This is a genomic window from Planomonospora antibiotica, assembly GCF_014647955.1.
Classification (GTDB): Bacteria; Actinomycetota; Actinomycetes; order Streptosporangiales; family Streptosporangiaceae; genus Planomonospora; species Planomonospora parontospora.
Map to the genome: position 1 here is coordinate 1 of NZ_BMQE01000043.1, position 56,634 is coordinate 56,634.

A 56,634-nucleotide genomic window follows, 5' to 3' on the forward strand; every position below is an offset into this window, starting at 1 on the left:
TCTGGCTGATCCGTCTGGAATTCGGACCGCCCCGTTTCCGGGGCAACCCCTCAAACTTACCAGCCCTTGAGTGGTTCTGCGAACCGATCTCTGAAGCCGTTGGTTTCAGGGGATTGTCGACGAAACACGGCAAACCACATCGAAGTCACCGAAGTGAGTGGAGTGGTTTGCGCCGGATCTCGGCGACGTCAAAAGATTAGCAGTCCCCGGGACCGCTCGAGACGGAACCGCGAACCGGGCGGGCCGGGTCCGGGACGAGCCGGATGAACGCATTCGAGCCCGGCCGAAGCGTGACAACGCACCGGAGGACGCGCTGATTCCCTGATCGGGTCCGAAGCCGCCGGAACCATAGACTCGACGGGGTGAGCAGCGAGATGCCGCCTACGGCGAAGAAGGTCCCCAGCGAGCGCGTGCACCACGGGGACACCGTGATCGACCACTACGCATGGCTGACGGTCAAGGACGATCCCGAGACGATCGCCTATCTCGAGGCCGAGAACGCCTACACCCAGCAGATGACCGCCCACCTGAAACCCCTCCAGGAGACGATCTTCCAGGAGATCAAGGGCCGGACCCTGGAGACGGACCTGTCCGTCCCCACCCGCAAGGGCGACTGGTGGTACTACTCCCGAACCGAGGAGGGCAAGCAGTACGGCATCCAGTGCCGGGTCGCCGCCGCGGGGGAGACCCCTCCGGAGCTGAAGGCCGGCGAGCCGCTCCCCGGCGAGCAGGTCATGCTCGACGGCAACGAGCTGGCCGGCGAGAGCGACTTCTTCGCCCTCGGCACCAGCGCGGTGAGCCCGGACGGCACCCTGCTGGCCTACTCGGTGAACTTCACCGGCGACGAGCGCTTCACCCTCAAGGTCAAGAACCTCGTCACCGGCCAGACCCTCGCCGACGAGATCCCCGGCATCTTCTACGGCGGCGCCTGGTCCGCCGACGGGACCACGTTCTTCTACACGACGGTCGACGAGGCCTGGCGCCCCCACCGGGTCTACCGGCACACCGTCGGCACCCCGGCCGCCGACGACGTGCTCGTCCACGAGGAGGCGGACGAGCGGTTCTGGATCGGCGTCGGCCTCACCCGCAGCGAGCGCTACCTGATCCTCTCCGCCGGAAGCAAGATCACCAGCGAGATCCGGATCCTGGAGGCGGACCGGCCGACCGGTGAGTTCCGCGTCGTGCGGCCCCGTGAGACCGGCGTCGAGTACGGCCTCGACCACGCCGGCGACCGCTTCCTGGTCCTGCACAACAAGAACGCCGAGAACTTCGAGCTGGCCACGGCCCCGCTCGACGACCCCGGCACCTGGACGCCGCTGATCGCGCACCGCGAGGACACCCGGCTGCTGGACGTCGACGCCTTCTCCGGTCACACCGTCGTGCACTTCCGCCGCGACGGCCTCACCGGCATCCGCATCCTGCCCGCGGACGGCGAGCCGTACGAGATCGGCCTGCCGGAGCCGATCTACGACGTGGCGCCCTCGGGGAACCCGGAGTTCGTCACCGGACGGCTCCGCATCGGCTACACCAGCATGATCACGCCGCCGTCGGTCTACGACTACGACCTGGCGTCGCGGGAGCTGATCCTGCTGAAGCGCAAGCCCGTGCTCGGCGGTTACGACCCGGCCGACTACGAGCAGTTCCGCGAGTGGGCGACCGCTCCGGACGGCACCCGCGTGCCGATCTCCATCGCGGTGCGGAAGGGCACCGAGCGGCCCGCGCCCACGGTCCTGTACGGCTACGGCAGCTACGAGATCTCGGTCGACCCGTCGTTCTCGGTGGCCAGGCTCAGCCTGCTGGACCGGGGCTTCGTCTTCGCCATCGCGCACATCAGGGGCGGCGGCGAGATGGGCCGCCGGTGGTACGAGGACGGGAAGTTCCAGCAGAAGAAGAACACCTTCACCGACTTCGTCGCCTGCGCCGAGCACCTCAGGGCGGCCGGCTGGTCCTCCGGCGTCATCGCGCGCGGCGGGTCTGCGGGCGGGCTGCTGATGGGCGCGGTCGCCAACCTCGCGCCGGAGTCCTTCGCCGGCGTGGTCGCCGAGGTGCCGTTCGTGGACGCGCTGAACACGATCCTCGACCCGTCGCTCCCGCTCACCGTCATCGAGTGGGACGAGTGGGGCGACCCGCTGCACGATCCGGACGTGTACGCGTACATGAAGTCGTACTCGCCGTACGAGAACGTGGACGGCCGGGTCTACCCGCCGATCCTGGCGATCACCAGCCTCAACGACACCCGGGTGCTCTACCACGAGCCCGCCAAGTGGATCGCGAGGCTCCGCGACACCGCGCGCGGCGGGCCGTTCCTGCTGAAGACGGAGATGGGCGCCGGGCACGGCGGCCGGAGCGGCAGGTACGACTCCTGGCGCGAGGAGGCCTTCACCCTCTCCTGGATCCTCGACACCGCGAAGGCGGCGCAGTGACCCCCGGCGACTACCGGGCGGCCGACGACCGCTACGACGGGCGGCAGCCGTACAACCGGGTCGGCCGGAGCGGGCTCAGACTGCCCGCGGTCTCGCTGGGGCTCTGGCACAACTTCGGCGACGACAAGCCGTTCGAGGTGCAGCGGGCCATCCTGCGCCGGGCCTTCGACCTCGGGGTGACCCACTTCGACCTGGCCAACAACTACGGCCCGCCGTACGGCTCGGCGGAGGCGAACTTCGGGCGGCACCTGCGGGAGGACTTCGCCCGTTACCGCGACGAGCTGGTCGTCTCGACGAAGGCGGGCTACGACATGTGGCCCGGACCGTACGGCGAGTGGGGGTCGCGCAAGTACCTCCTGGCCAGCCTGGACCAGTCGCTCAGGCGCATGGGCCTGGACTACGTCGACATCTTCTACAGCCACCGGCCCGACCCGGACACGCCGCTGGAGGAGACGATGGGCGCGCTGGACCACGCGGTCCGGTCCGGGCGGGCGCTGTACGCCGGGATCTCGTCGTACTCGCCGGAGCAGACCGCCGAGGCGGCGCGGATCCTGCGGGAGATGGGCACGCCGCTGCTGATCCACCAGCCGTCGTACTCGATGCTCAACCGGTGGATCGAGGGCGGCCTGCTGGACGTGCTGGAGGCCGAGGGGGCGGGCTGCATCGCGTTCTCGCCGCTGGCGCAGGGCATGCTGACCGACCGCTACCTCGGCGGGATCCCGGAGGGGTCGCGGGCCTCGCTGGGGCACTTCCTCAAGCCGGAGATGCTCACCGAGCAGACCATGCGGCACGTGCGCAGGCTCAACGAGATCGCCTCGGCGCGCGGCCAGTCGCTGGCGCAGATGGCGCTGGCCTGGGCGCTGCGGGACCGGCGGGTGACCTCGGTGCTGATCGGCGCGAGCAGCGTGCGGCAGCTGGAGGACAGCCTCGGGGCGGTGCGGAACCTCTCCTTCACCCCGGAGGAGCTGGCGGCCATCGACGAGGACGCGGCCGAGGCCGGCGTCGACCTCGGGGCCGGCTAGCCGTACGGGAACGGTCGGCCGTGGCCGGGACCGGTCGTAGACAGGACTGGTCCTAGCCAGGCCGGATGTAGGCAGGACCGGTCCTAGCCAGGGCTGGCCGGAGCCAGGGCCGGATGTAGGCAGGACCGGCCGGGGCCGGACGTGCGGGACACCGATCCGGCCCGGTTACAGGGCCCCGTTCCGCTGCAGGTAGGCGAACGAGGCCCAGCCGGGCAGGACCGGGAACCAGAAGGTGAGAAGCCGGAACAGCAGCACGGCGGAGATGGCGACCTCTCTGTCGAGACCGGCGATGGTGAGGCCGGTCGCGAGGGCGGCCTCCACCGCGCCGAGGCCGCCGGGGGTGGGGGCGGCCGAGCCGATGGCGTTACCGGCCAGGAAGACCACCGCGACGGCGGCGAAGTTCAGGGGTTCGCCGAAGGCGCGCACGCAGGCGTCCAGGCAGACGACGAAGAAGACCGTCAGCAGCAGGGTTCCGGCGAAGCCCTCGGCGATCTTCCGGGGGGACTGGAGCACGTCCAGCAGGCGCGGGATGACCCCGGAGAACAGCGAGCGGACCCGCGAGGTCACCATGCGGCGCAGGCGCGGCACGCCCATCAGGAAGAGCACCAGCACCGCCACGGCCAGCAGCACGAAGACCAGGGTGCGCGACGGGGTGAAGGACGCGGCCGTGGCCGAGCCGGTGACGTAGGCGAACAGCAGCAGCAGCGTGATGTGGAAGGCGAGACCGACGAGCTGGGACGCGCCGACGCTGGCCACCGCCTGGCCCGGGGGGATCCCCCGTCGCTGCAGGTAGCGGGTGTTGACGGCGACGCCGCTCACCGCGGCCGGGGCGACCAGCTTCACGAACGACCCGGCGAACTGCACCAGCACGGTCCGGCCGAGCGGGAGCCTTTCGGGCACGAAGCCCCTCAGCATCAGCGCGGCGGCGACGTAGCTCAGCATCGCGGCGGCGAAGGCCACCCCGGTCCACCCCCACTTGGCGGAGGTGAGCATGTTCAGGTTGGTCTCGGCCAGGTAGGAGACGACGAGGTACGCGGCGAGGGCGCTGGCGACGATCGTGAAGAGGGTCTTCGGGCGGAACCGCTCCAGGCGGATCGTCTCGGCCTCGGCCTTCGGCTCCAGCTCGACGATCCGCTCCCGGATCGCGGGCAGCAGCCCCTTGTCCTTGCTCAGCGCCACCCTGGTCTCGCGGGTGAGCGCGATCCGCTGGAGCAGCGGGAGGGCCGCGGCCAGAGTGTGCGGCCCCGCCACGGTCGCGGCGGCGCGGACCGCGCGCTCGGCTCCGACCCGGAGGCTGAGGTAGGTGAGCAGCTGGGCGATGTCCAGGCTGAGCAGCAGGTCTCCGGCGGCGATCTCGCCGCTGCGGGCGTCCATCAGGACGACCCGGCCCTCGTCGTCGACGTGGATGCTGTCGCCGGTCAGCCGCCGGTGGGCGAGCCGCTGGACCTGCAGCAGGAGGACCTGCTCCCAGATCTGGGCGAGCAGGTCGTCGTCGATCTCCTCGTCGGGGATGTCCTCCAGCGCGCGGGTCGGGGTGTGCTCGTAGACGAGCAGCGCGGCCTCGGAGCCGATCTCGCTGGTGCCGACGAGCCGGGGGGTGCTGGCCCCGGCGGCGTGCGCGGCGTACGCCATCAGGGCCTCGCGCTCCAGTTCGGCGCGGAGCGAGCGGATGGCCTTGCGGCGGGTCTCGGAGCTGAGGCGGATGCGGCGCCAGAGGCGGTAGAGCAGGCCGGCGACCTGGCGGTCGCGGTCGAGGACGGTGACGTCGAGGCGGCTGCCGTCCCGCAGCCCGACGGCGTAGCGGCGGCTGCTCTGGTGGTCGTCGTCGAGCCTGCGGGCCTTGACCGGGTGGAAGCCCAGCTTCCGGACGGCGGCGACGATCGCGCTGCCGGGCGGGCGGGTGTTGGGGCTGCCCACGCCGTACAGCGTGGCGTAGCCGACGGCGAGGCCGACCAGGATGGAGACGACGATGCCGAGCACGGTGGCGGCCAGTCCGGCGAACAGCGCGATCGCGTTCACCACGACCGCCGTCCACAGCGCGGCGCGCCAGGTGGGGCGGTTGGAGATGCGCACCGCGGTGGTGTAGGCGATGACCGAGGTGAGCAGGGTGTTGAGCGGTTCGACCCCGGTGCGGCCGCCGGTGAGCAGCAGGCGCAGGTCCTCGGCGCCGGCGGCGATGATCCACTCGCCGAGGACGAACGAGAGGACCATGCCGGCGATCGCCGCGAACAGGCCCTCGGCGACGCGCAGGCCGTCGCGGTGGATCACCCGCTCGATCGCGTATGCGGCCGGGATGGCGAGCATGGCGCCGCCGCCCAGCACCCCGACCAGGCCGCTGAGCAGGAACGGCACGCGCCTGGTGCCCTCGGTGACGTCGGCCTCCAGGCCGTTGAGCGTCTTCTTGGCGACCAGCGCGAGGAGGATCACGGCCGCCAGCGCCAGCAGGGTGGCCAGGAAGCGCAGCGCGTCGGAGGGGCGGCGGATGCGCTGGGGCAGCAGTGGCTCGACGACGAGCACGGCGGGGTCGCCGCCCGGCGGCGCGCCGGCGGCGGAAGTCCTCTCCCCGCGTTCCTTGATATTTCTCACCGCCTGCGATTCTGCCTGTTTCGTACTAGATCTGCGTCACCGATCTTTCCTTCCAGTCTCCACAGGCGCGGCCGCGCCCGCCTCACCGCCCCACACTTCCGTCCGGAACGGTTCCCGCGGGGATCGGCCGCCCGTCCGAGACGGAGAATTGACCCTCCGGTTCTCGCGATCGCCGGTCCGGGGCGGGAGCGACCTGAAAAGCTCGGGTCATGCCCTGTCATCCGCCCCTCCACCTGCGGTGTCGTCTGCCATCTGACTCCGCTCGGTAACAAATGTCGAGAAACGCTTATCAGGTTCCATTTGTCCGGACATGTTCCGCCTGATCGCGATCGCGGGGATTTCCCGCTCCACTGGTTCAGAGGAGGAGTTCCGCATGCGCACGCGCGCGTACAGGGGCCTGCTGGCCGCCGTCACCGCGGTTTCGGCCGTGGCCCTGCCCGTCGTCTCCGCCGCCCCGGCCGGCGCCGCCCCGGATCCCCGGACGCTCAGCCAGGCGGTCAGGGCCCCCGCCGTCAAACGGCACCTGCAGGCGTTCCAGGAGATCGCCGACGCGCACGGCGGCACCCGCGCGGCGGGCACCCCCGGCTACGACGCGTCGGCCGGCTACGTGGCCGACCGGCTGCGCGAGGCCGGCTACCGCGTCACCCTGCAGGAGTTCGAGTTCCCCTTCTTCCGCGAGATCACCGAGACCACGATGCGCCGGGTCGCCCCCTCGGCGAAGGCCTACACCCGCATGACCCACTTCCGGGTCATGACGTACTCCGGGTCGGGCAGCGTCACCGCCGCGGTCCAGGCCGTGGACGTGAAGCTGCCGCCGCCCGCGACCCCCGACGGCTCCACCTCCGGCTGCGAGGCGGCCGACTTCGCCGGCTTCACCCCGGGCAACATCGCGCTCCTGCAGCGCGGCACCTGCACCTTCCAGGTCAAGGCGGAGAACGCGCAGGCCGCCGGGGCCCGCGCTGTGATCATCTTCAACGAGGGGCAGAGCGGCACGGGCAGGGCCGACCGCCGGGGAGTGGTCGGCGGCACCCTGGGCGGGACGACCGTGAACCTCCCGGTCGTCGGGACCACGTTCGCGGTCGGCAAGGAGCTGTCCGCCCCGGGGACGGCGGTGACCCTCACCACGCGCACCGAGGGCGACCCGAAGCGCAGGACGCACAACGTGCTGGCCGAGAGCCGCTGGGGCGACCCGGGCAAGGTCGCCATGCTCGGCGCGCACCTGGACAGCGTCCCGGAGGGCCCCGGCATCAACGACAACGGCTCGGGCAGCGCGGGCGTGCTGGAGACCGCGATCCAGGCCGGGAGCCTGCAGACGAGGAACCGGCTGCGCTTCGCCTTCTGGGGCGCCGAGGAACTGGGCCTGCTCGGCTCCAAGCACTACATGGCGAAGCTGTCCGCCGCGGAGAAGGCCAGGATCAGGCTCTACCTGAACTTCGACATGATCGCTTCCCCGAACCACGTCTTCGGCATCTACGACGGCGACGACTCGGACCGCACCGGGTCCCCGGCCGGTCCGGCGGGCTCGGACAAGATCGAGAAGCTCTTCGAGTCGTACTTCAGGACCGCCCGCCAGCCGTACACCGGGACCGACTTCACCGGCCGCTCGGACTACGGTCCCTTCATCGCGGCGGGCATCCCGGCGGGCGGGCTGTTCACCGGCGCGGAGGGCGTCAAGACCGCGGCGGAGGCCGCGAAGTTCGGCGGCCGGGCCGGGACGGCCTACGACAAGTGCTACCACGAGGCCTGCGACACCATCGCCAACATCAGCGACAAGGCCCTGCGGGTGAACAGCGGCGCGATCGCCACCGCGGCGTTCACCTACGCCTACAGCCCGGTCCTGCCCGGCGGTTCCACCCGGTCCGGACGGGCTGCGGCCGACGGCGGCTCCGGCCGGGCGGCCTCCGGCGGGGGCGGTCTCGCCCATGACCACGACCACGACCACGACCACGCCGGCGTGCCCTCGTAGCGGGCGGCCGGAGCGGAAGGGGTACGGCCGGGCGGGCCGTACCCCTTTTCCGTCCCTACGGCTCCGCGGCTACAGTCGGGCTCATGTCGGGTGAATTGCAGATCCTGGGGGCGTGTCCGCTGGACTGCCCGGACACGTGCTCATGGGTGGTCACCGTCGCCGGCGGCGAGGCCGTGAAGATGCGCGGCAACCCCGACCACCCCTACACGCGCGGCGCGCTGTGCGTGAAGGTCAACCGCTATCTGGAGCACACCCGGGCGGCCGACCGCCTCCTGCACCCGATGCGGCGCGTCGGTCCCAAGGGCTCGGGCGAGTTCGAGCGGATCACCTGGGACGAGGCCCTGGAGGAGATCTCCGTACGGCTGCGCGCGATCGTCGACGAGCACGGCGGCGAGGCGATCTGGCCCTACAACGGCACCGGGAGCCTCGGCTACCTCCAGGGTTGCGAGGGCGTGGCGGGCCGCCGGTTCTGGAACGTGCTGGGCGCGTCCAGGCACCATCTGAACATCTGCTCGGCGGCGGGCAACGCGGGCCTGACGGAGATCAACGGCACTCCCGGCGGCATGGACCCCGAAGACTTCGCGTCGTCGAGACTGATCCTGCTCTGGGGCACCAACACGCTCACCAGCGGGCACCACCTGTGGAAGTTCGTCCAGGACGCCCGTGCCGCCGGGGCCCACGTCGTGGCGGTCGACCCGATCCGGACCCGCACCGCCGAGCAGGCCGACGAGCACCTGCCCATCCGGCCGGGCACCGACGCGGCCCTGGCGCTCGGTCTGCTCCACGTCGTGCTGGCCGAGGGCGCGGAGGACCGCGACTACCTGGAGCGGCACACCGAGGGCTGGGAGGCGTTCCGCGAGGAGATCCTCCGCCACCCCCCGGAGCGGGTGGCGGAGATCACCGGACTGCCCGAGGAGGACGTCCGGGCCCTGGGCCTGCGCCTGGCCCGCACCCGCCCCACCGGCATCCGCGCCACGATGGGGATCCAGCGGCACGCGGGCGGCGGGGCGGCGCTGCGGGCGCTCGCCGCGATCCCCGCGGTGACCGGCGACTGGCGCCGGCCCGGCGGCGGGATCTCCTACTCCACCAGCGGCCACATCCACCTGGACATCGACCACCGCGACGACCTGCTGGCCCGGCCGGTCCGCACGCTCACCATGACCCGGCTCGCCAGCGAGCTGGACGAGTCGGTGAAGTGCCTGTGGGTCTACGGCGCCAACCCGGTGGGCTCCTCCCCCGACCAGAACCGCATCCGCGAGCGGCTGCTGCGCGAGGACCTGTTCACGGTCGTGATGGAGCAGTTCGCGACCGACACCGTCGACTACGCCGACCTCGTGCTCCCTGCGACGATGCAGACCGAGCACCTGGACCTGCACGCCGGCTACGGCCACATGTACCTGCTGTGGAACGAACCGGCCGTCCCCCCGCCGGGCGAGTGCCTGTCCACCACCGAGACGTTCCGCCGCCTGGCCCGGCACATGGGCCTGACCGAGCCGTCGCTGTTCGACTCCGACCTGGAACTGGCCGAGCAGCTGCTCTCCTCCGGCCACCCGTCCCTGGACGGGATCACGGTGGACCGGCTCCGGAAGGAGGGCTGGGTCCGGCTGAACGTGCCGCGGCCGTTCCTGCCCTTCGCCGAGGGGTTCCCGACGCCCTCGGGGCGGCTGCGCTTCCCCTCCGGGCCCGCCTACGTGCCCCCGCGCACGGCCACGGCCGCGCGGGGGAGGCATCCGCTGGTCCTGGTCACCCCGGCGTCCCACACCTTCCTGAACACGACGTTCGGCAACAACCCCGAGCTGCTGCGGCGTTCGAAGGGCCCCCGGGTCCTGGTGAACCCGGCCGACGCGGCGGCGCGGGGTCTGGCCTCCGGGCAGCGGGCCCGCGTCTTCAACGACGGCGGCGCGTTCGAGGCCGAGGTGGAGGTCACCGAGAGCGTACGGCCCGGCGTGGTGGCGTCCACCAAGGGGCACTGGCGCAAGCTCAGCCCCGGCGGCTCGACGGTCAACGCCGTGGTGGACGAGCACGACGCCGACCTGGGCCGGGGCGCGACCTACCACGACAACCTGGTGGAGATCGCCCCGGCGTGAGCCCGCGCCAACCGGGGGCGGGCTAACCCAGGTCGAGCTTGTAGCCCTCGTGGGAGGCGGCGAAGCCGAGGGACTCGTAGAACCGGTGGGCGTCCTTGCGCGACTTGTCGGTGGTGAGCTGGACCACCACGCAGCCACGCGCGCGGCCGCGTTCGATCGCCCATTCCATCATCTTCCGGCCGAGCCCTCGCCCGCGCAGGGCGGATGCGACCCGTACGGCCTCCACCTGCAGGCGCCAGGCCCCGCGCCGGGAGATCCCCGGGATGTAGGTCAGTTGCAGGGTGCCCACGACCTCCCCGTCCTGCTCGGCCACGATCAGCTCGTTGTTCGGGTCGGCCTCGATGGCGGCGAAGGCGGCGCGGTGCTCGTCACCGTAGACGCCCGTGCGGGCGGCGGCGATGGCGTCATCAGCGATCATGGCCACGACGTGCGGGAGGTCGGCGAGACGGGCGGGACGGAAGGTAGCCGGCATGATGATCAGCCTACCGGCGGCGCCCGGGCTCGCCGGGGGATGTCCGGTCGGCCCGCACGAACGCCCTGAGGCAGGCGGTCAGCTTCTCCACCAGGGCCAGCACGTCCGCCCGGCGCTCGGCGCGGAGCCAGGGCCAGGACATCCAGACCGGCACGGAGAGCAGGACGATCACGAGGATCGGCAGGATGAGCAGCGCGATCACCGCGACACGCTGCCAGCGAGCGAGGGCGAGCATCGATCCCCCTTTGTGAAGCCTGGTCAATGCCGAAGGGGGAGCCCGACGTGCGACGGTCCCGACGCTACCTCGGCGGTGGGCCCTCCACACAGGCGACTCGCACATTCTTTCGAAAAAGCAGACATCACCCCCGGCACCGACCGGATCGGTGGGAATCCCGAGCCGGGACGCGTCCGCGGGTAAGGGAGGAATCAGGGTCGTCCCCCGATGTGGACAAGGGGACGGAAAGGGCAGCCTGGAGGCATGAAAGAGGAACTGACTCGACGTGACGAGATGTCCCTGTCCGGCGCGGCCCTGCGCGGCGCCCCTTGGAAGGCCGCGGCGGTGACCGGCGGCGCGGCGGCGGCCACCAGCTTCGGCCTGGGGGTCATCCTGCCGGGCGACGCCAGCCTGACCTGGGCCCTGTGCCTCGGCATCAGCCTGTTCTCGATGATCGCGGCGGTCGGCTCGGTCGCCAGGCCGGACGTCGCCGACCGGGTGACCCGGTCGGCCCGCCAGTGGGCGCGCAACCACCCCTGGCGCTTCTCCCTCTATCCCGCGCTCGGCTCCGCCGCGCTGATGTACCCGGTCCAGCTCATCGTCGATCGCGAGGGGCCGTTCAGCGCGGCTCTGGACGCACTCCAGGGCGGCGTCGCGGTCTACCTGGTCACCGCCGTGCTAGCCCTGGTCCTCGGGGGGCGGAAGCAGGCTTCCCTCCCCCGCGGCCACTGAGCGGGCCCTGCCGGACGGCGGCGGGCGGGCCCGCCGCTGCGGCTACTCCTTCTCGGCCTCGCTCCTGCAGACGCAGAACTCGTTGCCCTCGGGGTCGAGCATGGTCACCCAACCGGAGCCGTCGGGGGCGCGCCGGTCGGCCTGGACCGTGGCCCCGAGGGCGAGCAGCCGCTCGACCTCCTGGTCGCGGGTGGAGCCCTCGGAACCGGTGACGTCCAGATGGACGCGGTTCTTGACGGCCTTGCCCTCGGGGACCCTGATGAACAGCAGGTTGACCTTGCCGAGCAGGAGGACCTCGTCGTCGTCCGCACCGGTCCCCGGCGCGAGCTCGAAGCCCGTGGCGTCGCGCCAGAAGGCCGCCAGTTCGTACGGCCGGGCGCAGTCGAAGGTGACGTAGTCGATGTCAATCATGCGTCCAGCCAACCGTGACACCGGCTAAACCGTCAAGGAGGTTACGTAACCACTCAACTCATTATGAGGGTTACTCCACGTCCCACCAGAGCGTGACCCATCTGTCCCTGAGCACCGGCCACATGTCCAGCTCGACCGCCGCCGCGACGACCTCCTCCGCCCGCCCGGGATCGAGGCAGAGCCTGCGGCAGGCGCTCTCGGCCATCTCCTCCAGGCTCGCGAACCGGGGCAGCGGGGCCGGGCGCTCCTCCTGCCGCACGCCGTACCCCAGCCGCCGGGCGAGCTCGGCCACGTCGCCGGCGCCGGGCCGCTCGGGCCGGATGAGGCCGTGGAAGCGCGCCCAGAGCGGGCCGAGCCAGCTCATCGGGTGCCGGTGGGTGAGCTCCAGGACGACCCGGCGGCGGACGTGGCCGGTCAGCGCGGTCAGGAAGGCGGCCAGGTCGGGCACGTTGTAGACGACGTGGGCGGCCACCGCGACGTCGGCCGCCGGAGTCTCCCCGGCGACGTCCGGCCAGCGGCCCACGACCGGCCGCACGGGCACGCCGAGCCTCCTCGCCCGCGTCTCCAGCTCGGCCAGCATCGCCGCGGAGGTGTCGACCGCGACGAGCTCTCCCAGGCGGGCCAGCGGCAGGGAGGCCGCTCCGGTGCCCGCGCCCACGTCCAGCACGCTCCCGCCCGGCGGCAGCGCCTCGGCGACGCGGGCCAGGGTCGGGCCCTCCGGGTCGGCCAGCGCGCGGTCGGTGCGCTCGCCGAACCGGGCGGGCGAGTGCCCCCACGGGTCGCTGCGGGCCCCGGCCGCGATCCCAGCGGGAATGCCCCACTCCGACAGGTCCGCCCGCCAGCGTTCGTCCAGTTCCTCCGGCGTCTCCCGCTCCTCCATGCCGCCGAGCCTACGCCGGGCCCGCCCGCCCCCAGAAGGTCCTGCCGAACCGGGTGCCGAACCGGGTGCCGAACCGGGTGAAGGCCTCCGGCACGTCGGACGGGCGGGCCGCCGCCCGGCTCTAGAAGAGCTTGCCGAACTGGTCGATCAGCGTGAGCACGGAGAAGTAGCCGAAGAACGCGAAGGCCACCAGCACGACGACCAGCCGGTAGCCGCGGATCCGGACGGCCTCGGGGAGCATCTTGCGGTTCAGCCGGGCGAGCAGCGCGGAGTAGAGGAACATCATGATCCCGCCGACGCTGGCGGAGATCACCAGCAGCGTGATCGGCTGGTCGAAGCCGATCGTGAGCATCGCGATGCCGAACAGGACGATGAACCAGACGACGAGGCTGTAGACGCGGCTCTCGGTCCACCGGGCGCTGCCCGGCAGGTAGACCGTCTTGACGTTGTCGGCGACCATCCGGGCGACGTAGTCGCAGATGCCCATGCTCGCCGCGAACAGTGAGAACGCGCCGATCGCCCAGAAGAAGGTGCCGAACCACGACAACCGCTGGTTGAGCGCCTCCCCCTCGGTGCGCAGGAAGGTCACGTCACCGGCGGTCTCCGTGCCGAAGACCGTGGAGTAGGCCAGCATCGACATCAGGAAGATCGTGAAGACCGTGATCGCCACGAACGAGACGAGCTGCTCGATGTTGGCCACCCGCCACCACGCGCGCCAGCGGGCCAGGTTGGCCTCGTCGGGCTCGAAGGTGTAGCCGGTGGCGGGGGCGGCCTGGTCCTCGCCGGTCACCGGGGAGACCAGGCGGGGGATCCGGGCCCCCATGCCCATGTTCTTGTCCCTGATCCAGTTGCTCTGCACCAGGTTCTGCCCGCCGCCCGCCCCGGCGAAGGCCATCGCGCCCAGGACGAGCGCCGCGCCGAGCCCCGCGGGCACCTGGCCGATGTGGGTGACCGCCTCGCCCAGCCCGCGGTAGGCGTCACCGGTGATCGCCAGGAAGAGCGCGACGACCAGGAAGACGACCACCGCGCCGACCTTGACGAACTGGGTGGCCTCCACGGTCCGGTAGATGACCGGTGAGAAGGTGAGCGCCACGCCGATGACCAGCAGCTCGACCACGGCGATGACGGTGACGTCTCCCCCGCCGGCGGCGTAGGTGAGCACCGTGGCCGAACTCGTGGCCCAGCCGGGCCAGATGTTGGCCAGGACCGCCATGAGCGCGAAGACCAGGCCCCAGTGCCGCCACAGGCGGCTGAACCCGGTCAGCGCGGTCTCGCCGGTGGCGAGCGTGTAGCGCTCGATCTCCATGTTCAGGAAGTACTGGGCGATCACGCCGACCACCGCGGCCCACAGGAAGACCAGGCCGACGTTGGCGGAGATGTAGGGCCAGATGACGAACTCGCCGGAGGCGAGGCCGACGCCGGCCGCGATGACTCCCGGTCCGAGCACCTTCCGCAGCGGCTGGGGATCCGGGAGGACGGCCGTGCGGAGCGGGGGTAGCGCCATGAAGGTCACCTGTTCCCCATAACCATGTGACAAACGTCCCTGTCGGGCCTGTTTTTCAGCGGTTACCGGCGGGTAGCATTCTCGGTAAGGTTACTGGCGAGTACGCGCCTGTCCCGAGTACATGCGATCCCGGACCCCCGGCTTCAAGGAGCAGACCCCATGGGCCACTACAAGAGCAACATCCGTGACCTGGAGTTCAATCTCTTCGAGATGTTCGGACGCCGGGAGATCCTGGGCACAGGTCGCTTCGCCGACCTGGACGAGGACGTCGTCCGCAGCATGCTGGAGGAGCTCAACCGCATGGCCACCGGCGTGCTCGCCGACTCCTTCGAGGAGGGCGACCGCACGCCTCCGGTGTTCGACGCGGCGACCGGCACGGTGAAGATGCCCGAGGGCATCAAGAAGTCCTTCTTCGCCCTGCGCGACGCCGGCTGGACCAACCTCGACCTCCCCGCCGAGATGGGCGGCCCCGGTGTGCCGCGCAGCGTGGCGTGGGCCCTGGCCGAGCTCATCCTCGGCTCCAACCCGGCGCTGTGGATGTACTCCAGCGGCCCCGGCTTCGCCCACATCCTGCACACCATCGGCAACGACGAGCAGAAGCGCTTCGCCGAGCTGGCCATCGAGCGCCAGTGGGGCGCCACCATGGTGCTCACCGAGCCCGACGCGGGCTCCGACGTGGGCGCCGGCCGGGCCAAGGCCGTACAGCAGCCTGACGGCACCTGGCACATCGAGGGCGTCAAGCGCTTCATCACCAGCGCCGAGCACGACATGGCCGACAACATCTTCCACCTCGTGCTGGCCCGCCCCGAGGGCCACGGCCCCGGCACCAAGGGCCTGTCGATGTTCCTGGTGCCGAAGTACCACGTGGACCTGGAGACCGGCGAGCTCGGCGAGCGCAACGGCGTCTACGTCACCAACGTCGAGAAGAAGATGGGCCTGAAGGTCTCCACGACCTGCGAGCTCACCTTCGGCGACAAGCACCCGGCCGTCGGCACGCTCGTCGGCGACGTGCACGAGGGCATCAAGCAGATGTTCATGGTCATCGAGCAGGCCCGCATGATGGTGGGCACCAAGGCGATCGCCACCCTGTCCACCGGCTACCTCAACGCGCTGGAGTACGCCAAGGCCCGCGTGCAGGGCGCCGACCTGACCCAGATGGCCGACAAGACCGCCCCGCGCGTGACCGTCACGAACCACCCGGACGTGCGCCGCGAGCTCATGCTCCAGAAGTCGTACGCCGAGGGCATGCGGGCGCTGGTCCTGCTGACCGCCACCTACCAGGACGCGGTGCAGATCGCCGAGTTCGAGGGCCGCCGGGACGAGCACGCCGAGGCGATGAACGACCTGCTGCTCCCGCTGGTCAAGGGCGTCGGCTCCGAGCGCTCCTACGAGATGCTCTCCCGCTCGCTGCAGACCCTGGGCGGCTCCGGCTACCTGCAGGAGTACCCGATCGAGCAGTACATCCGGGACGCCAAGATCGACTCCCTCTACGAGGGCACCACCGCGATCCAGGGCCTGGACCTGTTCTTCCGCAAGGTCCTGCGCAACCAGGGCGCCGCACTCGGCTCGCTCTACACCGACGTCAAGGCCTTCGCCGCCTCCGAGGCGGGCAACGGCCGGCTGAAGGTGGAGCGCGCCCTGCTCGACGAGGCCGCCGACGAGGTCAAGGCCATGGCCGACACGCTGGCCGGCTGGGCGATCGGCTCGATGGAGGACCCGAAGGAGGTCTACAAGGTCGGCCTCAACACCACCCGGTTCCTGCTCTCCCTGGGCGACCTGGTGATCGGCTGGCTGCTCCTGCGCCAGGCCGAGGTCGCGCTGGCCGCGCTGGGCTCCTCCGAGGAGGACCGGTCCTTCTACACCGGCAAGGTGGCCGCGGCCTCCTTCTTCGCCCAGACCGTGCTGCCCCGGATCTCCGCCGAGCGCCGCATCCTCGCCGCCACCGGCCAGGACCTGATGGAGCTCCCGGAGGACGCGTTCTGAGCGACCACTCCGCGGGACGGCCCTGAGACGGCCGCTCCCGGAGGACGAGAACCCCCTGCTCCCGCGGCAGGTCAGCGATGAGGGGCGGTCCCGTGTCACGGGACCGCCCCTTCTCCGTTCCCGGGCGGCGTACGGGCCCGCCCCTCTCGATCCGCGCTCCGGAACCGGCCCCGGGGCCGGTCGGCCGTACGGCGGGCCCCGCCGTACGGGAGGAGGGATTGACACGGTCCATCGTTCTTCTCATACTGAGACCATCTCATAGTGAGAAGGACGTGTGATGAGCGGTGAAAGCGAGTACCTGGCGGCCTACGACCCGCGGGAGTTCCCGCCCGTCGCCGTGACCGTCGACGTGGTGGCGCTCACCATCCTCGGCGGGGTGCTGCACGTGCTCCTCGTCGAGCGGGGCGAGCCGCCGTTCGCGGGGCGCTGGGCGCTGCCCGGCGGCTTCATCCGGCCCGGCGAGGACCTGGACCGGGCCGCCGCCCGGGAGCTGGCCGAGGAGACCGGGATGGCCGACCGCGTCCACATCGAGCAGCTCGCCAGCTACGGGGCGCCGGACCGCGACCCCCGGATGCGGATCGTCTCGGTCTCCTACCTGGCCTTCGCGCCCGACCTGCCCGACCCCCAGGCCGGGTCGGACGCCGCCGACGCCGCCTGGTACGGCGTCGACCACCTGCCCGAGCTGGCCTTCGACCACGCGCGCATCCTCGACCACGCGCTCGACCGGGCACGGGCCAAGCTGGAGTACACCCCGCTGGCCACCGCCTTCGTCGGCGAGACGTTCACCATCTCCGAGCTGCGCGGGGTCTACGAGGCGGTCTGGGGGGTGCCGCTGCACGCCGGCAACTTCCACCGCAAGGTCCTGTCGGTCCCCGGGTTCGTGGAGAGCACCGGCGAGACCACCGAGAGCGGCGGCCCCCGGGGCGGTCCCCGCGCCCGGCTCTACCGCGCGGGCGACGCCCGGCTCCTCCACCCGGCCCTGCTCCGGCCCGAGCGGGAGGAGGAGGTCCGGTGACCACCACGGCCGAGGCGATCGCCCTGGTCAACGCCGCCGCGACACCGCAGGACCTGTTCGGCGGGGACGCGCCGCGCCGGACCTACCGGCGGCTCGCCCGGTGCCTCCACCCCGACCTGACCACCGCCCCCGGCGCCCCGGAGGCCTTCACCCGGCTGTCCGCCCTCTGGGCCGCGCTGCACCGGGGCCCCTCCGGCGGTCACGCCGAGCCGGAGACGGTGATCACCACCGCGGGCGGGACCTACCGGGTCGGCGGGACGCTCCACCGGGGCGCCACGGCCGTGCTCCGCGCGTGCGGGCGCGACATGCTGCTCAAGCTCCCCCTCGGCCCGGCCGACAACGACCTCATGCGGCGCGAGGCCGAGTCGCTCCGGACGCTCGAACGCGAGGCCGACCCGCTCCTCCTGCCGTACGTGCCGCGCCTGGTGGACTCCTTCCGGCACCGCGCGGACGGGGTCGAGCGGCACGTCAACGTGATCAGCCGGGTGCCGGACGGGTTCCTGACCCTGGAGGAGGTCCGGCGGCGGCGGCCGGTGCTGGACCCCCGGGACGCGGCCTGGATCTGGCGGCGGCTGCTGGTCGCGGTCGGCACCGCGCACCGGGCCGGGATCGTGCACGGGGCCGTCTTCGGGCAGCACGTCCTGGTCCACCCCGTCGAGCACGGCCTGGTCCTCGTCGACTGGAGCCAGTCGGTGCCGGCCGGCGGCCGGCTGACCGCCCTGGTCACCCGGCACCGCGCGGACTACCCGCCGGACGTCCTCGCCCGGGGACCGGCCACCGAGGCCCTGGACATCCGCCTGGCCACCCGCTGCGTCGCCGCCCTGATGGGCGTGCGCCCCGACCTTCTCACCCGCCCCGGCCGCCTCGCCCCCTGCGGCCCCGGCGACCCGGCCGGGCGCGTCCCCGGGCCGATGCGCGCCTTCCTCCGGGGCAGCCTGCTCGCCCCGCCGCGCGACGCCTGGCGGCTCCTCGCCGAACTCGACGAGCTCCTCGACGACCTGTACGGACCGCGCAAGTACCGGCCCCTCCACCTGTAGCGACCCCTCAAGACCTGTAGCGACCCCTCAAGGAAGAGAAACCCCCATGGGAAGCGGAATCTGGTCCACCGACGTCTACTCCGCCGCCTCCCGCCTCCGGGCGGCCAGGGGCGCCAGCGCCTTCGCCTACAGCGACTCCGGCGCGCGCACCGTGCACGACGACCTGAACCCGCACGGCGTGGCGGCCCGGGAGAGCCGCGACTCCGCCGAGCACCCCGCCTCCCTGGCCGTGGCCGTGCTCTTCGACGTGACCGGCTCGATGGGCGGCGTGCCGCGCACCCTGCAGACCAGACTGCCCGACCTGCTCGGCCTGCTGCTGCGCAAGGGCTACGCCACCGACCCGCAGATCCTGTTCGGCGCGATCGGCGACGCCACCTGCGACCGGGCGCCGCTGCAGGTCGCCCAGTTCGAGTCCGACAACCGGATGGACGAGCACCTCGGCAAGGTCCTGCTGGAAGGCGGGGGCGGCGGCCAGATGACCGAGTCCTACGAACTCGCGATGTACTTCATGGCCCGGCACACCTCGATCGACTGCTACGAGAAGCGGGGCCGCCGGGGCTACCTGTTCATCATCGGCGACGAGCTGCCGTACCCGGCGGTGAAGCGGCGCGAGGTCGCCGGGGTGATCGGCGACCGGCTGCAGCGGGACATCCCCACCGAGGACGTCGTCGCCGAGCTGATCCGGATGTACGACGTCTACTTCATCCTCCCCGCCGGAGCGAGCCACTCCCGCAACGGCCACGTGCTGGCCGCCTGGCGCGGACTGCTCGGGCAGAACGTGCTGGAGCTGGACGACCTGGACGCGGTCTGCGAGACCATCGCGCTCACCGTCGGGCTGGGCGAGGACGCGGTCGGCCTCGACGAGGGCCTGGCGGACCTGGCCGAGTTCGGCTCCACCGCGGCGGCCTCGGTCTCCCGGGCGCTGGCCGGTCTGGAGCGGGGCGCGGCGGTGGTGGACTCCCCCGCCCTCGGCGCGTCCCTCGGCCCCCGGAGCGCGCTCGGCCCCGGCGACCCCGCCGGCTCCCGGGACGCGCTCGGCCCCGGTGATCCCGCCGGCCCGCGCGGCGCGCTCGGCCCGGGCGGCCCCTCCGCCCCCGGCGGCAGCGGGGTGACCCGGCTGTGAAGGACCACGTGATCGTCGTCGACCTCGGGTACGGCGACGCCGGCAAGGGCACCGTGGTCGACTGGCTCTGCTCCCGCGGCGGGGTCCCGGCGGTGGTCAGGTTCAACGGCGGCGCCCAGGCCGGGCACAACGTCGTGCTGCCCGACGGGCGGCACCACACGTTCTCCCAGTTCGGGTCGGGGACCCTGCGCGGCGTGCCGACCCACCTGTCGCGGTACACCGTGGTGGACCCCTTCGCGCTCACCGCCGAGGCCGACCACCTGCGCCGGATCGGCGTCCCGCACCCGTACGGCATGCTCACCATCGACCGGGAGGCCCTGCTCGCCACGCCGTACCACGTGGCGGCCGGGCGGGCCCGGGAGCTCGCCCGCGGCGAGAGGCGGCACGGGTCCTGCGGGATGGGCGTCGGGGAGGCGATGGCCTACGCGCTGGAGCACCCCTTCATGGCCCCCAGGGTCGGCGACTGCGAGCGGCCGTGGGCACTGGCCCGCAAGCTGGAGGCGCTGCGCGAGCGGCTCGGCGCGGGCGGGCCGCCGGTCGCCGACTGCGTGGCGGCCTACCGGGCGTTCGCCGAGCGGGCGGTCCTGGTCGACCCCTCCTACGTCACCGCCCTGCTGCGCAGGCGGCCCGTCGTCTTCGAGGGCGCCCAGGGGGTGCTGCTCGACGAGTGGCACGGCTTCCACCCCCACACGACCTGGAGCACGACGACCTTCGGCAACGCGCTGGCGCTGCTCGACGGGGCCGCCGCCGTACGGCTCGGCGTGCTGCGCACCTACACGACCCGGCACGGTCCGGGGCCGCTGGTCACCGAGGACCCGCGGCTGCGCCTGCCCGAGCCGCACAACCGGGACGGCCGCTGGCAGGGCCCGTTCCGCACCGGGCACTTCGACGCCGTCGCGCACCGCTACGCGCTGTCGGCGGCGGGCGGGGCGGACGCCCTGGCCCTCACCCACCTGGACGCGCCGGTCTCGCGGATGTGCGACTCCTACGACATCGGCGAGCTGCCGGTGGGCCGCAGGGGCGACCTGGAGGGCCAGGCGCGGCTCACCGCCCGGCTGGAGCGGGCCCGGCCGCACTACGCCGACGGGGTCGACGACTGGCCGGAGGCGGTCGCCGGAGCACTGGGCGTGCCCGTGTGGCTCGGCTCCTCCGGCCCGACGTCCGCGGACAAGGCGCTGATCGCGTCCGCCGGGGGCCGGGTCCGGCCGGCGGTCTAGACGTGGTACTGCACGGCGGCGCGGGAGGCCAGGATCGGCTTGATGCACTCGGCGATCACGGCCTGGTGCTCCGGGTGGTCCCGGTAGACGGCGTAGTCCTCGACGCCGTCGAAGTCCGCGACCACCGCGAAGTCGTGGTTGCCGGCGCTCACCCCCGCGTCGTGGCCGATGACGTAGGAGCGCAGCTGCGGGATCAGCTCCGGCAGCCTGCCCAGTCCGGCCGCGACGGCGGCCTTCTGCTCGTCGGTGGCGTCCTCGGTCCAGGCGAGCAGCACGATGTGGCGGAACATGGTCGGTCCTGTCTCCCTCGCGGTTCGGATGCCCGCCAGCGTACGGCGGGCCCCGCCGACGCACGGCGGGGCCCGCCGGTCTCCGGCCGTCCGGCTCCGGCCTCGAGGGTTCGGGTCCGGCCCTCCGAAGCCCGGACCCGGACCCGGCCTCGGCCGCGCGGCCTCAGCCCCAGGCGAGCATGCGCAGCGGGTCCTCCAGCATGGCGCCGATGTCGCGCAGGAACAGCGAGCCCAGCTCGCCGTCCACCACCCGGTGGTCGAAGGAGAGCGCGAGCGTGCACACCTTGCGCACCGCGATCTGCCCGTCCACCACCCACGGCATGTCCCTGACCTGGCCGAGGGCCAGGATCGCGGACTCACCCGGGTTGAGGATCGGCGTCCCGGCGTCCACCCCGAACACGCCCACGTTGGTGATCGTGATCGTGCCGCCCGCCATGTCCGCCGGCTGGGTGCGGCCGGCCCGCGCGGTCTCGGCCAGCTCCGTCAGGGCCGCCGCCAGCTCCGGCAGCGACAGGGAGTGGGCGTCCTTGACGTTGGGCACGAGCAGGCCGCGGGGGGTAGCGGCGGCGATGCCGAGGTTCACCCGGTGCTTGACCACGATCTCCTGCGCCGCCTCGTCCCACGCCGAGTTGACCATCGGATGGCGGCGGACCGCGACGAGCAGCGCCTTGGCGACCAGGAGCAGCGGCGAGACCCTGACCCCGGCGAAGTCGTCGAGGGCGCGGAGCCGCCCGACCGCCTCCATGGTCCCGGTCATGTCCACCTGGAGGAACTCGGTGACGTGCGGGGCGGTGAACGCCGAGGCCACCATGGCCTGGGCGGTCGCCTTCCGCACGCCCTTGACCGGGATCCGCTCCTCGTCCGCCGCCCCGGCCCGCGCCGCCGGCCGTACGGGCGCGGCCGCCGCCGCGTGCACGTCCTCCCGGGTGATCGAGCCCTGCGGCCCGGTCCCGGTGAGCGCGGCCAGGTCGATCCCGAGGTCCTTGGCGAGCTTGCGCACCGGGGGCTTGGCCAGCACCGTCACACGTCCCGCCGCGGCCCGCGGACCGGTCTCGGCGGTCGCCGGGCCCGGCACGCCGCTCGGCCCCGCGCCCGGCGCCGCGGCCTGCGGAGCCGGCCCGGCGGCCGGTCGGTCCGGCACGGCGCGCTGCGCGACCGGCGCGGCGGACGGAGCCGGTGCGGCGCTCTGCGGGCCCGAGGCGGCGCTCTGCGGGCCCGGCGCGGCGGGCGGCTGCTTGCGGGGGCGGCGCTTGGCCGCCCCCGGCTTGACCCCGTAGCCGACCAGGACGGGCTGGCGCTTCTCCCCGCCCTCCGCGGCGGTCCCGTTCCGGCCCGCCTCCCCGGGGACCGCCGGGGAGGCCGGGACGGCCGGGACCATGTCGTCGGCCAGCGCCGCCCGGCCTGCGGGGGCGTCCGCCGGGGGCGGCAGGGCCGGGGCCGGGGAGCCGTCGTCGACCGCGATGATGGGCCTGCCCACGTCGACGGTCTCGCCCTCCTCCGCCAGCAGGGCGGCGACCACGCCCTCGAACGGGCAGGGCAGCTCGACGACCGCCTTGGCGGTCTCGATCTCCACGATGGTCTGGTTCACCTTGACCGGGTCGCCGGCCTTCACGTGCCAGCGGACGATCTCCGCCTCGGTCAGGCCCTCACCCACGTCGGGGAGCTTGAACTCCTTCACCGTCCCCCCTCTCAGAACGCGAACGCGCGGTCGACCGCGTCGAGGACCCGGTCCAGGTCCGGCAGGTAGTGGTCCTCCAGCCGGGAGGGCGGGTAGGGCGTGGACGGCCCGCCCACGCGCAGCACCGGCGCCTCCAGGTGGTAGAAGCACTCCTCGGTGACCCGGGCGGCCAGCTCGGCGCCGTAGCCGTTGAAGACGGGCGCCTCGTGCACCACGACGCACCGCCCGGTGCGCCGTACCGACTCCACGACCGCGGGCAGGTCCAGCGGGTTGAGCGAGCGCAGGTCCACGACCTCCAGCGAGCGGCCGTCCTCCTGGGCGGCCGCGGCCACCTCCAGGCAGGTCTTCACCATCGGCCCGTAGGCCAGCAGCGTGACGTCCGCGCCGGGCCGTACGACGCGGGCCCGGTCGAGGGGGAGCCAGTCCGCCGAGCCGGAGGTGTCGACCTCGGCCTTGTCCCAGTAGCGGCGCTTGGGCTCGAAGAAGACGACCGGGTCGTCGCACCGGATCGCCTGCTGGATCATCGCGTAGGCGTCCGCCGGGTTGGAGCAGGTCACTACGCGCAGGCCGGCGGTGTGCGTGAAGTACGCCTCAGGGGACTCGCTGTGGTGCTCCACCGCGCCGATGCCGCCGCCGCAGGGGATACGGACCACGACGGGGAGCCTGAGCTTGCCCAGGGAGCGCATCGGCATCTTGGCGAGCTGGGTGATGATCTGGTCGGCGGCGGGGAAGACGAACCCGTCGAACTGGATCTCGCAGACCGGCCGGTAGCCCCGGAGCGCGAGGCCGATGGCCGTGCCGATGATGCCGGACTCGGCCAGGGGGGTGTCGATGACCCGCTGCTCGCCGAAGTCCTTCTGCAGGCCGTCGGTGACGCGGAACACGCCCCCGAGCTTGCCCACGTCCTCGCCCATGACGAGGACCTTGGGGTCGTCCTCCATCGCCTTGCGCATGCCCTCGTTCAGGGCCTTGGCCATGGTGAGCGTCGTCATCCCTCGACCCCCTCGTTCTCGAATCCGGCGAGGTAGGCGGCGAACTCGGCGCGCTCGGCCTCGATCAGCCGGTGCGGCTCGGCGTAGACGTGCTCGAACATCTCCATCGGCCCGGGGTCCGGCAGCTGCAGGCAGCGCCTGCGCACGTCCTTGCCGAGCTCGTCGGCCTCGGCGTCGACCCCGTCGAAGAACGCCTGGTCGGCGAGGCGGTTGCGGACCAGGTAGGCCTTGACCCGCTCGATCGGGTCCTTGAGCTTCCAGGCCTCCAGCTCGTCGGCCAGCCGGTAGCGGGTCGGGTCGTCGGAGGTGGTGTGCGCGCCCATCCGGTAGGTGTAGGCCTCGATCAGCACCGGGCCCTGCCCGGAGCGGGCGTCGGCCAGCGCCTTGCGGGTGACCGCCAGGCAGGCGAACACGTCGTTGCCGTCCACCCGGACGCCGGGGAAGCCGAACCCGCTGGCCCGGCGGTAGAGCGGGATGCGCGACTGCTTCTCCAGCGGCTCGGAGATGGCCCACTGGTTGTTCTGGCAGAAGAACACCACCGGCGCGTTGAACACCGACGCCCAGATGAACGACTCGTTCACGTCGCCCTGGGAGGTGGCGCCGTCGCCGAAGTAGACGATCGAGGCCGCGCCGTCCTCGCCGACGGCCCCGTCGCGCTGGATGCCCATGGCGTAGCCGACCGCGTGCAGGGTCTGGCTGCCGATCACGATCGTGTAGAGGTGGAAGTTGTGCTCGGCGGGGTCCCAGCCGCCGTGGTTGACCCCCCGGAACAGGCCGAGGAGGTTGACCGGGTCCACCCCGCGGCACCAGGCCACGCCGTGCTCCCGGTAGGTCGGGAAGGCCATGTCCGCGCCGGTCAGGGCCCGGCCGGAGCCGATCTGCGCGGCCTCCTGGCCGAGCAGCGAGGCCCACAGGCCCAGTTCGCCCTGGCGTTGCAGGGCGACGGCCTCCAGGTCGATCCGGCGCACCATGACCAGGTCGCGGTAGAGGCCGCGGATCTCCTCGGGTGTCAGGTCGATGTCGTAGTCGGGGTGCTCGACCCGCTCCCCCTCCGGGGTCAGCAACTGGACGAGCTCGGGGGGTGCCTGGGCACCGCGAGAGGCGTCGGCTGTCACGTGCCGCTCCTGTGTGCTCGGGGCCGTCCGAGCGGGGTCGCCGCTCGTGTCCGGCCGGTTAGCGACGCATCGGATCCGGTCGATGGTGGTTCGTCTGCGCTTGTGGACATCGTGGCAGACGTCACATACCTGCGCGCAAGCCCTGCTCCGGCCTCCATACGGTCCCCGTTCCCCTCCGGCCCCCTTTACACCCGTGCGGAGCGGGTGCCCTTCGCACCGGGGCGGAGCGCGCGCCCGGCCCTCCCGGGACCGCCGCGCCACCGGCCCCGCCTCACCGGTCGGCCCGGGACCACCGTGGCTCCGAGCCCCGGACCGCCGGTCGGCCCGAGCCCGGGCGGACCCGGCGACGGGCCGCCGGCGGGGACCGTTACGCTTGAGGCGCCCAACCGACCCCGCTGCACCCTGGAGGAACACCGTGGCGCGCGTCATCGTCGACGTCATGCTGAAGCCCGAGATTCTCGACGCCCAGGGGCAGGCCATCGCCCGGGCGCTCCCGCGGCTCGGCTTCTCCGGCGTCTCCGCGGTACGGCAGGGCAAGCGGTTCGAGGTGGAGCTCGACGGCCCGGCCGACGAGGCCGCCCTTTCGGACGTCCGCAAGATGGCCGAGACCCTGCTGGCCAACACCGTGATCGAGGACTACAAGGTCACCGTCGAAGAGTAATCAGCCGGATATAGCCAGCAAAATCCCTGCATGCCGGTTAAATCCATCCCTGGGGGCATCCCACACCACGTCCTGACTAACAGTGGATAACATCACAGTTATTTTGCGGTTAGCCCGGATTCCCCAGGGAAACCTTCACTGGGTGACGTCTGGCCCGGGAGGGATCCGGTGGATTTCGAGTTCTCATTGGCTCTGCCAAGAGAGGCCGTCGGCATTCCGATGGTCCGCAGGATCCTCGGCGACTCCCTGGCCTTCCGCGGTGTGACGAGGAGTTGCGTCTCCGACATCCTGCTCGCGGTCACCGAGGCGTGCACCAACGCCGTGCGCCACGGCGGCCCGGACAACCGCTACGAGGTCGAGGCCGCCATCGGCCCCGACCGTTGCGACGTACGCATCACCGACAGGGGCCGCGGCCTCGTCCGGATGCCGGACCACTACCCGCCGAACGACATCGAGAACGGCCGCGGCATCCTGATCATGCAGTCCGTGGTGGACGAGATCTCCTTCGACATCGCCCCCGGCCGCGGCACCACCGTGCACCTGCGCAAGCGGCTCCGCCGCCACGACGGCCCCGCTCCCGCGCGCCCCCGCGAGCTGGCCGCCGTCTGACCGCCTCCGGCCGCGACGGTCCCGCTCCCGCGAGCCGGCCGCCGTCTGAGCGCCTCCGGCCGCGCCCGTCCCGCCCCGCGGCGCCGCGGACCCCGTGATCGGGATTCCCGGCCGCGGGCAGGTCACCTCCGGATCCGGGGCCCGGGCCGCAGACCTCGTTGTGAGCTCTCCCCGGAGAGCGGATAGCCTGGGCGCACCGCCGCAGACCGCCGTCCGATGTGTGAGACGTCGGCGCGGCGCTCGTTTGTGGAGGGGAACGCTGTCATGAGTGCTGCCCGCGTGGGCGTCGTCACTTTTCCCGGGACTCTTGACGATCAGGACGCGGCCCGTGCCGTGCGCCATGCGGGGGGCGAAGCCGTCCCGCTGTGGCACGCCGACCCCGATCTCAAGGGGGTGGACGCGGTCTTCCTGCCCGGCGGGTTCTCCTACGGGGACTACCTCCGGTGCGGGGCGATCTCCAGGTTCGCGCCGCTGATGGAGGAGCTGATCCCCGCCGCCAGGGCCGGGCTCCCCGTCCTGGGGACCTGCAACGGCTTCCAGATCCTCTGCGAGGCCCACCTGCTGCCCGGCGCGCTGATGCGCAACGCCGGGCTTCACTATGTCTGCCGCGACCAGGGCATCCGGGTCGAGAACACCGCCACCCCCTGGACCTCGGACTTCACCGAGGGCCAGGAGATCGTGCTGCCGGTCAAGCACGGCGAGGGCCGCTACGTCGCCGACCCGGCGACCCTCGCGGCGATCGAGGCGGGCGGCCAGGTCGTCTTCCGCTACACCGGGGGCAACCCCAACGGCTCCCTGAACGACATCGCCGGCATCCGCAACGAGGCCGGCAACATCGTCGGCCTGATGCCCCACCCCGAGCACGCCGTCGAGGACCTGACCGGCGCCCCGAGCACGGACGGCCGCGCCTTCTTCACCTCGATCCTCAAGAAGCTGGTGAACGCGTGAACCGTGACGTGAACCTCGACACCGTCAAGCGCGCCGCGGACACCCCCGACGAGCGCCAGCCGTACGCCGAGCTGGGCATGAAGCCCGACGAGTACGACCGGGTCAAGGAGATCCTCGGCCGCCGGCCGACCAGCTCCGAGCTGGCCATCTACAGCGTCATGTGGAGCGAGCACTGCTCCTACAAGTCCTCCAAGGTGCACCTGCGGCAGTTCGGCACCAAGGCCCCGCAGTCCGACGCGCTCCTGGTCGGCATGGGCGAGAACGCCGGCGTCGTGGACATCGGCGACGGCTGGGCGGCCACCTTCAAGATCGAGTCCCACAACCACCCGTCCTACGTCGAGCCGCACCAGGGCGCGGCCACCGGCGTCGGCGGCATCGTCCGCGACATCATGTCGATGGGCGCGCGGCCGATCGCGGTCATGGACGCCCTGCGCTTCGGCGGCGCCGACCAGGCCGACACCCGCCGGGTGCTGCCCGGCGTGGTGGAGGGCATCAGCCACTACGGCAACTGCCTGGGCCTGCCCAACATCGGCGGCGAGGTCGTCTTCGACCCCTGCTACATCGGCAACCCGCTGGTCAACGCCCTGTGCGTGGGCCTGCTCCGCAAGGACCAGATCAAGCTGGCCATCGCGCCGGGCGCGGGCAACAAGGTCGTGCTCTTCGGCGCGCTGACCGGCCCCGACGGCATCGGCGGCGCGTCGGTGCTGGCGAGCGCCACCTTCGAGGACGAGTCCCAGGCCAAGCGCCCCAGCGTGCAGGTCGGCGACCCGTTCATGGAGAAGCTGCTGATCGAGTGCTGCCTGGAGCTCTACCAGGCCGACGTGGTCGTCGGCATCCAGGACCTCGGCGCGGCCGGCGTCTCCTGCGCCACGACCGAGCTCGCGGCCAAGGGCACCGGCGGCATGGACGTCAGGCTGGACCTCGTCCCGCTGCGCGACCCGTCGCTGCGGCCCGAGGAGATCCTGATGAGCGAGTCGCAGGAGCGCATGATGGCGGTCGTCGCCCCCGACGACATCGACGCCTTCATGGCGATCTGCGCCAAGTGGGACATCCCCGCGACCGTGATCGGCGAGGTCACCGACTCCGGCCGCCTGGTCATGACCTGGCACGGCGAGACCATCGTGGACATCCCGCCGGGCACCGCGGCCGACGAGGGCCCGGTCTACGAGCGGCCCTTCCACGAGCCGGCCGGGCAGGCCGCGCTCAACGCCTCCTCGCCCGAGGAGCTGCCGCGCCCCGAGGACCTGCGCGCCGCGCTGCTGCAGCTGCTCGGCTCGCCGAACCTGGCCTCCAAGGAGTGGGTGACCTCCCAGTACGACCGGTACGTCCGGGGCAACACCGTGCTGGCCCAGCCCGCCGACGCCGGGGTGCTGCGGATCAGCGAGGCCATGCCCGGCGCCGAGGAGACCACCCGCGGCATCGCGCTGGCCACCGACGGCAACGGCCGCTACGCCCGGCTGGACCCCTACGCCGGGGCGCAGCTCGCCCTCGCCGAGGCCTACCGGAACGTCGCCGTGACCGGCGCCGTCCCGCTCGCGGTCACCAACTGCCTCAACTTCGGCTCCCCCGAGGACCCCGAGGTCATGTGGCAGTTCTCCGAGGCCGTGCGCGGCCTGGCCGACGCCTGCAAGACCCTGGGCGTCCCGGTGACCGGCGGCAACGTCTCGTTCTACAACCAGACGGGCTCCACCGCGATCCACCCGACCCCGGTCGTGGGCGTGCTGGGCGTGATCGAGGACGTGGCCGAGCGGGTGCGCAGCGGCTTCACCGGCACCGGCGAGAAGGTCGTCCTGCTCGGCGAGACCAGCGCGGAGTTCGGCGGCTCGGAGTGGGCGCACGTCGCCCACGGCCACCTGGGCGGCCTCCCGCCCGCAGTGGACCTGGAGGCCGAGCGCGCCCTGGGGCGGGTGCTCACCGAGGCCGCCTCGCGGGGCCTGCTCACCGGCTCCCACGACCTGTCCGACGGCGGCCTGGCCATCGCCCTGGCCGAGGCGTGCCTGGCCCAGGGCATCGGCTGCACGGTCTCGCTCACGGGCGACGACGCGTTCGTCGACCTGTTCAGCGAGTCGGCCTCCCGCGCGCTGGTGACCGTCCGGCCGGAGTCCTTCGAGGCCTTCGCCGAGCTGTGCGCCACCCACGAGGTGCCCTGCTACGGCTTGGGCACCACCGGCGGCGCCTCGCTGGTCGTCGAGGGCGTCCTGGACATCCCGGTCGCCGAGCTCAGGGAGACGCACACGGGCACGCTCCCGGCCATCTTCGGCTGATCACGCACGGCGGAGGGGTACGGCCCGCGTGGGCCGTACCCCTCCGTCTTCCCGCGGGACGATGCCCGGTCAGACGGACGTCCCCGCCCGCGACCGCGCCGGAAGGCTCAGGAGAGCAGTTCCCGCATCGTGACGGTGACGGGGAAGGGCACCGTGAGCCGGAGTTTCTCCCGCTCGATGGCGGTCGGCACGTAGGCGCCGGTGGTGTCGTCCAGCTCGTACACGTGTACGGCGGGGCGGCTGTCCTCGTTCTCGATCCGCCAGAAGTGGCGGATACCGGCCTGCGCGTACCGCTCCGGCTTGACCCTCCGGTCGCGCTCCTCCGAGTCGGGTGAGACCACCTCGACCGCGAGGACGACCTCCTCGGGCCGGTAGGTCGTGCGCTCCAGCCCCGTCCCGGGGGGTTCCCGGACGACCATGACGTCCGGCTCCGGCCGCTGACGCCGCCCCAGCGTGACCGTCATCTCCCGCACCACGTCGAGGCCTTCCGGTGCCGCCGACCGCAGCACTCGGGTGAGGTTGTCGATGACCCTCATGTGGAACTTGGTCTGCGGGGACATCACGATGAGGGCTCCATCGACGAGTTCGAGGCGGCGCGGCGCTTCGGGGGGGAGCCGGTCGAGATCCTCCGCGACCCAGCCGTCGGCCGGCGGGTAGAACCAGGAAGGCAGCACTTCAGCGGTCATCTCGTCCCCCTCCGAATCCGTTGTCACTTCAGGGTTCACCTCCGTCCGTCTCAGGTCTTTCCACGGATTCCTCTCCCGCCCACCTTCTCATTCCCGGCGAACGATTACATTCATCCGCCGCCGGGTCGCGGGCCGCCGGTCGCATCCGGTACGGACGCTTACCGGCGGGGGTCCGGCGGGGTTTCCGCAGGGGTCCCGTGAGGTTTCCGCGGGGTCCCCGCACCGGGTTTCCGCGCGGTGGTCTCCGGGAGCGGAAAGGCGTTGGCGGCACCGGCGGTGCGCCTGGATAATCGGGGCGTTCGGGGGAACCCGCCCACGGGGCGGGGCGGACACCACAGGGGTCGCAGGACCCCGATGAATACGGAGGCCACTGTGCCGACGCACGACTCGACGGCCGCGCCGGAGACCGGCAGCGCCGGGCCCGAGCCGTACCTCCCTCCGGCGACCCAGCCGGTCCGCACGGTGGTCTGGGTGATGCACCTGGCCCTGCCGATGCTCGGGCTCTGGCTGCTGCTCGCCCAGCCCCATCTCAACGCCAGGTGGCAGGACAACCCCGCCCACTTCTGGCTGATCAACGCCGTGGCCGGGATCAGCCTGGTCCTGGGCGCGCTGGTCAGCCGGTCCGCCGCCCGGCGCGCGGACGCCCGGCTGCTCCTGGTCTCGCTGGTCTTCCTGGGCAGCGCCGGCTTCTTCTTCGTGCACGGCCTGACCACCCCGAAGGTCGTCCTCGACGGGCCGAGCCACGGGTTCGACCTGTCCCACCCGGTCGGCCTCCTGGTCGCCGCGGCCTTCGCGTTCGCCTCGGCGCTGCCGCTGGGCGAACGGGCGGCCGGGGCCGTGCTCCGGTCGCGCAACCTGCTGCGCGGCGCGCTCGCCGCGCTGGTCGTCGGCTGGGGGGCGGCCTGCCTGGTGCCGGGCCTCACCCCGCTGAGCGCCAGGCCGCCCGCGCACGGCGCGGATCTAGGCGGGGCCGAACTGCTCGCCGTCGCCCTGTACGGCGCCGCCGCGGTGATGGTGTTCCGGCTGCACCGCAGACGCCCCGCGGCGATGCTGATCAGCCTGGTCACCGCCTACGCCCTGCTCGCCGAGGCGGTGGTCGCGGGGATGTCCCACCACAACTGGCACCTGTCCTGGTGGCTCTGGCACGTGCTGCTCACCCTCGCCTTCGCCTTCGTCGCCTACAGCGCCCACCTGCAGTTCCGGCGGGAGGGCTCCGGCGCCGGGCTGTTCGACTCGGTCGCGCTGAGCGCGACCGTCCGCAGGATGCGCGGCGAGTACACCCAGGCGCTGGAGGAGCTCGTCACCCACCTGCGCCGCCGGGAGGACGGCAGGGCGGGCGACGGGACCGGTGCCGGGGTCCCGGTCGCGACCAGGCTCGCGGGCAAGTTCGGGCTCACCGAGGCGCAGGCCGCCGTGCTCGACCGGGCGGGCGAGGCGCTGGCCACCGAGCGCGAGCTGTCCGGACGGCTGGCCGCCCTGGTGGACCTGGGCAACCGGGCCCGGGTGGGCCTGCCCGAGGCGGAGCTGCTCTCCCACGCGATGGAGCGGGTACGGCAGGCGTACGGCGACGTGCGCATCAGCCTGGTCGCGGACGGGCGGGTCACGGTCGGCTCCGCGGAGTACACCGAACGGGACTTCCCCGGCGGCGGGCCGATCCGGCGCGGCGGCGCGGTCCTGCACCCGCTGACCGTCAAGGGCCGCCTCGCCGGGGCGCTGGCGGTCCCGGTGGGCCTGACCTCGCAGGACGAGGCGCTCGCGGCGACCCTGGCCGCGCAGCTCTCGATCTCCCTGGAGAACGCCCGGCTCTACCGGGAGCTGGAGGGGCTCTTCCGCAACTACATGTCCCCGGACGTGGCGCAGGCGCTGCTGGCCGACCCGCGCCGGGCCGAGCTGGGCGGCGAGCTGGTCGAGCTGACCGCGCTCTTCGCCGACCTGAAGGGCTTCACGAGCTTCTCCGAGCGGGTCGCGCCCGGGGAGATCGTCGACATGCTGAACCGCTACCACGGCGTGGCCGTACCGATCGTGCTCGCAGGCGGCGGCACGATCGTGCAGTTCGTCGGCGACGCGATGCTGGCGCTGTTCAACGCCCCGGCCCGGCAGCCCGACCACGCCCGGGCCGCGGCCCGGGCGGCGCTGGCCATGCAGGAGGCAGCCGAGGAGATCGCCGCCGGCACGCCCGGCTACCCCCGGTTCAGGATCGGGATCAACACCGGGCCCGCGCTCGTCGGCAACATCGGCAGCCCCCAGCTGCGCGGGTTCAACGCGATGGGCGACTGCGTGAACGTGGCCGCCCGGCTGGAGGGCGTGGCCGAACCCGGTACCGTCGTGATCGGCCAGAGCACCCTCGACCGGATCGGCCCCGGGGCGAAGGTCCAGCCGCTGGGCGGGCTGAGCCTCAAGGGCAAGGAGCATCCCGTGCACGCCTACGTCCTGTCCGGGCTGACCTGATCCGGCCGGAGCGGGAGCCCGTGCCGCACCGCGGGACCGCCGCACCGGACCGCACCTCGCCGGAGCACACCCCGCCGGAACGACCGGCGCCGCACGCCGCCGTACCGGCCCGCCACCCCGTGTCGACCAGCATCCCCTCCAGGAGGCACCCGTGAGCCCGTCCCCCTCCCCGTCCGTGTCCGAACCGGGCGAGTTCCTCTCCCTGCTCACCCCCGAGGAGACCGCCGGGCTGCGCGCGGCCGGGCGGCCCCGGAGGTGGGACCGGGGCACGACGCTGATGGCCGAGGGCGACGCGTCCGACTGGGTGCTCGTGCTGACGTCCGGCCGGGTCAAGATCTCCTCGCACACATCCTCCGGCACCGAGGTCGTCCTCGCCGTGCGCGGGCCCGGCGCGCTGCTCGGCGAGTTCTCGGCCATCGACGGCCTGCCGAGGTCGGCCACGGTCACCGCGCTGGAGCCGGTCGAGGGCATCGCGGTCCGCGACTTCCCGGCGTTCCTGCGCGAGCACGGCCGGGTCGCCGTACTGCTCCTGCAGACGGTGACCGGCCGGGTGCGCGACGCCGACCGCAAGCGGATCGAGTACGGCGCGTTCGACACCGCCGGCCGGGTCGCCACCCGGCTCCTGGAACTGGCCGAGCGGTACGGCGAGCAGGCGGGCGGCGCGGTCCGGGTGGCGCTGCCGCTCTCCCAGGACGAGCTGGCCGGCTGGACGGGTTCCTCCCGCGAGGCGGTCAGCAAGGCCCTGCGCTCACTCCGGGACCGGGGGCTGATCGAGACCGGCCGCCGCCGCGTGGTCATCCACGACATGGAGGGGCTGCGCAGGCGCGCGAGGTGACCGGTCGCACGACCCGGGACAAAACGGACGTACAGTGTGCGTCAGACTGGTCGGCATGGTCGCGATCCCCCAGGACCTTCCCGGCTCGCCCGAATACTCCGCCAGGCTCCGCTACGCCTGGCGCGTCTGCTCGGTCACGAGTCTCGGGCTGGTGCTGATCGGCGTCTCCGGCAGCACCCTGAACGTCGCCCTCCCGGCGGTGGTCCGGCACTTCCGGGCCGACGCCTTCGCCTCCGGCTGGATCCTGCTCTCGTTCATGCTCGTCAACACGGCGACCCTGGTGTTCTTCGGCAGGGTGGCCGACCTCCTCGGCCGCCGGGAGGTCTACCTCGCCGGATTCGCCCTCTTCACCGCCGCCTCGCTGCTCGCGGGGCTCTCCCCCGGCGTCTGGTTCCTGATCGCGATGCGGGTGCTCCAGGCGGTCGGCGCGGCGATGATCCTGGCCAACGGGACCGTGATCATCACCGACGCCTTCCCGCCCGACCGGCTCAGCCAGGGCATGGGCGTCTACATCGGCACGCTCTCGGTGGCCCAGCTCGCCGGCCCCACCGTGGGAGGGCTGGTCGCCGAGACGGCCGGCTGGCAGTGGATCTTCTGGGTGAACGTGCCGGCCGGGCTGGTCGCCTTCGGCTGGGGCGCGTTCACCCTGCGCAAGGCCGACCGCGACCCGCACGGCCCCCGGGAGCCGGTGGACGCGGCGGGCAACCTGGTGGTCTTCGCGCTGCTGTCCGCCGCGCTCGTCGCGCTCTCCGAGGCGGGCTCGCGCGGCCCGGGCAGCCCGGTCGTGATCACCGGCGCGGTGGTCGCGGCGCTCCTGGTCCCGGTCCTCGTCGCCGTGGAGCGCCGCGCCTCCCATCCCGTGCTCGACGTGCGCCTGTTCGGCGAGCGCGTGCTGGCCTTCGCCAACCTCGCCTCGTTCTGCAACGCGCTGGCCCGCTCGGCGCTGATCCTGCTGGTCGCCCTCTACTTCCAGGCGGCCAGGGGCGTCGACGCCGTCACCGCCGCCCTGGGCGTGCTCCCGGTCCCGATCGGCATGGCCCTCGCCTCCCCGCTCGCGGGCGCCCTCGGCCGCCGGGTCTCCCCCTACGCGCTCTCGGTCGGCGGCTCCCTGTTCAGCGCCTCCGGGCTCGGGATCCTGCTGCTCAACACCGCGCCTGCCACGCCGTACTGGGTCGTCGGCGCGGGGCTGTTCCTGTGCGGCTGCGGCAGCGGGACGTTCCTCACCGGGAACACCACCCAGGTCATGAAGGCCCTGCCGCCCGGGAGCCTCGGCGTGGTGAACGGCTTCCGCCTCATGATCATGAACGTGGGGATCGTGCTCAGCGTCGCCGTCACGCTGAGCGTGCTCACCGGCTCGGTCAGTCCGCGGCTGCGCGACCAGGTCTACGCGGGCACGCTCTCCCGCGTCTCCCCGGTCGCCGTGGAGCAGCTCATGGACGGCTTCCAGAAGACGTACGGCGTGCTGTTCGCCGTCGCCCTGACCGGCGCCCTGCTGGCCGCCCTGGCCCGGAACCCCCGGGAGGGGTCCCCCGCCCGGTGAGCGCCCCGGCGGGGCGTCCGCCGCGGGGGCGGCCCGCCGTATCGTCCGTACCGGCGCGTCGTCCGTACGGGCGCCGTACCACGAGCGCGTCGTCCGTACGGGCGCCGTACCCGACCGGATCGGGCCCGCAGATGTCGGGTCCGATCCGGCCGCCCCCGCCTAGCGTGGCGTACGTAAGGGAAGGAGGTCCGGGAGTGCTGGAGCGGCTCAACCAGGCCATGGAGTACATCGAGGGCCACCTCGACCAGCCGATCGAGGCAGCCGAGCTGGCGCGGATCGCCGCCACCTCGGAGTACCACTTCCGGCGGCTGTTCTCCGCGCTGGCGGGTCTGCCGCTCTCGGAGTACATCCGCCGCAGGCGGCTCACCGTGGCGGGCGCCGAGGTGCTCGCCGGGCAGGAGACGCTGCTCGACATCGCGGTGCGCTACGGCTACGGCTCGGGGGAGGCGTTCGCCCGCGCGTTCCGCGCCCTGCACGGCGTCGGCCCCGGCGAGGCCAGGCGGTGCGGTGCGGCGCTGTACTCCCAGCCCCGGATGTCCTTCCGTCTCGTCGTCGAAGGGAGCAGCGGCATGCGATACAAGATCGTGGAGAAGGAAGAGTTCCGCCTGGTGGGCAGGAAGGCGCGGGTCCCCCTCGTCCACGAGGGGATGAACCCGGCGATCGTCGAGTTCACCCGGAACCTCGGGCAGGAGGCCCTGGCGCGCATCGCGGCCCTGTCGGACCAGGAGCCGGAGGGCCTCGTCAACGCGGCCCACGACATCGCCGAGCCGCGCGAGGAGGGCAGCGAGCTCGACTACTACTGCGCCGCGGTGACGGGCGGCGAGGCGCCCGAGGGCATGGACGTCCTGGAGGTCCCGGCGGGCACCTGGGCGGTCTTCGAGGCCTCCGGCCCGTTCCCGCAGACGGTGCAGTACCTGTGGCGGGACGTGTACACCCAGTGGTTCCCCTCCAACCCGTACCTGAGCCGGCCGGGCCCGCAGATCACCCGCACGGTGATCTCGCCGGACGGCGAGAAGGCGGACGCCGAGCTCTGGATCCCCGTGGAGCGGACCACCGGCTGACCGGGCGGCGGACCGGTGGCCCCGCACCGCCTTTCACGGAGTGCGGCCGCCGGACGTCCCCGGGCCCCGACGCGGCCCGCCGTACCCGTGCGGCGACCGCACGCGCGCCCGCCGTACCCGGTCCCGGAGGCCGGGTACGGCGGGCGCGCCGGCGTCAGGAGCCGATCTTCTTGCCCCGGGTGTGCCAGGCCACGGCGACCGACGGGCGGGGCTGGCTCTCGCCGCCGTCGGGCCAGTGGCTGGCGGGGGTCTCGGGCGAGGCGCCGTCGACCTCGCCCGGGTGCTGCACCGCGACGAAGACGCTGCGCTGGTCCGCGGTGATGAACGGGCCGCAGGTCTCCGCACCGATCGGCACGGTGAGGAACTGCCGCAGGTGGCCGCGCTCGGAGCCGGTGACCGGCATGACGAACAGGCCGTCGTTGGAGCCGAGGGCGTTGCCGTCCGTGGAGATCCACAGGTTGCCGTCGCGGTCGAAGGCGACGTTGTCCGGGCAGGAGATCGGCGAGACCTTGCTCTTGTCGAACCCGGCGAAGTACGTCGAGGCGTCGGCCGGGTCGCCGCAGACCAGCGGGAGGGACCAGCCGAAGGTCGTGGCCGCGGCGTCGTCGCGGCGCTCGGTGATCTCCAGCACGTGGCCGTGCTTGTTGGCGGGGCGCGGGTTGGCCTCGTCCACCTGGGCCGGGGTCCGGTTGGAGTTGTTGGTCAGCGCCAGGTAGACACCGCCGGTGACGGGGTTGCGCTCGATGTCCTCGGGACGGTCCATCTTGGTCGCGCCGGCCTTGTCGGCGGCCAGGCGGGTGAAGACCAGGACCTCCGCGGCGGTCATGCCCGGCACGTGGGAGACGTTCCCGGTGACCAGCGGGATCCACTCGCCCGAACCGTCGAACCGCCCGTCGGCGGGGAGCTTCCCGGAGCCGTCGATCTCGGCGGCGGGGCTGTCGCCGGTGAACCTGGCGACGTACAGCGTGCCCTCGTCGAGCAGGGTGCGGTTGTGCCGGTCGAAGCCGGGGATGTAGCGCTTCTTCGAGACGAACTTGTAGACGTACTCGAAGCGGGAGTCGTCGCCCATGTAGGCCACGACCCGGCCGTCCCTGGCGAGGGTGGTGGTGGCGCCCTCGTGGGCGAAGCGGCCCAGGGCGGTGCGCTTGACCGGGGTGGAGTCGGGGTCGAACGGGTCGATCTCCACGATCCAGCCGAAGCGGTTGGCCTCGTGCGGGTGCCTGGACAGGTCGAAGCGCTCCTCGACCCGCTCCCAGCCGCGCCCGCTGGGCGCGGTCGAGGCGGTGTCGATGCCGTACCGCTTGAGCCCGGCCTTCTGGTCCTCGGGGGCGCCGCCGCCCTTGGCGAAGTACTGGTTGAAGTTCTCCTCGGCGGTCAGCACGGTGCCCCACGGGGTGGTGCCGCCCGCGCAGTTGTTCAGCATGCCGAGGACGGTGGTGCCCTTCGGGTCGGCGGCGGTCTTCAGCAGGTCGCTGCCCGCCGCCGGGCCGGTGAAGCGCATGGGGGTCTGCGCGGTGATGCGCCGGTTGTAGCGGCGGCGGCCCCGGGTGACCAGCTTCCACCGGCCGCTGTTCCCGGCCCGCTCGATCTCGACCACCGAACCGCCGTGCGCGGCCAGGCCGATCCTGATCTGCTCCTCGGTCGCGGCGTCCCCGCCGGCGTAGCCGCGGAACATGAGTGCCTCGTCGGAGTACTCGTGGTTCACCCAGAGCAGGCCGCGGTGGCCGCCCATCGGGAAGAACGTCACGAAGTCGCAGTTGTAGCCGAACTGCCCGGCCTGCGCCTCGGCGGTCTGGTTCTCGTAGTCGAACTCCGGGGCGCCGGGCAGGACCGGGTCGCCCCAGCGCACGACGGGGGCCGACTCGTAGCCCTCGGGGACCGTGATGCGGTCCTCCCGGTTCGGCGCGACGGCCGCGAAGCGCAGGCCGCCCCGGCCGCCGTTCCCGTGGCCGTGCCCGCGGCCGAGACCCTGGGCCTCCGCCCCGGGGTCGGCGGCGGCGGGTGCGGCTCCCGCCACGCCGAGCGCCCCCGCCCCGGCCGCGACGGCGCCGAGCGCCCCCGCCCGGAGCATGCCGCGGCGGGACAGGACCGAGGTGACCACGTCGCCGAAGTACGTGTTGTCGCCGGTGTTCGGGACATCGTGCGCGCAGGCGTTGCCGCAGCGGAATTCGCAGGTCAGCGCGGAGCGCCCGCTCTTGTGCGGGCTGTTGAGCAGCGGGAGCGTTCGGCGCGGCGACGGGTTCGCCACAGGGGCCTCCAAGGTTGTGCACAGGCGTTTCCGAGCGGGGACGCTACGGGCGCCAGCCGAACCCGAGGTGAACGAGGTTTGCCCGGGTGATGAACCGTTCGTCATCGATGTCCGGGCGGTCCCCGCCGTCCGGGCGGACCGGCCACCGGGCGGGTGATCCAGTCGTCCGGGCGGGCCGACCGCAGCCCGGGTGACCCGCCGTCCGGGCGGACCGGCCACCGGGGCGGGCGGGCATGATGGGAGGCGTGCCACCTCACAAGCCCGACCCCGAGAGGGTCCGCACCGCCCTGGACGCCCAGCTGACCGCCCTGGACGAGCCCCCCTACGACGGGCCGGAGGGCCTCGGCGCCCTGCTGGGCGCGTGCGCGGCGGCGGTCATGCGCGCCTACGAGCGGGAGGTCCGGCCGGAGCGGGAGGCCGCGCGGCTGGCCGTACGGCACCTGCTGGACCGACTCGCCGCGGCGGCCCCGGGGCGGACCGTCGAGGTGCGGGTCCCGCCGCACGCCGCCGTGCAGTGCGTGGAGGGCCCCCGGCACACGCGGGGCACCCCGCCGAACGTGGTGGAGACGGACGCCCGGACCTGGCTGGAGCTGGCCACCGGCCGTTTGACCTGGGCCGACGCGACGGCGGCGGGCCGCGTCTCGGCGAGCGGGGCCCGCGCGGACCTCTCGGACCACCTGCCGGTCGCCTGAGCGCGCCCGCCGGTCCTCCGCCCGCACGCCGAGGGGTCCCGGACGCCCGTACCCGGCCGGGACGCCCGCTCAGGGCACATCGATCCGCACGCCGAACCGCTCCTCCAGGCAGCGTTCCTGGAGGTCCGGGGGCAGGTCCATGCAGGCGCCCGCCCGGCTGAAGAACCAGGCGACGAGCGCCGCGGCGACGACCAGCGTCAGGACGCTCAGGCCGATGCCCACCCAGGCCCGTCCCCGGTTGGAGTCCTTGGCGATCGCGACGAAACCGACGATCAGGCCGGCGACCGCCGTCAGCGTTCCCAGTCCGCAGGCGAACAGCAGGAAGAGGCTGACGATTCCGAGCACGAGCGCGGCGGTGCCGACGCCCCCGCCCCGCCCGGCCGCGGGACGGCCGCCGGGGGGAGGCGCCGGATACTGCACCGGACCTCCCGGATATGTGGGACCGCCCGGCCAGGGCGCCTGCGGCGAGCCCGGCGGGGCGGAGGAGTACGGCCCGCCCGCGGGCGGCGCCTGATATGGAGATCCGCCTGACGGCGGAGCGGAGGGGGCGTACGGGTGCGCTCCGGTGGGCGCCCCCGGCGGGCCGCCGTACGGGCCGCCGGTCCCCCCGGCCGGCGGTCCGCCGTACGGGCCCTCGGGCCTTTCGGCGCGCGGGCCGCCGTGCGGGTCGCCGGACCCTTCGGCGCGCGGGCCGCCGTGCGGATCGCCCGGTGCCGGCGCGGACGGCAGGTCCGGTGGGAAGTCCTCGCCCACCGGCTCGGTGGCCCGGGACGGGACGGGTGACAGACCCGGAGGAGGGGTCGGCGGCTCGTACCGCGACGGCCCCGAGGCGCCCGCCCCGATGGAGGGCGGGGGGCTCTGGGGCGGTTCCGGCTCGGCCCGGAGCGGCTCCGGCACCTCCGGCGCCTCCGGCACGTCCGGATGCGCCGGCCTCGGCTCCCCCGGCTCGCGCCGCGGTTCGGGCTGGTCTGGGTCCACAGGTGTCGTCACGTCCGCTCTCCCGACGCGTAGAGATGCCGGAGACCCCACTTTCTCCCGGCCTCCGCCGACGGTGCGGACCGGCGCGGCAAACCGCGGACGATCCTTCGGTCAGGGTGTGGCAAGCCGGAGAGGCGGCCCCGGGGTACGAGCAGCCGGAAGGCCGACCTAGACTGAGGCACGTGCTGAAGGGCGACGGCCATCTGAGCCATGACCTTGACCCCCATGACCGACCCCCGAAAGACGCCTGCGGTGTCTTCGGCGTATGGGCCCCCGGGGAGGAAGTCTCCAAACTCACCTACTACGGGCTGTACGCGCTGCAACACCGCGGACAGGAATCCGCCGGCATCGCGGTCAGCGAAGGCAGCCGCATCCTCGTCTACAAGGACATGGGCCTGGTGGCCCAGGTCTTCGACGAGTCGGTGCTGGGCACCCTCCGCGGCCACCTGGCCATCGGCCACTGCCGCTACTCGACCACCGGGTCGAGCGTCTGGGAGAACGCCCAGCCGACGCTGAGCTCCACCGACGGCGGCGGGCTCGCGCTCGCGCACAACGGCAACCTGATCAACACCCGGGAGCTGGCCGAGCGCCTGGCCCCGGGCACCACCAGGGCGACCACCGACACCGAGGTGCTGGCCGCGCTGCTGGCCCAGGACCGCAGCCAGCCCGTCGAGGACGCGGCGGCCGAGCTGCTCCCCCAGGTGAAGGGCGCCTACTCCCTCGTCTTCATGGACGAGAAGACGCTCTACGCCGCCCGCGACCCGCAGGGCATCCGCCCGCTGGTCCTCGGCCGCCTGGAGCGCGGCTGGGCGGTCGCCTCCGAGACCGCCGCCCTCGACATCGTGGGCGCCACCTTCGTCCGGGAGATCGAGCCGGGCGAGCTCCTGACCATCGACGAGCGCGGCGTGCGGTCCCGCAGGTTCGCGCTGGCCGAGCCCAAGGGCTGCCTGTTCGAGTACGTCTACCTGGCCCGCCCCGACACCACCATCGCCGGGCGCGGCGTGCAGACGACCCGCGTCGAGGTCGGCCGCGTGCTCGCCCGCGAGCACCCGGTCGAGGCCGACCTGGTCATCCCCACCCCCGAGTCCGGGACCCCGGCCGCCGTCGGTTACGCCGAGGAGAGCGGGATCCCGTACGGCCAGGGCCTGGTGAAGAACTCCTACGTCGGCCGGACCTTCATCCAGCCGTCCCAGACGATCCGCCAGCTGGGCATCCGGCTCAAGCTGAACCCGCTGAAGGAGGTCGTCGCCGGCAAGCGCCTGGTCGTCGTGGACGACTCGATCGTGCGGGGCAACACCCAGCGGGCCATCGTCAAGATGCTGCGGGAGGCGGGCGCGCGCGAGGTCCACGTCCGGATCTCCTCTCCCCCGGTCGCCTGGCCGTGCTTCTACGGCATCGACTTCGCCACCAGGGCCGAGCTGATCGCCGGCTCGCTCAGCGTGGAGGAGATCCGCGACTCCCTCGGCGCCGACTCCCTCGGCTACATCTCGCTGGAGGGCCTGACCGAGGCCACCACGATCCCCTCCGAGCGGCTCTGCCGGGCCTGCTTCACCGGGGAGTACCCCATCGCCGTCGACCGCGACAACGTGGGCAAGTACGTCCTGGAGGCCAAGGCGTGAGCGCACGCACCGGGGACGTGCCGCGCACGCGGCCGGCCGGGGGGATCGCGTGCGCCCGGGACACCGCCCGCGGCGCCGAGGCCGTACGACCGACGGAGGAGGACGCGTGACCAGTTACGCCGCGGCCGGAGTGGACATCGACGCGGGCGAGCGCGCCGTCGAGCTGATGAAGGCGAAGGTCGCGCGGTCGCGCCGGCCCGAGGTCGTCGACGACGCCAGCGGGTTCGCCGGCCTCTTCGACGCCTCGGCCCTGCTGGGCTACCGCCGCCCGCTGCTGACGACCTCGACCGACGGGGTCGGGACCAAGGTCATGCTGGCCCAGCAGCTGGGCAGGCACGACACGATCGGCATCGACCTGGTCGGCATGGTCGTCGACGACCTGGTGGTCTGCGGCGCCGAGCCGCTGTTCATGACCGACTACATCGCCTGCGGCAAGGTCGTCCCGGAGCGGATCGCCGAGATCGTGGGCGGGGTCGCCGAGGGCTGCCGCCTGGCGGGCGCCGCGCTCGTCGGCGGCGAGACCGCCGAGCACCCGGGGGCCATGGGCGCCGACGAGTACGACCTGGCGGGCGCGGCCACCGGTGTGGTGGAGGCCGACGAGATGCTGGGCCGGGACCGGGTCCGCGAGGGCGACGTGGTGCTGGCGCTGGCCTCGTCCGGCGTGCACTCCAACGGCTACTCGCTGGTCCGGCACATCATCAGGCTCGCCGGGCTCTCGCTGGAGCAGGAGGTCCCGGAGTTCGGCCGGACGCTGGGCGAGGAGCTGCTGGAGCCGACCCGGATCTACTCCCTGGACTGCCTGGCGCTCGCCCGCTCGGTCGAGGTGCACGCCTACGCCCACATCACCGGCGGCGGCCTGGAGGGCAACCTGTCCCGTTCGCTCCCGCCGGAGCTGGACGCCCTGCTGGACCGGTCGTCGTGGACCCCGCCCGCGGTCTTCGACGTGCTCGCGGGACACGGCAAGGTCGCGCAGGCCGACATGGACCGCACCTTCAACCTGGGTGTGGGCATGGCGGCGGTCGTCCCCGCCGAGGCGGTCGACCCGGCCCTGGCGCTGCTGAAGGAGCGGGACCTCCCCGCGTGGGTCCTCGGCGAGATCGTCCCCGGCACCGGCCGGGCCCGCTACCGCTAGGCCGTTCCCGATGCGTCCCGCTCCGGTGGGACCGGGACGCACCGGGCCGACCCGGAAGCGGGGCCTCCCCGGAAGCGGAGGCGGCTTCGGGCTGCCGGTCCCGGCGGCGCCTGCGGGCATGCCGGGAGGCACCGCGGATGCCGGCCGTCCCCGGGCATGCTCAGCGGCGCTCCGGATGCCCGTGTCCGGACGCGCTCCGGATGCCGGAGCGCGTGGCGAGGACCTGGAGACGAGGGCGGATGCGGAAAGAACGCCCGGCGGTGACCGCCGGGCGTTCCCACCCGCTCAGTGTGCGGACCGCCTAGCGGCGGCCGGACGTCCCGTTGTCCCGGTCGTCTCCGGGGTCGAAGTCATCGGCGTAATCGGCATAGCGATCCGCGAGATCATCGTAGGAGTCGTCAGCGTCGTCCTTGTGGACGGAGTCGTCTCTGACTCCGAGCTCGTTGCGAAGACGCTCAAGATCAGTGCCACCGCTGTTGTACTTCAGCTGGCGAGCAACCTTGACCTGCTTGGCCTTTGCTCGGCCGCGCCCCATTGGCTCGACCCCCTCGTGTGGGGTCGTGCCCGACCCCTCGTCGCTAACGCACCACGCACTGACGCCACCTGACTGAGGCGTCAGTTCTCGTTCGACTACAACCGTACCTGTTTTGCGCCCGCCTCGGTACGCCGCGGGGGCATGAGGGGCTAGCGACCTAGCCAAATGCCCCTAATCCGCCCGACTTCCGACATTCTGCGCTCGGCTAGCCTATCTGCTGCGACAGCCGGCGGGACGCCGTCCTCCGCCGCCGTGGTGAAAATCTTGAGAGTCGTAGCGTAGATCTTCTCGGCCTTTGCCCTCGCCCGGTCCATGTCGAACCCCTGGATCTCGTCGGCGACCTGGATGACTCCGCCGGAGTTGACGACGTAGTCGGGCGCGTAGAGGATGCCGCGGTCGGCGAGCTGCTTCTCCACCCCGGGGTGGGCGAGCTGGTTGTTCGCGCCGCCGCAGACGATCGAGGCCCGCAGCCGGGCGACCGTCCCGTCGTCCAGCGCCCCGCCGAGGGCGCACGGCGCGTAGACGTCGATGTCGGCCGCGGTCAGGGCGGCCTGGTCGGCGACGACCTCCACCTGGGGGTGCCTGCGCCGGACGAGCTCGACCGCGCGCTCGCTCACGTCGCAGACCACCACCTCCGCGCCGTCCTCGACGAGGTGGTCGACCAGCCGGTGGCCCACCTTGCCGACTCCCTCGACCCCGACCCGCCTGCCGCGCAGCGACGAGGTGCCGAAGACGTGCTCGGAGGCGGCCCTCATGCCCTGGAAGACGCCGAAGGCGGTCAGGATGGACGAGTCGCCGGCGCCGCCCTGGGCGAGGGTGCGGCCGGTGACGTAGGAGGTCTCGCGCGCGATGAGGTCCATGTCCTCGCTGTAGGTGCCGACGTCGCACGCGGTGAGGTAGCGCCCGCCCAGGGACTGGACGAACCGGCCGTAGGCCCGGAGCATCGCCTCGTTCTTGTCCGTCTCCGGGTCGCCGATGATGACGGCCTTGCCGCCGCCGAGGTCGAGACCCGCCAGGGCGTTCTTGTAGGCCATCGCCCGCGAGAGGTTGAGCACGTCCGCCAGCGCGGCCTGCTCGCTCTCGTAGGGGTAGAAACGGGTCCCGCCGAGGGCCGGGCCCAGGGCGGTGTTGTGGATCGCGATGATCGCGCGCAGGCCGCTGCGCTCGTCGGAGCAGAAGACCACCTGCTCGTGTCCGGCCTGGTCGCTCATCGGGGTGCTCACCGGGCTGCTGTCCTTGTGGGAGAGCCCGAAGACGTCCGTCACGGTGGTGACTCCCGTCGTCCGGTCCGCCGCTCCGTCGCGGCGGAGATCAGACTCAGCGTAACCACAACCCGCCGAGCGTGACGACCGGGAGCCCTTCCCCTCTCACCTGCCGAGACGGCGTGCCGTGCCCGCGCCGGACCGGAACGGGCGGGCGCGGGATCCGGCACGGTCCGGTACCGGACAAGGGCGGGTTCTTCATGGCACGATGCGAGCGTGCTGCCCTATGCCGCGTACCTCCGCGTCTATGAACCTCTGACCGCGTTCAGCCCCGCCGAGCGCGTCTCATGGCAGGCCTACGCCGAAACGCCCGACCGGCCCCGCCGGGCGAGCGCGCTCCACGCCGAGCACGGTGAGGCGGTCACGCGCCTCCTGGGGGTCCCGCCGGCCCCGGCCCCGGTCCACGAGAGCCCCAACGCCTACCTGAGACGCGTGGACGACGTGCTCTACGTCTGCCCGTGGCAGAGCAGGCTGCGCTCGTGGCTGGCGTTCTCGCGCTTCCGGGGGACGACTCCCGTCGCGGTGGCGGAGCGGTTCGTACCGCTGTCGATCGCCGAGCAGACCGCCGACGACTTCGACCGGTTCAAGCGCCGCGGCGGGGCGGCCGCGCTGCGCACCCACATCCGCACCTCGACCTGGCACATCCCGACGTCCTGGTTCCTGCCCTTCGACGGAGGCGAGCGCTGGCTGGCCCTCGACGGGGAGGCCGGAGCCGGGGGCACCACCACCACCCGCAACCTGATCTACGTCACCTCCATGGCGCACGCCCGCCGCCGCGTCGCCCGCGCGCTGCAGATCCTCCGCCGCCAGGTGGGCGACGTCGGCATCACCGAGGAGGTCGAGGACGTGGCCCGCTGGCTGGAGGAGTTCCACCCGCACTCGCTGGTGGAGCTGGACTACGGCGGCATCGTCCACCTGATGGACGACGAGAAGCTCCGGGCCGACCAGTCGGTGGCCGAGCTCGCCGCCGCGCTGACGGGTCTGGACACCGGACAGGAAGAGCTGGCCTTCGCCATGTACCAGCGGGTGATCGCCCGCTGGAGGTCAATACAACTTCTCGAATCAGCAAACTGAGTCGCATATCACCCCTCTGACCTGCATAAGTGGGGCTGTCAACGTCCGGGGACGCATCTGCGAACTGAGTAATTTGCCGTTTTCACTGCGATACCACGAAACGTGTCGCTAGAATCACCGAGCGTGACAACACGGCATGCACAAGAGAGATGAGTCGCCCAAAGACTCGCCAATCGCTCTGTGTGGCTGTATGGTCACATCGGGTGATGCCGCATATGGTCCGAACTGCCGCACGCAAGGGACCATAGGGGGACATCCGTGACAAGCGTCAAGTCGCAGGATCGCTGTCGTCGGTCCACACGGAGGAGAGGCCGCACAAATGTCAGCTCGTACACCTGAGGCCGAGCCGCTGCTCACCCCGGCGGAGGTCGCAACCATGTTCCGCGTCGACCCCAAGACCGTCACACGGTGGGCGAAGGCGGGCAAGTTGACGTCCATCCGCACGCTGGGTGGGCACCGCCGCTACCGGGAGACCGAGGTTCGCGCGCTGCTCGCGGGGATTCCGCAGCAGCGCTCCGAGTAGGGCGGGGGCCGTACTCGGATCCGGGGGGACAACATCGCGCGCTCACCGGGAGTGTGGGCGCGTGGACCGCACAGGCTCTGTGGAGAGCGGCGTCGCCCGCCCGACGCCGCCTCCCCGGTCGACGGTTCTCCGGTCGACGGTTCTCCGGTCGACGGTTCTCCGTAACCGGTGACGCTCCGTAACCAGTTACGCTCTGTCAGTGGGGACGTGCGGGGATCGCTCGCGCTCCGTTCGCCGGCGGCCCGCTCCACCGGTGACGCTCCGCCGGACGGACTTCCGCGGTCGGCGGCACTTCGTTCCCGGTCTCGTCGGCCCTCGCCTGCTCCCGTCAGAGCAGCTGGTCCCGGACCAGGTCCTCGAGGAGCTCCGCGACCTGCGGGTCGTGGTTGGCGGCGACCCCGAGCAGCGCCACCATGTGGTCGACCAGCATGCGCTCCAGCGTGGGCCGCTCGATGTCCCGGTGCTCCAGCCAGTCGAGACCGGCCGTCTCGACCGAGGCGATCCACGAACGCAGCGTGATGCGCAGGGCCGGGCCCGGCTCCTCGACCCTCATCTGCCGCATGATGAGGCGGAGCAGGCGGTGCCGGACACTGTCGACGATCTCGCCGATCTCGCCGCTCCGGTTGGCCGGGCCGCCCTTGAGGAGGGCGGCGAAACCCGCCGCGTGCTCCTCGACGAAGTCGAAGTAACGCTCCAGCCCCAGGGCCAGCTCGTCCATCGGACGGCCGTTCCCCTGGGGGCGCAGCCGCGCCTCCAGCTGCGCGGCGGCGCTCTTCAGCGCGGCGACGTAGAGCTCCTGCTTGCCACCGAAGTAGTGGTAGACCAGGGCGCGCGACGCCCCGGCCGCAGAGGCGACGTCGTCGATGGAGACGTCCTCGGCGTCGTGCCTGCTGAACAGCTCCAGCGCCGCGGCCATGAGCTCCTCGCGGCGCCGGTCCACGCTGAGCCTGCGCCGCGCCGGTCGCGCGTCGCCGGACTTCTCCTGCCTCGCGGCCCCGGATCTCGAACCCACAGTGCGCACACTATCGGAGTGGGAGCGGACGGCGGTCGGGTCAAGATCCGAGTTCTGTCCCGCGGAAGCCGTACCCCATCCGGAACTCGATCGTTTTGAGTGAGAGGGCGTCAGGACACCCTCCGCAGGTGCCCACCCACCATTCCGGGGGAGAGCCATGTCAGGACCGCCGGTCAACACCGCCGTCACCCGAACCCGTGAGTTCGCCGCCGCCGTCCTCCCGGACGGCGGCGGGCCGCGCCCACGTCCCACCATCCGCAACGTCGCCGAACGAGCCGGTGTCTCCAAATCGCTGGTCTCGCTCGTGCTGCGCGGATCACCGCACGTCAGCGAGCACCGCAGGCAGGCCGTGCTGCAGGCCGCCAGGGACCTCGGCTACCGACCCAACGCGGTCGCGCGGAGCCTGGTCGAGGGCCGCACCCACCTGGTCGGGGCCCTCGTCGCCGACCTGCACAACCCCTTCTACGCCGAGTTCCTGGACGGCCTGCAGGAGAGTCTGCACGGCGACGGGCTCCGGCTGCTCATCGGCAACAGCCAGTGGGACCCGGCCTTCGAGGACGAGGCCGTCGAGGCCTTCCTGGAGCTGCGGGTGGACGGGCTCGTCCTGCTCGGCATCCCGCCGACCAGCGAGACGCTCATCGAGGCCACCGGCTACACGCCCATGGTCGTGGTGGGCGAGCACGACATCGACCTCGGCGGTGTGGACGTCGTCGTGGACGACGACCGGCTGGGCGCGCGTCTGGCCATCGACCACCTCGTGGAGCTGGGCCACCGCCGGATCGCTCACATCGAGGGGACCCGGTCCTCCTCCGGCCGGTCCCGGTGCGAGGGCTACCTGGTGGCGATGCGCCGGCACGCGCTGGCGCCGTACATCATGGTCGAGCAGGGCGACCCCACCGAGGAGGGCGGCGCCCGGGCGGCGCGGAGCCTGCTGACCCGCGACCCCCGGCCCACCGCGGTCTTCGCCGCCAACGACATGGTGGCCATGGGCGTGCTCGCCGCCGCGGCCGAACTCGGGCTGCGGGTCCCCGAGGACCTGTCCGTCGTCGGATACGACAACACCCACCTGGCAGGCGTGCCCGCGATCTCCCTCACCACCGTCGACCAGCCCCGCCGGGCCATGGGCCGCTCGGCCGCGGCACTGCTCAGCGACCGCATCGGCGACCCGCGGAAGGCGTCCCGCCTGCGGCAGGTCACCCCCGAACTCGTCGTACGGCGCAGCACGGGCCCCGCGGGGGCGTAGGCGCCCGCCTGGAGGGGTTCCGACAGGGTCACCCCGTTTCCAGGCGGGCACCAAGGCTGGGCAAACCCCCGGAGCCGCCGCGAGTCCCTGGTGTTGACTCTGGCGTGACAAGGGGGTAACTATGCGTGATCCAGAACTGGTGTCATGCGCCCAGCGCGCCGCCTCCGAACTGGAGCGGGCGTGGGCGCAGTGGCGGAGCGCCCGCGGTCGCGGCGCCGAGGCCGAGGCCGTCGCCGCGGCGGGTTCCGTGGCCAGCTACGTCGCCCATTCGATCGACCATCCCTGGGGGCGGCCGCGCGTGGTGCTGGGTGTGGACGCCGAGGAGGCGCAGGAGCTCGCCGCGCTCCTGCAGCGGCAGGAGACCGGCGAGCACGCCTGGTGATCACGGCCGGAGGTCACGCCCGCCGACCGGGTCGGCGACCGTCCGGTGATCGCACCCGGAACCGCTCCGGCAGCCGGCCGATGACCGCGCCCTGCGACCGCGTCCGGGGCCGCGCCAGGCGGCCGGGTCCGGCGGGTCCGTGACCGCCTGACGGCCCCGTCCGACGCCGACGGGCGCCGATCACGGTGCCGGGCCGCGTAAGTTGGGGTGCCGACGGTTCCGCGCGAAGGGAAGAACGTGACCAGCAGAGCACTCGCGGCAGCCCTCGTCCTGTGCGGTCTGGGCGTCGCCGCCTGCGGCGGCGCCCCGGACGACGGCGCGGCGGGCCCGGCGAGCCCCGGACCCGCCACGAGCCCGGCGGACCCCGGCGCCTCCGCGCCCGCCGGCTCACCGGACTCCGACCCGCCGGCCCCTCCCGCGGAGGAGGGCACCGCGCCCCCCTCCGGCGAGACCGCCGCGTCTCCCTCCGGTGAGACCACCGCGACCTCCGACTCGACGACCCCCGCGCCGGGCGGGAGCGCCGCGGTCAAGCCGCTGCGCGGCAAGGTCGTGGTCATCGACCCCGGCCACAACGGGCACAACTACCGCAACCCGTCGGCGATCAACCGGCAGGTCGACGTCCTGACCCACAAGAAGGCCTGCGACACCACCGGGACCGCCACCGACGACGGCTACGCCGAGGCGGCCTTCACCTGGGACGTGTCCCGGCGGCTGAAGGCGCTCCTGGAGTCCAGGGGCGCCACGGTGAAGCTGACCCGCCCGAACAACACGGGCGTCGGCCCGTGCATCACCGAGCGGGCGGCCATCGGCAACCGGGCCCGGGCGGACGCGGCCGTCTCGGTGCACGCCGACGGGGCCCGCGCCACCGACCGCGGCTTCCACGTGATCATCCCGAAGAAGATCAACGGGCCGGTGGACCCGGTCGTGGACGACTCCGAGAAGCTCGGCCGCGCCGTGCGGAACGCCTTCAGGAGCGGCACCGGCCTGCCGTACTCCACCTACATCGGGCGCAACGCACTGAGCTTCCGCAACGACCTCGGCGGGCTGAACCTCTCCAGGGTCCCCAAGGTCTTCATCGAGTGCGGGAACATGCGCAACGCCGGTGAGGCACGGAAGTTCAGGAACGCGCAGTTCCGGGAGAGGATCGCGCTCTCCCTCGCCAACGGGCTGCAGGACTACCTCACGTAGGCGCCGATCGCGCCGGCCGGACCCGGTCCGCCCTGCAGAACATCCGGAAAGTTTCCTTCCTATTTCCTCGCGGGTTCGGCATGATCGGGGCCATGACCGACCTGCTTCCCCGTCCCGTGTCCGCCGAGTACGGCCCCGGCTCCTTCGACCTGTCCCCCGGTGACCCGATCTGCGGTCCCGCCGACCTGGTGGACGCCGTACGGCGGGCCCTCCCGGCACTGGACCTGCGCCCCGCCGGGGACGGCACGGGGCCGGCGGGGCGGGGAGCGCCGCCGGAGGCGGACGGCCCGGCGGCCGGGGAGACGGGCACGGTGCCCGACGCTGCGGTCGCGGTCGAGCGGGACGCCTCGCTGGGGCCCGAGGCCTACCGGCTGGAGGTGTCGGCCCGGGGCGTGCGGATCGCGGCGGCCGGGGAGACGGGGGCGTTCTACGCCGCGCAGACCCTGCGCCAGCTCCTGCCCGACACCGCCTTCCGCACCGTCCGGGCCGGCGGGAGCGTCCCGGCGGTGCGGATCGCGGACGCGCCGAGGTTCTCCTGGCGCGGCGCGCACCTGGACGTGGCCCGGCACTTCCTGCCGAAGCGGGAGGTGCTGCGGATGATCGACCTCATGGCGGCGCACAAGCTGAACCGGCTCCACCTGCACCTGGTGGACGACCAGGGGTGGCGGGTCGAGAGCCGGGCGTACCCCCGGCTGCACGAGGTGGCCTCGCACCGGCCGCGGACGGTGACCAGCTACTACCGCGAGGAGGAGACCTTCGACGACGTCCCGCACGGCGGGTACTACACGCTGGAGGACCTGGCCGAGATCGCCGCCTACGCGCGGGACCGGGCCGTGACGGTCGTCCCGGAGATCGACGTGCCGGGGCACGCCTCGGCGATCCTCGCCGCCCACCCCGAACTCGACGCGCGGGCCGCGGACGGGCGGACGCCGGAGCCGTTCGGGGTGCTGGAGCGGTGGGGCATCTCCCCCGCCATCCTCTCCCCGCTGCCGCCGACGATCGACTTCCTGGCCGTCGTCCTCGACGAGCTGCTCGGCGCGCTGGGCGAGACCCCGTACGTGCACATCGGCGGGGACGAGTGCGTGCTCGACGACTGGGCGGCCTCGGCGGAGATCACCGCGTTCCAGGCGGAGCTGGGGCTCTCCGGCCCCGGCGAGCTGCACGCGTGGTTCCTGCGGCGGCTCGCGGACGTGCTGGCGGAGCGGGGCAGCCGGGCGGTGGTCTGGGACGAGGCGTTCGTCAGCGGCGCGCTCCGGCCCGACACGGTCGTGATGCCCTGGCGCGGTCCCGGGGTGGCCCGCAGCGCCGCCGCGGCCGGGCACGACGTGGTGCAGACGCCGATCTTCCCGCTCTACTTCGACTACGCGGAGGCGTCGTCGGAGGACGAGCCCGTCGCCATCGGGGACGCGATCACGGTGGCGGACGTGGCGGGGTTCGCCCCGGCGCCGGAGTCGTGGGGGCTCGAGGAGGCCGGGCGGGTGCTGGGAGCGCAGTTCCAGCTGTGGAGCGAGCGCCTGCCCGACGGGCGGGCCGTCGACTACCGGGCGTGGCCTCGGGGGTGTGCGCTGGCGGAGGTCGCCTGGTCGGGATCGGCCGACTCCTCGTTCGGCGCCCGGCTGGAGCGGCACCTCGGGCGGCTGGACGCGCTGGGCGTGGAGTACAGGCCGCTCTCCGGTCCGCGCCCCTGGCAGCGGGGCGGGACCGGGTGGCGCCGCCACCGGCCGGGCGTCGTCAGGGTGGAGGAGGCCATGAAGCACGTGGAGGAGCTGACCCGCAGCGCCGACTCCACCCGGCCCAGCACGAGCCTCTGACCGCACTCTCCACCATCTCCGCCGGGCGCGGCGGCCGCGCCGGGCGGAGAGGGCGGATGACGCCCCCGGCCCCGGCGGCAGGACGCCGCCGGGGCCGGAGCCGGGGCACGGGCGTTGCGGCGGCGCGGACCGTACGGACGCCGCCGGGCCGGGACGCGGGCCGTACGGCCGTCAGCCGGCCACCTCGTAGCCGGCCTCCTTGATCGCGGCGCGGACGGCCCCGTCGTCGAGGGGGTCGGCGGTGACGTCCACCCGGCCGGACTCCAGGTCGACCTCGACCGCGGTGACGCCGGGGACCCCGCCGACCTCCTCCTTGACCGAGCTCACGCAGTGCCCGCAGGTCATGCCGGTGACGGTGTAGGTGGCGACGCTCATGATGCCTCCGATCTCGATGATCTCAGTGATCTCGATAGTACCCCCCCAGGGTACCAATCAGCCCGCGGTGCGGCCGATGATCTCCCGCAGATCGGAGACGCGGTGCCGGCGCATGCGGCGGGCGAGCCCCCGGTGGATGCGGTACGCCCACAGCGGCCCGTGGTAGATCAGGCCGGTGTAGCCCTGGACCAGGGTCGCTCCGGCGAGCAGGCGCTCCCAGACGTCGTCGACGTCCTCGACGCCACCGACCGAGACGAGCGTGAGCCGGTCCCCGACGCGCGCGCGCAGCCTGCGCAGCACCGCCAGCGACCGGACCTTCAGCGGGCGGCCGGACAGGCCGCCGGCCTCGGTGCTGGAGACGCCCTCGCGCCCGATCGTGGTGTTGGTCGCGATGATGCCGTCGAGCCCCAGTTCCAGGGCCAGGTCGGCGACCGCGTCCACGTCCTCGTCGGCCAGATCAGGAGCGATCTTGACGAGCAGCGGGGTGCGCTTCGGGGTGCCGTCCGCGACCTCCTTGACCGCCGAGAGCAGCGGGCGCAGCAGCTCGACGGCCTGGAGGTTCCGCAGGCCGGGGGTGTTGGGCGAGCTGACGTTGACGACCAGGTAGTCGGCGAGCGGGGCCAGCTCCTTCGCACTCGCCACGTAGTCGGCCGCGGCCTCCGCCTCGGGCACGACCTTGGTCTTGCCGATGTTGACCCCGACGACCGCCGGGACGCCGCGCGTCCGGCCCAGCGCCCTGGCCGCGGCGCCCGCGCCCGCGTTGTTGAAGCCCATCCGGTTGATGACCGCCCGCTCCCGGGGCAGCCGGAACAACCGGGGTCTGGCGTTGCCCGGCTGGGCGTGCGCGGTGATCGTGCCCACCTCGACGTGGCCGAAGCCGAGCGCGGACATGGCCTCCACGCACCCGGCGTCCTTGTCGAAACCGGCCGCCAGGCCGAAGGGGCCGGGGAAGTGCACGCCGAACGCCTGCACCCGGAGCGCCGGGTCGCGCGGGGCGAGGCGGCGGTGGACCGCCTTCTTCACCACCGGCGCCGTGGAGAGGAGGCGGAGCGCGCCGACCGTCAGATGATGCGCATCCTCCGGGTCGACACGGCTGAGCAGCTGGGTGAAAAGGAATCGATACATCACCGGTCAGGTTAGTCCCCCGGCCTGGCGCCGCCCGCGCCGACCGCCCCCTCGCCGAGCACCTCGGCCGCCAGGTCGGCGACCTTGCGCCGGCTGTCCCTGGCCTGCTTGCGCAGCCCGGTGAACGCCTGGGCGGCGGTGAGGTCGTGCTTGCCCATCAGGTAGCCGATGGCGCGCTCGATGAGGATCCGGTAGTCCAGGGCGTACTGGAGCTGGCCGGCCAGGACGCTCTTCTCCTCGGCCGCCGTCGCGGCGATGAGCAGCTGCTCGATCACGTCGGCGTAGGCGTGCAGGGTCTGGACGTCGGCCTCGGTCCACGCGTAGGGAGTGGACTGGTAGGCGTTCAGCGTGCCCACCGGCCGGCCGCCGAGCCGTACGGGCACGCCGGCGACCGCCCGCACGCCGGGGTGGAGCCGTGCGGCCAGTTCCGGCCAGCGCGGGTCCGCGCGCACGTCGGCGCAGGTGACCGCCGTGTCCTGCTCGTAGGCGGACACGCAAGGGCCCCGGCCGAGGTGGAGCTGGGCTCCTTCCAGGCTGCGCCCGGGGTCGTCGGTGGCGACCAGGTAGCGAAGCTCCTTGCCCTCCTCGGCGAACATCAGGCCCGCGCCCGAGTAACCGAGCAGCGCGTCCACGACCTCGACGGCCCGCTCGAGCTGCTGGACGATCCCCGTCTCGGGGGCCTCCGTCCGGATCCGACGCAGACTCGCGACCAACGCTTCCGGGTCCAGATATGACATGTGCGCAATGCCTTTCGCCACGACGTCCCGCCACCTGACTCGGAACCCCGGCTGCCCAGAAACGGAGGATTCATGGGCGGGAATCCGCGGAGTCGCGGAGCCGCGGAGCCGCGACCACCGGCGTCAACGCGACGTCAAGAATTCGTCAAGCGAAGATCGGCAGGCTGTCCGCATGAGCATTCCTTCACGTCCCACCGCCGTCCGCCGCCGCCGCACCCTGGCACACGTCGTACTGCGCGACCTGGCGGAGACCGGGCACACCACCGTCCCGCCGTGGTGGGAGGCCGAGATCGAGCGCGAGTTCGGCGGGCTGGACGGGTTCCTGGCCGAGCTGAGCCGCCAGTGGTGGGCGGCCTACGCCGTGCACCTGGACGCGCTGATCGAACTCGGCGCGGGCGACCCCGGGCAGGCGTGGGCCGACGTGGCGGAGCAGCTGCCGTACCTGCGGCGCGTGCTCGACGCCTACGCCGGAGAGCCCGCCCTCGCCGAGGCCGAGCGGCGCCACTGCGACGTGCTGCGCTGGACCGCCCGCCGCGAGGCCCGGCACGCCGCCTGAGCCGACCACCGGCAGGTACGGCACACCGCCCGGGCCGACGACCGGTACGGCACGCCGCCTGAGCCGACCACCGGCAGGTACGGCACACCGCCCGGGCCGACCGCCGGGCGGTACGGCGGCGGGGCCGCCCGGCGGAGGGCGCGACACGCCGTCCCGCCCGGGATTGCGCTCCCGTTCCGCGCATGGACGCGTCTGACCGGGTAGCCATTGACGATGGTCGGTTTCCTTGAACGCCAGGACTCGGATCGCCGTCTGGGCATGCGGCTCACCTTCGCGGTGGCGGCCGTGGCGCTGTTCTCGGCGCCGTTCGTGCTGCTGCTGGCGCTGGTGGTCTCGTCGTTCTCGCCGCTGAACGACTTCGACCAGCGGATGGCCGAGCGGGCGCACGAACACACGCTCTCCCAGCCCGGCTACGGGGACTTCCTCAACGTGGCGACCGAGGTCTTCGGCCCGGTGACGTGGCGCGTCCTGATGGTGCTGGCCGCGATCTGGCTCTGGCGCCGGGGACGGCGGCGCCTGGCCGCCTGGACGATCGTCACGATCACCGTCAGCGGTCTGCTGAACCTGGCGGTCAAGGAGCTCGTGGACCGGGCCCGGCCGGTGCTGCCCGACCCGATCTCCTGGGCGCCCGGCGCATCCTTCCCCTCCGGCCACGCGATGGCCGCGGCGACGGGGGCGAGCATGGCCGTGCTCCTCCTGCTCCCCTTCCTGCGGAGCCGGGCCGCGCATCTGGCCGCCTGGGGCTGCGCCGCGGTCGTCACCGCGTTCGTCGCCTACAGCCGGGTGGCGCTCGGCGTGCACTGGGTCAGCGACGTGGTGGCGGGCGTCACCCTGGGGCTCGCGACCGTGGCGGCGACGGCCGCGGGGTACGAGGCCTGGCGGCGCGACGAGGGCCGCAGGCCCGCGGTGCCGTACGAGGAGGGCGTGGAACCGGAGATGGAGGAGGACGGCGCCGGAGATCCGGGCCGCACGTGAACACCTCCCCTTGGGCGTTCCTTTGACCGTTTTCGGGGTAGCTCGCGTCTCATGTCGAAACCGCCGATCGATCTCCGGGACGCCCTGCGGCTCATCCTGCTCCCGTTGTCCGTCATGGCCGTTCTGACGATCGGCGTCGGACTGCTGATCACCAAGGTGCTGGAGCCGACGACCATCGGCGCGAACGACCGCGGGGTCAACGAGGAACTGGCCCGGGAGCGGACGACCTTCTGGAGCGACGTCACCGACGTGCTCTCCGGCCTGTCGGACACCCCGGTGATCGTCGGCGCCACCGCCGTGCTCCTGATCGTGTTCCGGCTGGTCTTCAAGCGCTGGAACGAGTCGCTCTTCCTGGTGACGGCCGTCTGGTCGCAGTCGCTGATCTTCCTGCTCTCCACCGTCCTGGCGGAGCGCAAGCGGCCCGCGGTCCAGCATCTGGACCCCGCGCCGCCCACCTCCAGCTTCCCCTCGGGGCACACCAGCGCGGCGGTCGCCTTCTACTGCGGCGTCGCACTGGTGCTCACCCTGCACACCCACCGCCACAAGATCTTGAACGTGCTGTGGTGGCTGGTCGGCCTGGGCGTCCCGCTCGGGATCGCCTACTCCCGGATGTATCGCGGCATGCACCACCTGAGCGACGTGAGCTGGGGCTTCCTGCTCGGCCTGGTCTGCGTCGCGGTGGCCGCCAACGCGCTGCTCCTGCGTCCGCGACGCCGGGAGAGGGACGGGAAGGGCCCCGAAGGACTCAGAACAGCTCGTACGGCGTAGCCACCTTGGCTCCCGCCGCGGTCAGCTCCTCCTCCACCCTCCGGGAGACGGCCGCGGCGGGCTCGTCGCCGTCGTAGGTCGCATGGGCCCCGCGGACGAGCGTGACGGCGTGCCCGCGCGCCAGTGCCGCCAGAGAGGTCTCCCGGACGCACCACTCGCTCTGCATCCCGGCCACCACGACCGAGGCCACCGGCGGGAGCACCCAGGCGAGGTCGGTCCCGTCGAACGCGTCCGGGACGTGCTTGTCGATCACCTGCTCTCCGGGCAGCACCTCGTGGACCAGCTCCCAGCCCGGCGTCCCCGGGAGGTCGGGATCGCCCTCGGAGCCGTTGTTGCGCACGAAGACCACGGGGGCCCCGGCGGCGCGGGCGCGCTCCAGCAGCACGGTGATCGCGTCCGCGACCGCCTCCGCTTCGGGCACCGGCGCGGGAGGCCGGAGCATGTTGCGCTGAGCGTCGATCACGAGAAGCACCTGGTTCACATGAGAACTCTAGTTCGAAACACCGGCGGAGGGAAGCGTTTCCGCAGGGCTCGGAGCGGAGCGTGTCAGCGCAGCCGGAAGCCGGCCACCAGTCCGCGCAGCTCACCCGACATCCGGGA

Annotated in this window: 51 protein-coding genes (1 of these 51 only partly in view); 30 read left to right on the forward strand and 21 right to left on the reverse strand. The window is 72.8% G+C overall.

Features of this window, described 5'->3' with window-relative positions:
- The first annotated feature begins 362 nt into the window (after nt 1-362).
- A complete protein-coding gene (locus IEZ06_RS28250) occupies nt 363-2,423 on the forward strand; it encodes a S9 family peptidase (protein WP_203872203.1) in 2,061 nt (686 codons plus the stop codon).
- Nucleotides 2,420-3,445: an L-glyceraldehyde 3-phosphate reductase gene (mgrA, locus tag IEZ06_RS28255; RefSeq protein WP_189239727.1), complete on the forward strand. Its 1,026-nt coding sequence runs from the start codon at nt 2,420-2,422 to the stop codon at nt 3,443-3,445. Before IEZ06_RS28250 ends, mgrA begins: the two co-directional genes overlap by 4 nt.
- Before the next feature lie 165 nt (nt 3,446-3,610).
- Here the strand turns inward: mgrA and IEZ06_RS28260 are convergent, their stop codons facing one another.
- Nucleotides 3,611-6,031 (reverse strand): lysylphosphatidylglycerol synthase transmembrane domain-containing protein, encoded by a 2,421-nt coding sequence (locus IEZ06_RS28260; RefSeq protein ID WP_229798800.1) that lies wholly within the window; start codon nt 6,029-6,031, stop codon nt 3,611-3,613.
- A 373-nt stretch (nt 6,032-6,404) separates the two neighbouring features.
- On the opposite strand from IEZ06_RS28260, the gene IEZ06_RS28265 reads away from it, so the two are divergent.
- Entirely contained in the window at nt 6,405-7,997 is a 1,593-nt protein-coding gene (locus tag IEZ06_RS28265; protein WP_189239728.1) for a M28 family metallopeptidase, read from the forward strand.
- An 83-nt stretch (nt 7,998-8,080) separates the two neighbouring features.
- Complete coding sequence (locus IEZ06_RS28270; protein ID WP_189239729.1) at nt 8,081-10,084, forward strand: molybdopterin-containing oxidoreductase family protein; 2,004 nt, start codon at nt 8,081-8,083, stop codon at nt 10,082-10,084.
- A 22-nt stretch (nt 10,085-10,106) separates the two neighbouring features.
- Here the strand turns inward: IEZ06_RS28270 and IEZ06_RS28275 are convergent, their stop codons facing one another.
- Entirely contained in the window at nt 10,107-10,556 is a 450-nt protein-coding gene (locus IEZ06_RS28275) for a GNAT family N-acetyltransferase (RefSeq protein WP_189239730.1), read from the reverse strand.
- 10 nt (nt 10,557-10,566) lie between these two features.
- A complete protein-coding gene (locus tag IEZ06_RS28280; RefSeq protein ID WP_068902862.1) occupies nt 10,567-10,791 on the reverse strand; it encodes a hypothetical protein in 225 nt (74 codons plus the stop codon).
- A gap of 243 nt (nt 10,792-11,034) precedes the next feature.
- Between IEZ06_RS28280 and IEZ06_RS28285 the strand changes: the two genes are divergently transcribed.
- Nucleotides 11,035-11,502 carry a hypothetical protein gene (locus IEZ06_RS28285; RefSeq protein ID WP_189239731.1) on the forward strand — a complete coding sequence of 156 codons (468 nt, stop codon included), beginning with the start codon at nt 11,035-11,037 and terminating at the stop codon, nt 11,500-11,502.
- 42 nt (nt 11,503-11,544) lie between these two features.
- Here IEZ06_RS28285 and IEZ06_RS28290 read toward each other — a convergent pair whose 3' ends face one another.
- From IEZ06_RS28290 to IEZ06_RS28300, 3 genes are all read right to left on the reverse strand, one after another.
- Complete coding sequence (locus IEZ06_RS28290; RefSeq protein ID WP_189239732.1) at nt 11,545-11,913, reverse strand: VOC family protein; 369 nt, start codon at nt 11,911-11,913, stop codon at nt 11,545-11,547.
- 70 nt (nt 11,914-11,983) lie between these two features.
- A complete protein-coding gene (locus IEZ06_RS28295) occupies nt 11,984-12,793 on the reverse strand; it encodes a class I SAM-dependent methyltransferase (RefSeq protein ID WP_229798802.1) in 810 nt (269 codons plus the stop codon).
- Between the two features lie 121 nt (nt 12,794-12,914).
- On the reverse strand, nt 12,915-14,297 hold the full coding sequence (locus IEZ06_RS28300) for an Nramp family divalent metal transporter (RefSeq protein WP_189239733.1): 1,383 nt from the start codon (nt 14,295-14,297) through the stop codon (nt 12,915-12,917).
- A gap of 159 nt (nt 14,298-14,456) precedes the next feature.
- Here IEZ06_RS28300 and IEZ06_RS28305 point away from each other — a divergent pair, with 159 nt between their 5' ends.
- The 5 genes from IEZ06_RS28305 to IEZ06_RS28325 all read left to right on the forward strand — a co-directional run bounded on the left by IEZ06_RS28305 (nt 14,457) and on the right by IEZ06_RS28325 (nt 20,672).
- Nucleotides 14,457-16,280, forward strand: coding sequence for an acyl-CoA dehydrogenase (locus IEZ06_RS28305; protein ID WP_189239734.1), 1,824 nt, complete (start codon nt 14,457-14,459; stop codon nt 16,278-16,280).
- Between the two features lie 277 nt (nt 16,281-16,557).
- On the forward strand, nt 16,558-17,295 hold the full coding sequence (locus IEZ06_RS28310) for an NUDIX hydrolase (protein WP_068902850.1): 738 nt from the start codon (nt 16,558-16,560) through the stop codon (nt 17,293-17,295).
- Nucleotides 17,292-18,332, forward strand: a complete 1,041-nt coding sequence (locus tag IEZ06_RS37340) for an RIO2 family protein (protein WP_189239735.1) — start codon at nt 17,292-17,294, stop codon at nt 18,330-18,332. Before IEZ06_RS28310 ends, IEZ06_RS37340 begins: the two co-directional genes overlap by 4 nt.
- A gap of 46 nt (nt 18,333-18,378) precedes the next feature.
- On the forward strand, nt 18,379-19,455 hold the full coding sequence (locus tag IEZ06_RS28320) for a hypothetical protein (protein WP_229798804.1): 1,077 nt from the start codon (nt 18,379-18,381) through the stop codon (nt 19,453-19,455).
- Nucleotides 19,452-20,672, forward strand: a complete 1,221-nt coding sequence (locus IEZ06_RS28325) for an adenylosuccinate synthetase (protein WP_189239736.1) — start codon at nt 19,452-19,454, stop codon at nt 20,670-20,672. Before IEZ06_RS28320 ends, IEZ06_RS28325 begins: the two co-directional genes overlap by 4 nt.
- Here the strand turns inward: IEZ06_RS28325 and IEZ06_RS28330 are convergent.
- From IEZ06_RS28330 to pdhA, 4 genes are all read right to left on the reverse strand, one after another.
- On the reverse strand, nt 20,669-20,962 hold the full coding sequence (locus IEZ06_RS28330) for a Dabb family protein (protein WP_189239737.1): 294 nt from the start codon (nt 20,960-20,962) through the stop codon (nt 20,669-20,671). The two genes, IEZ06_RS28325 and IEZ06_RS28330, sit on opposite strands and share 4 nt — an antisense overlap.
- Before the next feature lie 163 nt (nt 20,963-21,125).
- Entirely contained in the window at nt 21,126-22,640 is a 1,515-nt protein-coding gene (locus IEZ06_RS28335) for a dihydrolipoamide acetyltransferase family protein (protein ID WP_189239738.1), read from the reverse strand.
- Between the two features lie 11 nt (nt 22,641-22,651).
- On the reverse strand, nt 22,652-23,632 hold the full coding sequence (locus IEZ06_RS28340) for an alpha-ketoacid dehydrogenase subunit beta (protein WP_189239739.1): 981 nt from the start codon (nt 23,630-23,632) through the stop codon (nt 22,652-22,654).
- On the reverse strand, nt 23,629-24,747 hold the full coding sequence (gene pdhA, locus IEZ06_RS28345; RefSeq protein WP_189239740.1) for a pyruvate dehydrogenase (acetyl-transferring) E1 component subunit alpha: 1,119 nt from the start codon (nt 24,745-24,747) through the stop codon (nt 23,629-23,631). Before pdhA ends, IEZ06_RS28340 begins: the two co-directional genes overlap by 4 nt.
- Nucleotides 24,748-25,162: 415 nt before the next feature.
- Here pdhA and purS point away from each other — a divergent pair, with 415 nt between their 5' ends.
- The 4 genes from purS (at nt 25,163) to purL (ending at nt 29,229) form a co-directional block, all read left to right on the forward strand.
- The gene (purS, locus tag IEZ06_RS28350; RefSeq protein WP_189239741.1) at nt 25,163-25,408 is read left to right on the forward strand and encodes a phosphoribosylformylglycinamidine synthase subunit PurS; all 246 of its coding nucleotides are present in this window, start codon (nt 25,163-25,165) and stop codon (nt 25,406-25,408) included.
- Nucleotides 25,409-25,594: 186 nt separating this feature from the next.
- Nucleotides 25,595-26,017 (forward strand): ATP-binding protein, encoded by a 423-nt coding sequence (locus tag IEZ06_RS28355; RefSeq protein ID WP_229798806.1) that lies wholly within the window; start codon nt 25,595-25,597, stop codon nt 26,015-26,017.
- 264 nt (nt 26,018-26,281) lie between these two features.
- Entirely contained in the window at nt 26,282-26,965 is a 684-nt protein-coding gene (gene purQ, locus IEZ06_RS28360) for a phosphoribosylformylglycinamidine synthase subunit PurQ (protein WP_068902827.1), read from the forward strand.
- Nucleotides 26,962-29,229, forward strand: a complete 2,268-nt coding sequence (purL, locus tag IEZ06_RS28365) for a phosphoribosylformylglycinamidine synthase subunit PurL (RefSeq protein ID WP_189239743.1) — start codon at nt 26,962-26,964, stop codon at nt 29,227-29,229. The genes purQ and purL overlap by 4 nt, the downstream gene beginning before the upstream one ends.
- Before the next feature lie 107 nt (nt 29,230-29,336).
- Here purL and IEZ06_RS28370 read toward each other — a convergent pair whose 3' ends face one another.
- A complete protein-coding gene (locus IEZ06_RS28370) occupies nt 29,337-29,915 on the reverse strand; it encodes a Uma2 family endonuclease (RefSeq protein ID WP_189239744.1) in 579 nt (192 codons plus the stop codon).
- 372 nt (nt 29,916-30,287) lie between these two features.
- On the opposite strand from IEZ06_RS28370, the gene IEZ06_RS28375 reads away from it, so the two are divergent.
- From IEZ06_RS28375 to IEZ06_RS28390, 4 genes are all read left to right on the forward strand, one after another.
- Complete coding sequence (locus IEZ06_RS28375) at nt 30,288-32,363, forward strand: adenylate/guanylate cyclase domain-containing protein (protein ID WP_229798808.1); 2,076 nt, start codon at nt 30,288-30,290, stop codon at nt 32,361-32,363.
- Between the two features lie 151 nt (nt 32,364-32,514).
- On the forward strand, nt 32,515-33,198 hold the full coding sequence (locus tag IEZ06_RS28380) for a Crp/Fnr family transcriptional regulator (protein WP_189239745.1): 684 nt from the start codon (nt 32,515-32,517) through the stop codon (nt 33,196-33,198).
- A 55-nt stretch (nt 33,199-33,253) separates the two neighbouring features.
- Nucleotides 33,254-34,738: an MFS transporter gene (locus IEZ06_RS28385; protein WP_189239746.1), complete on the forward strand. Its 1,485-nt coding sequence runs from the start codon at nt 33,254-33,256 to the stop codon at nt 34,736-34,738.
- Between the two features lie 194 nt (nt 34,739-34,932).
- Nucleotides 34,933-35,799 carry an AraC family transcriptional regulator gene (locus IEZ06_RS28390; protein WP_189239747.1) on the forward strand — a complete coding sequence of 289 codons (867 nt, stop codon included), beginning with the start codon at nt 34,933-34,935 and terminating at the stop codon, nt 35,797-35,799.
- Between the two features lie 154 nt (nt 35,800-35,953).
- Here the strand turns inward: IEZ06_RS28390 and IEZ06_RS28395 are convergent, their stop codons facing one another.
- Nucleotides 35,954-38,047, reverse strand: a complete 2,094-nt coding sequence (locus IEZ06_RS28395; RefSeq protein WP_229798810.1) for a PhoX family protein — start codon at nt 38,045-38,047, stop codon at nt 35,954-35,956.
- Nucleotides 38,048-38,283: 236 nt separating this feature from the next.
- On the opposite strand from IEZ06_RS28395, the gene IEZ06_RS28400 reads away from it, so the two are divergent.
- Nucleotides 38,284-38,739, forward strand: a complete 456-nt coding sequence (locus tag IEZ06_RS28400; protein ID WP_229798818.1) for a sterol carrier family protein — start codon at nt 38,284-38,286, stop codon at nt 38,737-38,739.
- A 69-nt stretch (nt 38,740-38,808) separates the two neighbouring features.
- Here the strand turns inward: IEZ06_RS28400 and IEZ06_RS28405 are convergent, their stop codons facing one another.
- Nucleotides 38,809-39,159 carry a hypothetical protein gene (locus tag IEZ06_RS28405; protein ID WP_189239750.1) on the reverse strand — a complete coding sequence of 117 codons (351 nt, stop codon included), beginning with the start codon at nt 39,157-39,159 and terminating at the stop codon, nt 38,809-38,811.
- 740 nt (nt 39,160-39,899) lie between these two features.
- Between IEZ06_RS28405 and purF the strand changes: the two genes are divergently transcribed.
- Together purF and purM are read left to right on the forward strand one after the other, a co-directional pair.
- Nucleotides 39,900-41,336: an amidophosphoribosyltransferase gene (purF, locus tag IEZ06_RS28410; protein ID WP_068902809.1), complete on the forward strand. Its 1,437-nt coding sequence runs from the start codon at nt 39,900-39,902 to the stop codon at nt 41,334-41,336.
- Between the two features lie 106 nt (nt 41,337-41,442).
- Nucleotides 41,443-42,468: a phosphoribosylformylglycinamidine cyclo-ligase gene (gene purM / locus IEZ06_RS28415; RefSeq protein ID WP_068902807.1), complete on the forward strand. Its 1,026-nt coding sequence runs from the start codon at nt 41,443-41,445 to the stop codon at nt 42,466-42,468.
- Nucleotides 42,469-42,769: 301 nt separating this feature from the next.
- Here the strand turns inward: purM and IEZ06_RS28420 are convergent, their stop codons facing one another.
- Nucleotides 42,770-43,003, reverse strand: coding sequence for a DUF3073 domain-containing protein (locus IEZ06_RS28420; protein ID WP_068902805.1), 234 nt, complete (start codon nt 43,001-43,003; stop codon nt 42,770-42,772).
- A gap of 149 nt (nt 43,004-43,152) precedes the next feature.
- Nucleotides 43,153-44,268 (reverse strand): Glu/Leu/Phe/Val family dehydrogenase, encoded by a 1,116-nt coding sequence (locus IEZ06_RS28425; protein WP_229798812.1) that lies wholly within the window; start codon nt 44,266-44,268, stop codon nt 43,153-43,155.
- A 213-nt stretch (nt 44,269-44,481) separates the two neighbouring features.
- Here IEZ06_RS28425 and IEZ06_RS28430 point away from each other — a divergent pair, with 213 nt between their 5' ends.
- Nucleotides 44,482-45,339 (forward strand): DUF8083 family protein, encoded by an 858-nt coding sequence (locus IEZ06_RS28430; protein WP_189239751.1) that lies wholly within the window; start codon nt 44,482-44,484, stop codon nt 45,337-45,339.
- 319 nt (nt 45,340-45,658) lie between these two features.
- The gene (gene bldC, locus IEZ06_RS28435; protein ID WP_013133571.1) at nt 45,659-45,862 is read left to right on the forward strand and encodes a developmental transcriptional regulator BldC; all 204 of its coding nucleotides are present in this window, start codon (nt 45,659-45,661) and stop codon (nt 45,860-45,862) included.
- A 328-nt stretch (nt 45,863-46,190) separates the two neighbouring features.
- On the opposite strand, the gene IEZ06_RS28440 is transcribed toward bldC, so the two are convergent.
- Nucleotides 46,191-46,874 (reverse strand): TetR/AcrR family transcriptional regulator, encoded by a 684-nt coding sequence (locus IEZ06_RS28440; RefSeq protein WP_229798814.1) that lies wholly within the window; start codon nt 46,872-46,874, stop codon nt 46,191-46,193.
- A gap of 157 nt (nt 46,875-47,031) precedes the next feature.
- Between IEZ06_RS28440 and IEZ06_RS28445 the strand changes: the two genes are divergently transcribed.
- The 4 genes from IEZ06_RS28445 to IEZ06_RS28460 all read left to right on the forward strand — a co-directional run bounded on the left by IEZ06_RS28445 (nt 47,032) and on the right by IEZ06_RS28460 (nt 51,498).
- Nucleotides 47,032-48,117 carry a LacI family DNA-binding transcriptional regulator gene (locus tag IEZ06_RS28445; RefSeq protein ID WP_203872201.1) on the forward strand — a complete coding sequence of 362 codons (1,086 nt, stop codon included), beginning with the start codon at nt 47,032-47,034 and terminating at the stop codon, nt 48,115-48,117.
- 121 nt (nt 48,118-48,238) lie between these two features.
- On the forward strand, nt 48,239-48,499 hold the full coding sequence (locus IEZ06_RS28450) for a hypothetical protein (protein WP_189239752.1): 261 nt from the start codon (nt 48,239-48,241) through the stop codon (nt 48,497-48,499).
- 237 nt (nt 48,500-48,736) lie between these two features.
- Nucleotides 48,737-49,687 carry an N-acetylmuramoyl-L-alanine amidase gene (locus tag IEZ06_RS28455; RefSeq protein ID WP_189239753.1) on the forward strand — a complete coding sequence of 317 codons (951 nt, stop codon included), beginning with the start codon at nt 48,737-48,739 and terminating at the stop codon, nt 49,685-49,687.
- A gap of 92 nt (nt 49,688-49,779) precedes the next feature.
- Nucleotides 49,780-51,498: a beta-N-acetylhexosaminidase gene (locus IEZ06_RS28460; RefSeq protein WP_189239754.1), complete on the forward strand. Its 1,719-nt coding sequence runs from the start codon at nt 49,780-49,782 to the stop codon at nt 51,496-51,498.
- Nucleotides 51,499-51,669: 171 nt separating this feature from the next.
- Here the strand turns inward: IEZ06_RS28460 and IEZ06_RS28465 are convergent, their stop codons facing one another.
- Genes IEZ06_RS28465 through IEZ06_RS28475 form a run of 3 tightly spaced genes read right to left on the reverse strand, consistent with a single transcriptional unit; the run spans nt 51,670 to nt 53,735 of the window.
- Complete coding sequence (locus IEZ06_RS28465; RefSeq protein ID WP_189239755.1) at nt 51,670-51,873, reverse strand: heavy-metal-associated domain-containing protein; 204 nt, start codon at nt 51,871-51,873, stop codon at nt 51,670-51,672.
- A 57-nt stretch (nt 51,874-51,930) separates the two neighbouring features.
- Entirely contained in the window at nt 51,931-52,998 is a 1,068-nt protein-coding gene (locus tag IEZ06_RS28470; protein WP_189239756.1) for a quinone-dependent dihydroorotate dehydrogenase, read from the reverse strand.
- Nucleotides 52,999-53,009: 11 nt separating this feature from the next.
- On the reverse strand, nt 53,010-53,735 hold the full coding sequence (locus IEZ06_RS28475) for a GAF and ANTAR domain-containing protein (protein ID WP_189239757.1): 726 nt from the start codon (nt 53,733-53,735) through the stop codon (nt 53,010-53,012).
- Nucleotides 53,736-53,907: 172 nt separating this feature from the next.
- Here IEZ06_RS28475 and IEZ06_RS28480 point away from each other — a divergent pair, with 172 nt between their 5' ends.
- The 3 genes from IEZ06_RS28480 (at nt 53,908) to IEZ06_RS28490 (ending at nt 56,034) form a co-directional block, all read left to right on the forward strand.
- On the forward strand, nt 53,908-54,291 hold the full coding sequence (locus tag IEZ06_RS28480) for a hypothetical protein (protein ID WP_189239758.1): 384 nt from the start codon (nt 53,908-53,910) through the stop codon (nt 54,289-54,291).
- 213 nt (nt 54,292-54,504) lie between these two features.
- Nucleotides 54,505-55,266 (forward strand): phosphatase PAP2 family protein, encoded by a 762-nt coding sequence (locus tag IEZ06_RS28485; RefSeq protein ID WP_229798816.1) that lies wholly within the window; start codon nt 54,505-54,507, stop codon nt 55,264-55,266.
- A 51-nt stretch (nt 55,267-55,317) separates the two neighbouring features.
- Nucleotides 55,318-56,034 (forward strand): phosphatase PAP2 family protein, encoded by a 717-nt coding sequence (locus tag IEZ06_RS28490; protein WP_189239759.1) that lies wholly within the window; start codon nt 55,318-55,320, stop codon nt 56,032-56,034.
- On the opposite strand, the gene IEZ06_RS28495 is transcribed toward IEZ06_RS28490, so the two are convergent.
- Together IEZ06_RS28495 and IEZ06_RS28500 are read right to left on the reverse strand one after the other, a co-directional pair.
- Nucleotides 56,012-56,515 (reverse strand): isochorismatase family protein, encoded by a 504-nt coding sequence (locus IEZ06_RS28495; protein ID WP_189239760.1) that lies wholly within the window; start codon nt 56,513-56,515, stop codon nt 56,012-56,014. The two genes, IEZ06_RS28490 and IEZ06_RS28495, sit on opposite strands and share 23 nt — an antisense overlap.
- 65 nt (nt 56,516-56,580) lie before the next feature.
- Nucleotides 56,581-56,634, reverse strand: the end of a protein-coding gene (locus tag IEZ06_RS28500; RefSeq protein ID WP_189239761.1) for a methyl-accepting chemotaxis protein. Its footprint extends 1,605 nt past the window's final position; 54 of the gene's 1,659 nt are visible here — the last part of the coding sequence; its start codon lies beyond the right edge, outside the window — the gene reads right to left on this strand; it ends in the stop codon at nt 56,581-56,583.

What these genes read in the sequence shown, in the direction of transcription:
- IEZ06_RS28475 (WP_189239757.1), bottom strand. Translation starts at nt 53,735, where the DNA reads ATGTCATATCTGGACCCGGAAGCGTTGGTCGCGAGTCTGCGTCGGATC.
- purQ (WP_068902827.1), top strand. Translation starts at nt 26,282, where the DNA reads ATGAGTGCTGCCCGCGTGGGCGTCGTCACTTTTCCCGGGACTCTTGAC.
- IEZ06_RS28370 (WP_189239744.1), bottom strand. Translation starts at nt 29,915, where the DNA reads ATGACCGCTGAAGTGCTGCCTTCCTGGTTCTACCCGCCGGCCGACGGC.
- IEZ06_RS28450 (WP_189239752.1), top strand. Translation starts at nt 48,239, where the DNA reads ATGCGTGATCCAGAACTGGTGTCATGCGCCCAGCGCGCCGCCTCCGAA.
- IEZ06_RS28460 (WP_189239754.1), top strand. Translation starts at nt 49,780, where the DNA reads ATGACCGACCTGCTTCCCCGTCCCGTGTCCGCCGAGTACGGCCCCGGC.
- bldC (WP_013133571.1), top strand. Translation starts at nt 45,659, where the DNA reads ATGTCAGCTCGTACACCTGAGGCCGAGCCGCTGCTCACCCCGGCGGAG.
- IEZ06_RS28445 (WP_203872201.1), top strand. Translation starts at nt 47,032, where the DNA reads ATGTCAGGACCGCCGGTCAACACCGCCGTCACCCGAACCCGTGAGTTC.
- IEZ06_RS28470 (WP_189239756.1), bottom strand. Translation starts at nt 52,998, where the DNA reads ATGTATCGATTCCTTTTCACCCAGCTGCTCAGCCGTGTCGACCCGGAG.
- IEZ06_RS28490 (WP_189239759.1), top strand. Translation starts at nt 55,318, where the DNA reads ATGTCGAAACCGCCGATCGATCTCCGGGACGCCCTGCGGCTCATCCTG.
- IEZ06_RS28305 (WP_189239734.1), top strand. Translation starts at nt 14,457, where the DNA reads ATGGGCCACTACAAGAGCAACATCCGTGACCTGGAGTTCAATCTCTTC.
- IEZ06_RS28270 (WP_189239729.1), top strand. Translation starts at nt 8,081, where the DNA reads ATGTCGGGTGAATTGCAGATCCTGGGGGCGTGTCCGCTGGACTGCCCG.
- IEZ06_RS28300 (WP_189239733.1), bottom strand. Translation starts at nt 14,297, where the DNA reads ATGGCGCTACCCCCGCTCCGCACGGCCGTCCTCCCGGATCCCCAGCCG.
- IEZ06_RS28265 (WP_189239728.1), top strand. Translation starts at nt 6,405, where the DNA reads ATGCGCACGCGCGCGTACAGGGGCCTGCTGGCCGCCGTCACCGCGGTT.
- IEZ06_RS28330 (WP_189239737.1), bottom strand. Translation starts at nt 20,962, where the DNA reads ATGTTCCGCCACATCGTGCTGCTCGCCTGGACCGAGGACGCCACCGAC.
- IEZ06_RS28295 (WP_229798802.1), bottom strand. Translation starts at nt 12,793, where the DNA reads ATGGAGGAGCGGGAGACGCCGGAGGAACTGGACGAACGCTGGCGGGCG.
- IEZ06_RS28340 (WP_189239739.1), bottom strand. Translation starts at nt 23,632, where the DNA reads ATGACGACGCTCACCATGGCCAAGGCCCTGAACGAGGGCATGCGCAAG.
- IEZ06_RS28385 (WP_189239746.1), top strand. Translation starts at nt 33,254, where the DNA reads ATGGTCGCGATCCCCCAGGACCTTCCCGGCTCGCCCGAATACTCCGCC.
- IEZ06_RS28320 (WP_229798804.1), top strand. Translation starts at nt 18,379, where the DNA reads ATGGGAAGCGGAATCTGGTCCACCGACGTCTACTCCGCCGCCTCCCGC.
- IEZ06_RS28310 (WP_068902850.1), top strand. Translation starts at nt 16,558, where the DNA reads ATGAGCGGTGAAAGCGAGTACCTGGCGGCCTACGACCCGCGGGAGTTC.
- IEZ06_RS28480 (WP_189239758.1), top strand. Translation starts at nt 53,908, where the DNA reads ATGAGCATTCCTTCACGTCCCACCGCCGTCCGCCGCCGCCGCACCCTG.
- IEZ06_RS28285 (WP_189239731.1), top strand. Translation starts at nt 11,035, where the DNA reads ATGAAAGAGGAACTGACTCGACGTGACGAGATGTCCCTGTCCGGCGCG.
- IEZ06_RS28280 (WP_068902862.1), bottom strand. Translation starts at nt 10,791, where the DNA reads ATGCTCGCCCTCGCTCGCTGGCAGCGTGTCGCGGTGATCGCGCTGCTC.
- IEZ06_RS28400 (WP_229798818.1), top strand. Translation starts at nt 38,284, where the DNA reads ATGGGAGGCGTGCCACCTCACAAGCCCGACCCCGAGAGGGTCCGCACC.
- IEZ06_RS28275 (WP_189239730.1), bottom strand. Translation starts at nt 10,556, where the DNA reads ATGCCGGCTACCTTCCGTCCCGCCCGTCTCGCCGACCTCCCGCACGTC.
- IEZ06_RS28485 (WP_229798816.1), top strand. Translation starts at nt 54,505, where the DNA reads ATGGTCGGTTTCCTTGAACGCCAGGACTCGGATCGCCGTCTGGGCATG.
- IEZ06_RS28465 (WP_189239755.1), bottom strand. Translation starts at nt 51,873, where the DNA reads ATGAGCGTCGCCACCTACACCGTCACCGGCATGACCTGCGGGCACTGC.
- IEZ06_RS28420 (WP_068902805.1), bottom strand. Translation starts at nt 43,003, where the DNA reads ATGGGGCGCGGCCGAGCAAAGGCCAAGCAGGTCAAGGTTGCTCGCCAG.
- IEZ06_RS28290 (WP_189239732.1), bottom strand. Translation starts at nt 11,913, where the DNA reads ATGATTGACATCGACTACGTCACCTTCGACTGCGCCCGGCCGTACGAA.